Below are 57,671 nucleotides of genomic sequence, written 5' to 3' on the forward strand. Positions count from 1 at the left end.
TCCTTGGGCGTCATCGTTTCATTTCTGCTTATCGGCTATTTCGGCATGTGGGAAGATACCATGCGCACCCTTAGTATCATTACCGTATGTACGCTAATGGCCATAGTACTGGGCGTCCCCATTGGTATCTTAATGGCCCGCAACAATCGCACCCAGGCGGTAGTGACACCCATCCTGGACGTGATGCAAACCATGCCCGCCTTCGTTTACCTGATCCCTGTGGTCATGCTACTTGGCATTGGCAAGGTCCCGGGGGTCATAGCCGTTGTCATCTATGCTATTCCGCCGGTCATTCGCTTGACTAACCTGGGGATCCGCCTGGTAGACAAGGAAGTGCTGGAGGCTGCCACCGCCTATGGCGCCAATTCGATTCAACGTCTGATGGGGGTTCAGTTACCACTGGCCTCTCCCACTATCATGGCAGGTATCAATCAGACCATTATGATGGCACTGGGGATGGTCGTGATTGCGTCTATGATTGGCGTCAAGGGCCTAGGTCAGCCAGTCCTCAAGTCTATCACTAACCAGTATTTCACCTTGGGGCTCTTTAACGGTTTGGCCATCGTCGCGCTGGCCATTATTTTTGATCGCACCTCTCAAGCCTACGCCAAGCGATCTCAGCAACATATGCAGGGTGGACAGCATGACTAACGGATCACAAATGCAGCCACTCATTCAGATCAAGGATCTCTTTAAGGTCTTCGGTAAAAAACCAACCAGCGTTATGCCTATGGTTAGAGAAGGTTTATCCAAGGATGAGATTCTCGCAAAAACCGGCCATACCGTGGGCCTAAAAGCCATCAATCTCGACATTCACAAGGGAGAGATATTTGTGATTATGGGTCTATCTGGCTCGGGGAAATCGACCTTGATCCGTCACTTCAATCGGCTTATCGATCCTACTGAAGGGCAAATCCTAGTTGAAGGCGTAGATGTCATGAAGCTCAATACCAAGGAGCTTGAGCAATTTCGTCGTAAGAAAATGGCAATGGTATTCCAACGCTTTGGTTTAATGCCCCACAGAAGCGTACTGGAAAATGTGGCCTATGGCCTCAGTGTACAAGGAATAGATAAAGCCACGAGAAATGCCAAAGCCAAACAATGGCTTGAGACCGTCGGTCTGACCGGATATGAGCAGCAGTTCCCCGCTCAGCTTTCCGGTGGTCAGCAACAACGCGTCGGCTTGGCGAGAGCTCTGTGTACCGATGCTGAAATCCTCTTGATGGATGAAGCTTTCTCGGCACTGGATCCTCTGATACGCAGTGAAATGCAGGACCAACTGATTGAACTACAAAAAGAGCTGCATAAAACCATCATTTTCATTACCCACGATCTCGATGAAGCGCTGCGAATTGGCGATCGCATCGCGATCCTCAAAGATGGCAACCTTATCCAGGTGGGTGAGCCGGTGGACATCTTGCTCAATCCTGCCGACGACTATGTCGAAGCCTTCGTAAAGGACGTAAATCGACCGCGAGCGCTAACTGTCGAGACCGTCATGAAGCCGCCCGCATATCGCCTAACCGCCGACACGATAGGCGAAGCCCTCAAACAAATGAAACGTATCCCGGCTAACTATGCTTATTACGTTACCGATGAGGGTTTTCAGGGCGTTGTGTGTCAGGTAGCACTGGAAGATGCTGTTAAAACAGATAAAGAAGCGCCGATGGATGAGTTCAAGGTAGAGGAGTTGGAGCCGATATCGCCGGATGCACTGCTCGAAAGCATCATACCCGCAACCATGGAATCAGACTTTCCTCTGCCTGTAGTCGATGCCGATGGCGACTTACAAGGTGAGCTTTCCCGTACTCACCTGGCCGACGTGCTAGCGGACTTCTACACAGGTGATGATGCTAACGACAGCACAAACGAAGACGCAAAAAAGCCAAACTCAAGCAACAAAGATAAATGAATCAAGAAGAGATACCGAACTTAAGTTCGGTATCTCTTTATTCGATTAAAAAGAACATCTAAAACCCCACTAAATCTCGGGCAACTGTTGCTTACTTGCCTACTTGCCTACTTGCCTACTTGCCTACTTGCCTACTTGCCTACACGATGATTTAAAGGCTTGAGTCGACACCAAGCATCATTATTACCTAGCTGGAAAAGTCATTTACCTTTTAAGATGATTGTTCCTATCAAGATGGGAATTATAATAGCCGTCATCAAATACGCCTCCCCTTTCTATGCAATACCTCAGGTATCACAGTTAAGGCCCAATTACTTCAATTATTAATAACGCATCGTTTAGATTGCGCTAAGGAAAAATTATGTCTCGTGTTGTCATAGTCGGTGGTGGTGCTGCTGGGCTGGAACTCGCTAGCCTATTAGGTCGCTCTGTTAACGGTCAGGATGAAATCATCTTAGTGGAAGGTGAAACTCACCATTATTGGAAACCTAGGTTTCACGAAATTGCCGCCGGCACCTTCGATAACGATCTCGACACCTTGTGCTATTTCAGTCATGGTGCAAAAAATGGCTACCGTCACTTTCAGGCCAGAATGACAGATATCAAACGTGAAGATAAGCAGATTATTGTTTATAAACCTAACGGGGAAACTGACACCTTATCTTACGATTATCTGGTGATCGCCATTGGCGCAATTAGCAATGATTTTGCTACCAAAGGTGCATTAGATCACTGCCTATTTTTAGATACCCCAGAACAAGCCAGAGATAGCTGGCAACAGATTAGCGCATTACTGCGTTCAGGTGAGAAGCGTACCATCAATATTGTCGGTGCTGGTGCTACTGGCTTAGAATTAGCCGCAGAACTTGCCAAAGTAAGCGGTAAACTGTCACAGAATCCTCATGCAGCGAGACTGACAATCAACTTGATTGAAGCAAGCGATAGAGTCTTACCAAACAGTCCGATTGAGATGTCTAAGCAAGCTCATAAAAAGTTAGAGCAGTATCAGGTCAATGTCATGCTCAACACGCGTATTGCCAGTGTTGATCAACAAGGCATGACCACCAGCGATGGACAGACATTGAATGCCGATATTCAATTTTGGGCCGCTGGTATCAAGGCGCCAAACTGGCTAAAAAATATTGGCGGCTTAGAGAGCAACCAGGCTAATCAACTGATGGTGCAACAGACTTTAGCCACGACGCTAGATCCCAATATTTTCTCTCTGGGAGATTGCGCCTCCATTCCACAAGGTGATGGCACTATGGTGCCACCTAAAGCACAAGCAGCCAACCGCGCCGCAGTGCATTTAGCAAAAAATTTAACCGGCTTAATGCAAGGCAAGGAGCTGACTCCATTTATCTATAAAGATGGCGGAATGGTAGTCGCAATAGGCCATGATTTTGCCATCAGCACCATGATGAATGACAGGTTAATCTTAAAGGGACGCTTAGTTCGCCGACTCTATGACACCATCTTTCGATTGCATCAAAAGACAGTCAGTGGCCTGTTTACTATGTCACGCTTGATCATAGCTAAAAGGTTGAAGTGTATTTTCCAGCCCAGTAGCTAGTTGGTAAAGCGCTCACTCGAGATGTTATACCAATCTACATAAGTACTTGATCATTCTTACTTGTTAAAACCGCTGATCACTACGTTATGAGTTTGCAATTAGAATAACTAGTTAACAGCAACTCAAGCCTTGTTCTAAGCGGTTTTTCCTGCGTAATTTTATGAACACTTACTTATCCAGACTGGTATTACTTGTAAGCAGGTTTGAAAACTGAATCATAAAAAGCCGCATCACAACAAGTGAGCGGCTTTTTAGTGGAGAAGATGTTCTATAGATAATTGGTTGTTGTATTAAATTACAGCAAATTACAATGACACTTGCTCGCGATGTGCCCAGACCATAGTATCGCCCCACAAAGGCAACATCCATACACCACTATCATCATCTTGATACAGCTGTCTTAGCACCATACTCTCATTTTTCAGCACATTTTTACGGATCTCTCGATAGATGGTGGCAGACTCTTTCGATAGTGTTTGTGGACGGGTAAATGAACGTTCATCGATATCAACGAAGAAGGTTTTAACGGTTTTACCATCAACTTTTGATTGTTTAAGCTTAAAATCACCACTAAATTGATATCGGATAGAGATCTCTTTGAGCAAATCATCGGTGATACAGGCTGCAGCAACCAGTTTCCCTCTATTCTCCGAGTCAAAAATCAAAGATAAACGTACATCGGCGCGTACCACATTTTGGCTATCAGAATAGTAATAAACATCGGCCCTGAATATATCCTCAATGAGCCCCTTATCGCCCCCTTCAAATTGATCCAACAATATCTTGTTATACGTCACCTGCTCCATTCTTAGCTTGGTATTAGCTAACCATTGAATATCGAGAGGAGCGATGGGGAATGTCATAGAGCGAACTAGGTTTAGCGGCTGATGATCACCGCAGGTCTTATCAAATTCATTACAAAGAGCTACCGACTCATAACGACCATTGTCATACATAAACATCTGTTTTTCAGCGCTATTATTCAAAACGGCATCATAGTTAAACCAATTATCTAATAGGTGCCCAACGGGTATTTGTGGGCTATTTTGATTATCTAGTTGTACCGTATTCACCAAGGACGGCTTTTCAGCCAAGATGAAACTTCTCTCTGTTATCGAGGCCACTTCAGGCTCTGCGATTAATGAGAGAATATTAACTGCTTTTTTAAGACCGCCGGAAAAATGTAAGCTTGCGATAACTAGGCACAATCCGACCAAAGAAAGCCATCGATAAACACCACGTTTTCTGCCTTGAATCTTGGTAGATATCTGCACTTCTTCTGCAGGTATTATCACTGATGGGTTGTGCTCACCATCTCTCAGTTTACCGCTATCATCAACACTAAGCGCATGCTCTTTGAGCCCATTGGTATCGACAATGCACAAGCTATAGCCATAGCGGGGAATATTTTTAAGTTCGATCTCTTGTTGTGTAGCCAGCTTCTTTCTTAAGCTGCTCATACATTGAGTCAGAGATGAGGGCGCAACTACCCTTCCAGGCCAGCCAGCTGCATTTAGCGCCTCTTTGCTAACAACGTCTCCAGCATGCTTAATTAGGCACTTTAACACTTCGAATTCAGCAAGAGACAGTGGGCTGCGGTTTGAACTTTTAAGATCAACTAAATCTCTGGCATCTAAGTCTATAATTAAAAACTCTGTAATCTTCATAATCTCCCCCTAACCACGACTCTTTATCTAGTCTCACTAGCAGAACATGCTATACGATTTACCTATTTACAGCGCTGATATGATTCCGGGTTCTGACTAAATAGGCGATACATTATTGATATTTGTGATCTCGGTAAAAAAAGACCCTAGCTCAGTGCTAGGGTCAAAACTTTGCAGGAGATGTAACTTAGCTATTTCAGGTTATGCGACTCCTTCAAATTATTAAGGTCATGACACACGGAGCAAGACTCTTCACCCGTGTACTCGTTAAGTGTGACGCCAAACTGCGCACCGTTCTGCTTCATATGAGCAACGACCTCAGCACGTACTTGTTTACGATCTTCGCCCTCTTCTGCAGCACGCTTACCGTGACAACTTAAACATACGGCAGCGGTAGGAGAGACATACGCATCCGCGACACCATCAACAGCATAACGGCCGTTCACAGGGTTTGTTGGGTCGGTATAGGTGTCCATATAATCAAGATCTAATGCCAAAGGCTTACGACCGACTAGATATTTAGCATCGAAACTATCTTCTGTATGACACTTGGCACAATTCGCTAGGTCTGCGGAGTATTCAACGTTACGTCTCCAACCTTCACCACTTTGGTTAGCTCGGTTGTTAGCGTGCATTGCGTGGATCCAAACCTTCTGATCTGGATGGCTCATGGTCAACTGCTCAACATAATCCTTATCACCTTGCTTGGTATGTGCATCACGAATAACCTGAGTGGGCACCACGTTGGCGTTGTGGCAAGCCATACACTCTTCAGCAGCATTAGAGGCGGTAGTCCAATCACGCTCGCCACGAGGCATCAAATCTTTCAACAAAATTTGCTCATTGCTATCAACATTGCCAGAGACACAAGTTGTACCGTGGAACTCACCATCACCCGCTTTAGAGTGACAGTTACGACAGTTAAGCGTCATCTGCACAAAACCATCTGCAGATGTTGTCGTACCATGACAATCACCACATAGCTCGTTAGTCACTATTTGACGGCGTGGACGCTCCTCCATCAGACCTTCAGTATTAAAGAACTCTAACCAGTTGTAACCCGCAGCACCGTTACTCCAATCAGTCTCACCGTCACAGTCCATAATGCTCTCGCCTGCAGCATCCATACAGAACCAGATACGCGGAGAGATGGTGCCATATAAGTCCGTCACATCACCTTTGAACTTATCTTCCATGGAGAAGGGACCAATCTCGTAAGTCGTCTTGCCATTGTTATAACCAACAACAATTGGCTTCTCTGAATAACCTTCATATGGCCCTTTATTAGTGTGTACGCGCAATACCTTACCGCGACCGTCAGCAACACCTTCACCAAATCCTAGACCTTGGTCATGATCGCCCCAGTTGATATAAAACTCGGCGTAGTAGAGGTAGTTAACTTTATCCAACTGTTCGTTACGCGAGACACCATTCTTATCTAGAATATCGATAGTAACCTGAACGAATGAGCCCTCTTTACCCTGATTTTCTTCAGCTTGCGGCTGAGAAATCATCTTAGCGTCAGTCACTGTTAGGTGGAGGTTCTTACGTCGCTCATTCTGTCCCTGGTAGGTACCAAGGTGTAAGCTCTCGATAACATCTGGCGTATGGCAGTTTGCACACTGAGAATTATCGGCATAAGGCCAGTGGTTGACTCCCTCTTTGAAGTCCACCTCGGTATGACAAGTCACACACGTCTCGGCAGTCGGTACCTCACGCCAGTTAGCGAAATCTGTAGCTTGTTCATTCTCTGAGTGGCAATTATCACAGCCCCCAACCGGCGCAGAAATAACACCAATATGCGCTTCATGGGCCAACATAGGGAAAACTTTGCTCGCATCGCCCATCTTATTATCGGTATGACATGAGACACAGGTTTCCACTTCTGTGTATTTACCACCATGAATAGCAAAATCATCATGACAACCGGCACAGTTTTGATTATTAACTACATTTTTACTGTATAGCGCTTCCTCTCCCTGACCTCTGAAGTCATAGTGAGTGTTGGCATAGGAAATTTCTGTTGAACCAACGGCTTCCCCGCCAGTACGTAAGACGAGTCTAAGCGTCTTTTCATCTGTGATATCAAAGGCAGCTTCAGCAGTGACATCTTTAACGAAACTATATCTGTAACTACCGTCTTGATTATCAGTCAAGGTGCCACACTCAGAGTACTTACTCGCGGGGCAAGCTTCAGAGCTCAACAGGCTCCAATTGCTGGCATCACCTTCCATGCCCTCTTCAAGTCCCGATAGGATAAAACCAAACTTCTCTAACCCAACAACCGGCAACGCCTTCTCATTGGTAACTGTAAAAGTAATATCAGATTGAGTCCCTACCGAAATTTTTCCCATTTCAACAGTGAGCACTTTCGCATCCGTTGCAACAGGAATGCTTGGCTGACCTGGTTGACCTGGCTCACCATCTTTACCATTTTGTCCATCATCACCGGAACACCCTGTCAGGGCTAACCCGATGAACGCTGCTAATGTAGCAACCTTCATACCGATTCGTTTCATCATCAACTCCACTCACTTATATATAAGCCCTCTTCTCTGGGGCAAGTGAAATGTATCGAATCGATGGAAAATATAGTGTGATAGCCTCGATTGCATTCCAGTCAATCTGATCAAGCGGGAGCTAAGCCCCAAAACCAGTAACCAATGTTAATAATTGGTGGCCACTAGGATCCAATCGAGAACGTAAGATGTAGCGATAAAGTTAACTCGCGCTGATTAATCGTGATTGTTAGCACATTTCAAACTCACAAAAGCTAACAAAAGTCTGAATTGTTACCAACCGCTAGGATTTCGAGTCATTTTGCCAACTCTGACAGGAGGTAATGTTCAATCAGTGCAAGATTATCGAGCTCAAAACCGTCGAGACAATGCGCGCTTGAACAGGTCTATAAGCGCCCTCTTATTTAGCAAAAGCAATCAGTTATGGGCAGTTCATTGATCTACTTCCTAGATTTTTATTTATGGTAGTGATAAAAATGATGCTTGCACATTCTCGCTTACTTTCTGAACAAATCGATAAAGGTTCATTCAAAGGCGAACAAACGTGGAGCAAGACTTTACGTTCCAATAAAGGTTCAACAATAAGAAAGGGTCTGTTAATGAAACAAGTGAGTCGTCTTGATTATTTTACCTTACAGGTCTTCATTGGTTTAGTTGAACTAAAAAATGGCAGTGCGGTAGCGGATAAACTGAACACAACACAATCTAAAGTCAGTCGAGCACTTAGTTGCATGCGTGAAGTCTTGTGTGATGAGCTATTTGTGCGACAGAAGTATGGTTTTGAACCCAATCGACTCGCCTTAAAGATAACCCCTATGGTGCAGGCTGTTCTGCAGCAATACGATAAAATTATTGCTGCCACTTCAGATAAAAAAATCTCCTCCTACGAGTTAACTGTCGCAGCTTATGAACATTGGTCGTTCATGGTACTTAATTGTATTCAGCAATCTTGTCGCTGCGTTGAAGGAGGCGTACACGTTAATGTATTACCTTGGTCAGAAAATGTGGGCCAACGCCTGAGCCAAGGTAAGATTGATTGCAGTATTTCGATTGCACCGATTAATCACCCCATGGTAACTGATAGCAAAATTGGTGACATCACGCACTTTTTTATCGTTGCTAGAGCAGGACACCCTTTACTTGAGTCACCCCAACCTCTGGTTGATATTTTTAATTACAATATCGGTTTAGTTAATTCTAATTTACAGAATAATCAGCAGCATCCCATTGAGGAGTACGCTCAAGCTAATGACATCGATATTCGAGTCGTACTTAAGAGTCCAAGCGTGAACATGATTATCGATCACGTCAGTAACACCGAGGATGTATGCATACTATCATCGGCAATGTCTTTTTATTACTTTGAAAACCGCACCGACGTGGGCTTTACTGATATATCATCGGACTGGCGAAAAACGTTTGGCCTCACTTGTGATAGCTATTATTTACACTGTCACCAAACTGTTTTACCACAGATAGTTAGCTGCTTAGAGTCACTGTTAACCAACAAGCTGCGCGAGATGCAAGCTCATTATGATAATACGATAAAATCTATCGCTGACACTCATGTGATTTCAACCTGCTGCTCAAAAAATAATTGTACTGGTTTAGAGTGCCATACTGACTGCCATCATTTTAATAATACCGAACCAGAGACAGTTTAAACACCGACGACTCGCCAGCTAGGATTTAAAACTGTTCGTTAAACACTAATGTACGCTTTGTTTAATAATCTTCGTCACAGTCCGAGTTAACCAATCAATATGATTTGATTCATTTCCTTTCGCCTTAACCAGATACAAAGTCGGATAAGACTGTGACAGATACAGGCGCTTAGTTTCGATTTCAGATAAACAACAAACATGCAGCCCTGGTAACAAATTACTTTGATCGAAAACCTTATTATAAGGTAACAAGGTAACGCTATTGCTATCTGCAAGGAACTGATAGATCTCATGAAAAGTTAACTTACAGTCAATGTCGTCAATGTTGGCTAATTGACACAAGAGTTTGTGTTGTTGGCAATACAATAAAAATGGATCGACTGAAGAGGGTATCGCCAGGTCAACTGCGCTCAAGTATGGATAACTTGCGATCGTCTCTAAATCCAGTTCCTGCTTTAGCAGAGGATGGTTAAGTCCGCACACTAGGTAGAGATGATTCAGCTGCATTAATGGAATAATATCCAATGAATCAACATAAAAGTGAAACCGTTGCTGATTTGACTCACTCAATATGGCTAGATCTATCCTTCCCTGTTTTATTTCATTAAAAATATTGTCAGAGTCAGTGTGCAGCTTATAGCTTAAGGGCAGATGGGCATCATAGATTTCACGACTAAGTTGCTGTGGGAAATGTTGGATCAGCATATCACTAGCAAAAATATTTATCGCACTATCCATTTTATTGTTATCGAGCTCATTGAGCTGATAAAGGTGCTGTGAACACTGGACAAGTTCCTTAGCAATTGGATATAGCTTCCGGGTAAATTCATTGGGGATCAAACCATGCTTTTTCCTAATGAATAAGGGGTTATTAAAAATAACTCTAGCATGCTGCAAGCAACGACTCACCTTTGGCGCAGGAATATTCATTTGCTGAGCAACAAAAGTGGCTGAGTGCTTTTCATATAGATTGACTAATATATTTATACTCAGCATATCCAAATCATCTAGAGTCACATCGCGCATATTAAACACCTCTACACATTTAAGGCTTCACAATTAACAATATACTAAATATTGTTTTTGGTAAATAATATTAGTAATAAAGACCAATTACACAAAGCAATTAACACACACAAACCCACCGCAGTATAATCACGAATAGAAAATCACAAGCAACTGATTTAAATCGCATTAAAATAGTAATCCATTAATCTGCACTTTTCACATTCAAGAATCCCACCTTATGAAACTGATATTATTACTTAGTGGATTTCTGAAACTTATAATTCTACAAGTTAACACTGTGACTAAACTATGATTTCAAATAAATTGATTTTGATATTTATTGCACGAAATTATATGTAAGAGTAATAATTAATACGAGATAAAAATAAATAAAGTAAAAATAATACCCAGGAGGTTTATTATGAACGCCACCGTTATATTCAGTTATGCTTTTATATATTTTGTTTTGTTTTTGATTGTTCCTCTGGTTATCGTAACATTTGTAATGACTTGTATTAAGTTCTTTAGATCGAATGGTATGCAGATGACAGAGCTCAGCGTCAAACCACATCGGTTAGATAAGGAGTCAATGCATTTTCTAAAAACCTTAAAAGCAATGACAAACAATCGCTATGATGTTCTCTATGGCGCATCACTGGTCAACGTTGTTGATATTGACGACTCAGTTAAAAATCATGAAGAAGTACAAGATTTTATGGAGCACTGTCATCTTGATTATGTCGTAGTAGATAACGAGTCATCATCAGTGAAGCTAGTCATTAGTAATTCCGATGAAAGCTCGCCTGAACAGACTAAATTTGTAGAAAAATGTTTAGACTATGTGGGCGTTCAATTCATCAAACTAGACAAGAATAAACAGTGCAATGAAGCTTCAATAATGAACGCGCTCGCCGCATAACAACCCACAAACAATCCTAGCGCCAATGCTAACAATTGGCGCTCACTTCCCTTAATGTTTTGTATTCACCTTTCGGTGTAAGGATCCCTGATGTCCATTACTTACCGTTACGGCGCTATATTGCTTTATGTCGTGTGGTTCTTCTTGTTGTGGGCTAGCTTCCCCCTGCCCGCATCAGCAGAAGAAGAAGCGAACGTAATGACCAGCCGTACTTGCATGAAATGCCATAAGCGTAATGGCCTGATGATAGGCTTACACGCCAATAGCGGACTCGATATCCGCTGTGAAGATTGTCACGGTGAAAAAGGTCGTCATCCTAAAAAAGGTTCTGCCATTAAAGCATTTACTGCCGACAGCCGCACAGCAAAAACTGAGCAAGTTGCCACTTGCCTTACATGTCATGACCATCAAGAACTTGCCAGAGCTCATTGGACTCACAACGTACATGCCAATAATGTTGGCTGTGGTGAGTGCCATCAACTGCACCCACAAAATGATCCCATATTAAACCTGCAAGGATCTCAGCGCAGTCAGCTATGTATAACTTGTCATCAAGCCAAGAGATAGGAGATGCACCATGGAAAATTCAAAGAGACGTTTTCTAAAGGGATGTGGTGGCTTGCTTGCGGGTATATCTGTCTATACCGTCACAAAATCGCCACTGGCAAGTAACGGTGAACCAGAACCCCAAGTGAAATATGCCATGGTGCATGACGAAAGCCTATGTATAGGCTGTCTTGCTTGTGAGGACGCTTGTCGCGAGGTTAATCAGGTTCCCGAGGGAGTCACTAGGCTCAAGATCCTGCGTACTGGTCCATTTGGTGAATATCCAGATCAGCGCTATCACTTTCGCCGACACTCTTGCCAACACTGTGAATCTGCACCTTGTGTAAAAGTCTGCCCAACGGGTGCAGCTTATATCGATAAGGAAACAGGTATAGTCGCAGTGAATGAAGATCGCTGCGTAGGCTGCCAATACTGTATTGCAGCTTGCCCTTATCAAGTACGCTTTATTAATCCAGAAACCAAGGCTGCTGATAAATGTGACTTTTGCCAACAAACCCAGTTATCACAAGGTTTACAGCCAGCTTGTGTGCAGGCTTGCCCAACAAGGGCCTTGGTGTTTGGAAATATCAAAGACCCGACATCTGAGTTAGTTAAGTTATTAAAGTCTAAGCCTAGCTATCGTGAAAAAGTAGATTTAGGCACCCGTCCCAAATTATTCCACATTCAGACAATTGATGGGGAGCTTGTATTATGAGTGCATTTCATTTTGATGGTCTAGTCTGGCATTGGCCAATCGCTATCTACCTTTTTCTCGCGGGATTATCAGCAGGGGCGGCTTTCTTTGCCATTATGCTCAAACACTTTAAATTAGCAGAGCGGGCCTATCTCTCCCCCTTTGTCCAAGCAGCAGCAATTATTGCACCTGTTGCCGTGTGTGCTGGATTGGGAATTCTAGTGCTGGATCTGACTAAACCATTCGATTTTTGGAAGATATTAGTTTTTTACAATACAAGTTCAGTGATGTCGATGGGAGTACTGGTTCTCATGGCTTACCAGCTATTACTATTTGCTTGGATTGGCTGCATATTTGGTGAGCCTCTGCAGCGATGGCTGGCTCATCGCTGGCCATTATTAGACAAAGTGATTGTGGCGCTAATGAAGCAAGAAGAGGTCATCACTGGCGTGCTGGTTATCTTATCCTTATCACTGGGTGCTTATACTGGCTTTTTATTATCGGCCTTGATAGGTTTCCCGCTGTTGAACAATCCAGTGTTACCACTGCTGTTTTTGATTTCAGGCTTATCATCAGGCGCCGCCTCGACCTTGCTGGGTGGTATTTTTCTTAGAGGCAACCCCAACGGCGTTGAAGTGAGGTTTATTCATAAAATTGAGATCCCCATGATTTTAGTGGAGATCATTTTACTGTTTACCTTCTTCGCGGGCTTAATTTTATCGGGCGGGCAAAGCCAAGTCGCTGCCCTCAATGCGATAGGAGAAGGGTTTTGGGGCTGGATCTTCTGGGGGGGAGTCGTAGGTATTGGTTTGACCTTACCACTGGCATTTAATCTTTGGATGAACGTATCGTCAGACAGGAAGTTTGCCTATGTTGCCGTGACTGCAAGCTTTAGCTTGATAGGCGTATTATTACTGCGAAACTTTATCCTCTATACCGGACAGATGACTTCGGCCTAGCATTCGCAATGATTTAGCAGACAACAAAAAGCCCGCTTATCGTGAGATAAGTGGGCTTTTATTTTTATTAGGTGATATTTATGCCCGATAAGCCCTGCTCGGCAGGCAGAAAGTTAAAAACCGCATCTCTTGCGAGATGCGGTTCTACTTTTATTAGGTGACATTTATGCCCGATAAGCCAATGCTTACAGGCAGAAACGTAAAAGGCCCCACATTGCTGTGAGGCCTTATACTTTTATTAGGTGAGTTGGCCGATAAGCCGGGTCTTGTCGTGGACAGTTATTCATCTAGGCCTGCAATCGCTCACAGGCTCAAGCGACCTACCCGGTTCCAACGCGAGCCGCGCCGTATGGAACCCTATTTGGTCTTGCTTCGGGTAGAGTTTACCTTGCTACGAACTATTACTAGTCGCACGGTGCGCTCTTACCGCACCCTTTCACCCTTACCAATCCGAAGATTGGCGGTCTCCTCTCTGCTGCACTTGTCGTCGGTTCACACCGCCCAGGCGTTACCTGGTACCCTGCTCTATGAAGCCCGGACTTTCCTCCCCGTTCTTGCGAACGCGGCAACTGTCTGGCCAACTCGGCGCGGATTATAGCGAGTGTTGGCGATGACGGCAAGCAATTAAATGCCCAGAGTTAATAACCTAGGCCGAACTCGCAGCAGTTTTTATAACCCTATCTCTAAACCATATTTATATAAGGCATTTTTCTTGATGCCATAGATTTGGCCAGCAATCGCGGCAGCTTTCTTTAACGGTAACTCTTCGACAAGAAGCTTAAGTGTATTCACCACTTCGGTTGGAATACCGGTATCTTCGGTGTCGCTACGGTAACCATGACACATCAAGACAATCTCACCTCGTTGCTGGTTAGGGTCACTTTTAACTATCTCAAGCACTTCAGCCACTGTTCCCGAAAGAAAGGTTTCAAAAGTCTTAGTGATTTCGCGACCCATTACAATCTGTCGGTCCTCACCTAAAGCCACCAAAAATGACTCGAGACTCTGAACGATGCGGTGAGGCGATTCATAGAAAATCAGCGTTCTGGGATCTTCTTTCAGTGCAGTCAACTTGTCTAAACGTCCTTTCTCTTTCGAAGGTAGAAAACCTTCGAAAGTGAAGCGATCTGAAGGAAGACCCGATGCACTTAGCGCTGTAATAGCGGCACATGGCCCAGGCAGAGGTGTGACCTCATAACCAGCAGCTCTAACCGCTGTCACTAAGTGGTAGCCAGGATCTGAAATGAGTGGGGTTCCTGCGTCTGAAATCAGCGCCACTGGCTCACCGTTACTTAATTTCTGAATGATCCAATCGGCTCTGTCTCGCTCATTATGATCATGGAGCGCTGTTTTTCTGGTCTCGATGCCGAAGTGACTCAGAAGTATTCCGCTGTGACGGGTGTCCTCACAGGCAATTAATTTGACATTATTAAGTACATCTATGGCACGAGAACTGATATCGGCAAGGTTGCCGATTGGGGTTGGAACTATGTAAAGAGCGACCGCCAGATCCATATCTACCTCGGTTTGACTATCACAAGACTTTCGTCAAGCGTAAGAGAAGGTTAAACTATTGGCTGCATCTTACCAGAGTGGCCTCTTGTGTTGAAAAAAAGTATGTTGAAAAGACTAAATACAACTAAATTTATTTCTATCGCGATTTTATCTACGCTATTGTTCGGTTGTGGCTCTACGCCAAGCCAAGTTAAGCCAAAGGTCACACAAGTATCTTTAGTAAGTGCACCTCTGCAGCCTACGGATTACCTAGCAAAAGCGTCAACGGCCAGCAGCCAGGAAAAACAAAACCGATACGTATTACTCGCTGCACATGCCTTTATCAATGAGGGTGATGCTCATTCAGCCGTCAAGACACTAACCTCTATCAAAACTAGTTTAGTCCAAAAACCTGAACTCTTGGCGGAGCATAAATACTTAACAGCAAGAGCATTAGAGTTAACATCGACTTATGATCAAGCACTCAATGAGCTAAATTACCCCTCACAATGGCAACTTGCCGATTGGCAGATGGTGGCTTATTACCAATTTAAAGCGCGTTTGTATCAATTTACTAAGCAACCGATCGAACAAGTTAGACAATTAAGCCTATTAAGTACTCACCTACCAGCAGAGCAAGCCAGCGAAGTAAATGACAGTATTTGGCGGATCTTGCAACCACTGCACGAGCAAACATTACTGACTTTTAGCAAGGATCCATCTAATTCAGTGTTTGCTGGTTGGCTACAGCTAGCCTACATAGCAAAACATTACGCCATAACGCCTAATAAACTCGTACAGCACCTAGGTGATTGGCAACAGGTAAACCCGACACATCCCGCTTCTATCAAGTTACCGACAGATCTTGAAAAAGCGTTAACTACCAAACCTTACAAGCCAAACAACATCGCTGTGTTATTGCCGTTAACAGGCCCAAGAGCCAATATTGCTAGCACAGTAAAGCACGGTATTATGTCCAGTTACCTGACTAATCCTGATGATAATGTATCAATAAATTTTTTCGATACGGCTAAAGGAGCATCCCTTGCCTATCAGAAAGCTATGGCAGCAGGAGCAGAGTTTATTATCGGTCCGCTACTTCAATCTGAAATTGAAGAGTTACAAAGCGCTACACCGACCAATAAGCCTACAGTAGATAATGACCCATCTTTAATATCTCAACCTGTACCACAATTATTTCTTAATCATGTAGATGACTTTTCACCAAGTAACGATAGCTTCTATTTTGCACTCTCACCGGCGCATGAAGCGAGCGATGCTGCAGAGAAAATGTTTGACGACGGTATAACGACACCGCTCGTCTTAGCCAGTAATAACGCCGTGGGCCATAGAATGGCTGATAGTTTCAGTAAGGCTTGGGCGGAGTTAACTCAAGCACCTGCCGAAATTCATTTTTATGACCCTGGCGACAAAATGAAAGTGACGGTACAAAAATCTCTCGGCGTTATCGACAGTAAGGAGCGTATCGCGCGTATCAAGGCTCTAATCGGTAATACAGTCAAAGCAGATTTTCGCTCTCGCCGTGATATAGATGCTATTTATATGATATCGGGTAATCGAGACCTCCCACTGCTAAAACCTTTTATTGATGTTAATTTTAGTGTTTTCGCAGAGCCTGTACCGCTTTATACTACCAGCCGAGCTCGAGTCGAAGATAACTCACGAGAAGTGTCTCAAGAGCTAAATAATCTTATTATTAGCGATATTCCATGGTTAATAGCCAGTAATGACGAAACTCAACTGGTCGAAAAGCTATGGCCAACTTGGAGCTATGGTCGAAAACGTCTCTATATCATGGGTTATGATGCACTTGAATTAGTTGGTAAACTTGCCCAGATGCGTGCGTTACCCGGCTATCAATTCTCGGGAAGAAGCGGCATGCTGTCAGTGTCTCCCGATGGCACTGTAAATAGAAAGCTCAGCTGGGGCCGTTATCAAAGAGGCAGTTTACGCCCACAATAATGGCATTTAACATAGGCAATAAAGCTCAAGCTTCCCATGAGCAAGGTCAGCTTGGTGAAAACCAAGCCAGAAAATATTTAGAACAACAGGGACTAACCTTTGTCGACCAAAATGTTAGATACCCTTTTGGTGAGATTGATCTCATCATGCAGCAAGGCAAAGAAGTTATCTTTGTCGAAGTAAAATACCGCTCAAAAAGCCATTTTGGCGGCGCAGTCAATGCGCTGAGTAAAAAACAAATTCAGAGGCTGAGGCGCTCTGCCGAGCATTATATGCAAGTCAACAAGATGGATGTGATCTGTCGCTTTGATCTTATTGCTATTGATACCGGACAGATACACTGGCTAAAGAACGCATTTTAAAACAAATTTAATGTTTCATCTCATAAGTGAAAAATCAACTTATGGCATGATAGCGACAGATCTTAAAGTTAAGGATTTACCTAATGTTAGAACGTATTAAAGATAGTTTTACCCATTCGATTCAAACCAAGATTGACGCTTCTGAATCATTGCCTGAATCTATTGAGAAGGCTGCAGAAATGATGGTCCAATGTCTTTTAGGTGGCAATAAGATTTTAGCCTGTGGTAATGGTGGCAGTGCCGGTGATGCTCAGCATTTTTCTGCAGAACTATTAAACCGCTATGAAATTGAGCGTCCACCATTGCCTGCTATCGCCCTTAGTTGCGACACTTCAACAATCACCGCTATAGCTAACGATTACAGCTACGACGAAATTTTCTCTAAACAGATTATGGCACTAGGTCAGCCTGGAGATATCTTGCTTGCGATTTCAACTAGCGGTAACTCAGGTAACGTCATTAAAGCCATGGAAGCAGCCCTAAGTCGTGATATGACAATCGTATCCTTGACCGGTAAAGACGGTGGCGCAATGGCAGGCCTATTAAGCGTCAATGATGTTGAGATCCGTGTGCCTTCAAACAGTACCGCACGTATTCAGGAAGTACATCTGCTTGCGATTCATTGTTTATGTGACAATATCGATCGCACCTTATTCCCTCAGGATGAGCAGTAATGCCCAATAAGCTTATTCAGGAGTTCACAGTATGAGTCGATTACTACCAATAATGGCAGTACTTCTCATGCTGCAAGGCTGCGCAGGGGCCGTTATGGTCGGTGCAGTCGGCGGCGCAATGATGGTCAACGATGAGCGAAGCTTTCAGACTCAGCTCGATGATACTAATGCCGATTTTATGATCTCCAGCGAATTAGCTAAACTTGAAGATGTAAATAATCAAGCCAATATTACCGGCGTAGTCATGAACGGTAACACCTTGATGATCGGTCAATCGCCTAACTCTATGTTAAGAGATAAGGCGATACGGGCGGTTCAAAGCCTAAAAATCGGCGGTAAGATCCATAACCAGATCCGTATAGGCAATCCAACCTCTTTTACCACAAGAAGTAACGACACCTGGATCACTACCAAAGTCAAAAGCCGGATGCTAAATACCGATAACCTAGATGTCACACGAATCAAAGTTATCACCGAAAACGGTGAGGTATTTCTACTCGGTGTTGTAGCAAGAGATCAAGTTGAACTTGCTGTCGATGTCGCACGAAATACTGCCGGCGTTCGCAAAGTCATTAAGGTTTTCGTATCTCCTAGCTCTTAACGCACTAAAGCTAGAATACTCCTAGTTTTAAGATACTTAATTTAAATATGTTTAGTTTTTCAAGTTCGTCTATGGCTTGGATAAAATTGACCGATGCGAGCTATCACCTGACGCTTGCTGACGCCAGCAAATAACCAAGGTAAAAGAATAGATGGCAGCACGATGAACCCAGCGCCAATCCAGCTCAAACCATCTAACCACTCTCCAAACCATAGCCAACCAAACAAGACACAGAACACCAGCCCCGTATATTCAGCAACAGCCACTTCGCTAGCCATGGCTCTTCTATAGGCTAATACACAAAGCCACTGGTATAAGAGTAAAAAGAGGTTACTAGCAACAGCAATACCAAGTAGTGTCCAACTCAAGCCGGAGATGCCTTGATAAGCAGCAAATACCATAGCTAATGGTATGCCTAACAAGTTATACATGACCAAGGTAATAATTGGTGATTCATCGGCAGATAGCTTTTTCAATAATAACTGATTGATCGCGAATGTCATGGCAGCAGCTAATACCAGCACACCGAACAGATTCATTTCACTGGGTCTAAGAATAATGACGATACCTATAAAGCCTAATAAACCGCAGATAGATTGCACTGGGGTTATCTTTTCTTTTAAAAATATCGCCCCCATAAACATGATCATTAAAGGTGCTGAGTAAAAAAGTGAACTTACCGTAGCCAGAGGCAGAGACATCAAGCCGACAACCAATAAAAGCGCGCCGAAAGCACCGATATTAGCCCTGACAAAATGAAGCTTGTTATGACTGGATTTAGGCCTGCCAAGCATTATCCAAAATGGTAACAACATAAGGATTGAGGTCAGTTGACGAAGCAGTACAAATGTCGCGGCATTAGTCTCTTCCGGTAGCCACTTAATCGATACATCATAGAGTGCACTAAACACATTCCCAATAATCAATAAGCCTAATGCCATCATTACGTTAGGTTTCATCTTGCTTCTCTCTGATCACACAACATTATTTGAGCGCATCATATCCGGGAGTTAACTTTAGTTAAAATGATGATTTCTAATCTTATATGAATTACATTCATAGATTCATTGTTAACCCTTGATATGGATCAGTGCTAGATATGCGAAAAATTCCTCCTTTACGTGCATTACAGGTATTTGAAGCAGCAGCCAGGCAGGAACACTTCTCCCGAGCAGCTGAAGAGCTATGTATCACTCAAAGTGCTGTTTCACATCAAGTTAAGGTTTTAGAGGAGCATTTCTCTGAGCAGCTTTTTAGACGTGAAGGCAGACAGTTAAAGCTGACCTCAAAAGGAAAACTACTTTATCAAGAACTCACCCAGATTTTTGATAGCTTAAGCAGCTTAAATCAGCAGGTCTCTGGAGGGGAAAGCCAGGAACTTAGGCTCGCGGTATACAGCTCTTTTGCCGTCAAGTGGCTGATCCCCCGCCTAAGCCACTTTAGACGGCAGTATCCCGATATAAAAATCAGACTGAATATGATCACTGACGATCCGGAACTCTCTGACAGTGTCGCAGATATGTTTATCAGCGGACAAAATGGGCATCCCGGGTTTTGGCATAAGTTACTGCACCAAGAGAGGCTTATCCCCGTGTGTGCGCCAGAGCTATTTGATATAGGTGAAACCATCGAAGTGACTTCACTGTTTAAACAGCCATTGCTCACCGTGGATGAGGGACCATTAGGACTAGATTGGCCACGATGGAGTCAGGCTAATCAGGTTATATTTCCTCCCTCTCAACAGGAGCATATATTTAGCCATGTGTTACTTGCCATAGAAGCGGCAATTGCAGGACAGGGAGTCGCGCTAGCATCTGATTTTATGGTGATGAATGATATTGCAGATAAACGTCTTATCGCCCTTAATTTACCCGATATATATACTGGCTTTGAGTTTAATTTCAGCTGTAAGAAAAGCCGGGTAAAGGAGCCCGCTATTGCCGCTTTTATTACTTGGATCTGTACGCAAAACTAATCTAACTTGCATAAAAAAGCCGACTCTTAGTCGGCTGATATAACAAAATTAGCAGTTACACAATCAAGCCAATTTTTTCGTAAACTTTTTTCACGGTAACTTCGGCGCGAGCTTGAGCTTTCTCTGCTCCATCTTTCATCACTTGATGCAAGAATGTGGTGTCTTCTCTGAATTCGCGGTATCGAGCTTGTAACGGTTCAATCATCGCAACAACGGCTTCACCGGTTGCCGCTTTTAAATGACCATACATCTTACCTTCAAACTCAGCCTCTAACCCAGCAATACTCTTGCCTGATACGCCAGACATTAAGCTAAGCAAGTTAGATACACCTGGCTTGTTTTCTGTATCGAAACGCACAACTGGTGGCTCATCGCAATCTGTCATTGCCTTCTTAATTTTCTTCATGATCTTTTTAGGATCTTCAAGTAAGCCGATAACATTATTACGATTATCATCAGACTTAGACATCTTCTTAAGCGGATCTTGCAGCGACATCACCTTAGCACCTAGCTCTGGGATGAATGGCTCAGGGATAGCGAAAGTGTCACCATATGCATTATTAAAGCGCGTTGCAATATCGCGAGTTAACTCTAGGTGTTGCTTCTGATCTTGGCCCACAGGGATCTCATTGGCTTGATACAATAAAATATCGGCCGCCATCAATACTGGGTAAGCAAACAGACCCACATTAATGTTGCTGGCATGCTTCTGCGACTTATCTTTGAACTGAGTCATACGATTCAGTTCACCCATCTGGGTATAACAATTCAGTGCCCAACCTAACTGAGTATGCTGAGGAACCTGAGACTGGATAAAAACGGTACTCTTCTTAGGATCGACGCCACAAGCAAGGTATAGGGCCAAGGTATCCAGACAGGCTTCTCTTAGCGCTTTAGGATCTTGCCTCACTGTGATGGCATGGAGGTCAACGACACAATAAAGACAATCATGACTATCTTGCAGAGCGACCCACTGTCTCAATGCGCCCATGTAGTTGCCAATGGTCAGCTCACCTGACGGCTGTGCGCCGCTTAGTACTATGGGTTTTGCGGGGTTAGTCATACGTTTCTTGCTCCGTTGCTTTATGGCTACTGTTTACCAGCGTCATGATTTCACTAAATTGCTCACAGACCGCATCTGGGTCACTTAATCCGATATCTTCACCGTAGTTATACCCATAGGTCAAGCCTATCGAGGTAATACCAGCGGCTTTTGCGGCTAAAATGTCATTTTTTGAATCCCCAACCATCAAAAGCTCATTAGGCTCAAGTTGCCAATGAGATAAAAGATGAGTTAACGGCATCGGATCCGGTTTCATTTTTGCCAACGAATCACCACTCAAAATGCTCGAAAAATAATGTCTGATCTCGAATGCTTCCAAGAGTGGGACCGTAAATTCGTGTGGCTTATTAGTCACAATAGCAAGAGGATAATTCAGTTTTGATAATTGCTCTAATACCGACTTTACATCAGGATATAGCTGGCTGTGTTGCTGCAAGTTTTCTTGATAATGATGCATAAACTTAGGCATGGCATTATCTAACTCATCTTGCTCAACTTCACGATTCAAAGCAAAACTAAGCGCACGACTCATTAATACCCGTGCGCCATTACCTACCCAAGTACGCACTTGTCCTTCAGTGCAGCTAGGTAAATCAAGCTCAAGCAAAGTCGCTTGAGTTGCAGCAGCCAGATCTGGAACACTATCGATAAGTGTTCCATCTAGATCAAATGCAATGGCCTTTAAATGTTTCCAAGGTGTCATCAGTTATTCATCAACCTTAGCTAATTCACTGCGCATCTCATCGATAACAGCTTTGTAATCAGGTTTATTGAATATGGCTGAACCTGCCACAAACATATCCGCACCCGCAGCAGCTATTTCAGCAATGTTATCGACTTTTACACCGCCATCGACTTGTAGCCTGATGTCGTAGCCGCTGTCATCAATCAGTTTTTTCACTTGCTTAAGCTTATCTAATGTTGATGGAATGAAAGATTGTCCACCAAAGCCTGGGTTTACAGACATCAACAAAATAACATCTAACTTATCCATGACATGATCGAGACAATGTAGTGGCGTACCTGGATTGAACACTAGACCAGCCTTACAGCCTGACTCTTTAATCAGTTGTAGACTTCTGTCTAAGTGCTCAGTGGCCTCTGGATGAAAAGTAATGATCGATGCACCGGCTTTGGCAAAATCGACAATCATGCGGTCCACAGGCTTAACCATTAGATGCACATCTATCTCGGCAGTCACACCGTAGTCGCGCAAAGCCTTACATACCATAGGACCTATTGTCAGGTTCGGTACATAATGGTTATCCATAACATCGAAGTGAACAACATCTGCGCCGGCATTAAGCACAGCATCGACATCTTCACCTAAACGGGCAAAATCGGCAGATAAAATTGAAGGAGCGATAAGAAACGGGCGCATAGCAAACTCATACAGTGTCTAAGAAGTACGCTATTCTACCTGCTGCTCGCATAAGCCTCTAGAGCCGAGGCAAAATTAAACTCGATCAGCCACAAAAAAGTCATACCTTTATATGATATTATCAATCTTCTAAAAAATATGTTCAAAATGTAAACTACTTTGCTATAATTATGCGACCTGTGAGGGCTGTTTAATCAAGGGAAATTGAATGAAAAAGGGAAAAAAGCTCACGGCGAGTATAAAGTCTGCAGGTATTCTTGCAGCTTCTGCCTGTGTAATAGCTATTACCGCGATGACTATGCAGAACCTTTCTGCCTCTGAGTCTGCGTCGGCCTGTGTCTGTAGCAACTCAACAGCCAGCTATAACCCTTCTTTGCCAGCAAGCCATCCCAATAACCGCTGTGCTCGCCAGACCGAAGATTTAAGTTGGACCAATTGGTTTGCAGGTAAGAGTCGATCTAACCAATTACACTTTGTCGATCTGTTGGAATTACTTTACGGACATAGCGAAATTCCGCTTGATGAGGTGACTCCAGCGAATAGCCAACAAAACGGCTTTTAATCAACACCTCTATGTTAATTAAATTCTGGCAACTATTCTCAAGTACTTTTGCTGCATTTTTAGGGGTGCAAAGCGAGCAGAATAGACAAAGAGACTTTCAAACTAGCTCTCCTTTGCCTTTCATCATAATGGGAATAATCTTAGCGATTGTGTTTGTTATTTCTCTGCTTTTTATTGTTCAACAAGTACTTAGCTAATACCAATCAGTATAAGAAAGTGATCTACTCAGAGTTATTTTTGGCAAACTAATTCAAGGTGAATAGGTGATGGAATGGTTATCCCTTGTGAGGCTATTCAACGAAGAAGTAGGCAGCCAAAAACACTCCTGAAAGGCGAGTTTTAGCGCATCAGATGCTGCGTTAACGAGCTAAAACGTAGAATAACTATGTTCTTCACTCGTTGCCTTACCTCTGAAGCGCTAAACTCTCGCTGAGCGATCACATCTTTATACTGATTGGTATAATACCACTTTGTTTTCTCTGATACTGAACCTGCTTCAACTATTTCTGCTAGTCATTTTCACTGTGGTAGCGATCATCATACAAGGCCATAAGCTCATCAACTTTCTTGCGTCCACTGCCTTTTTGGCTGATGTTTCTCTGCACCTTAATCGTATCCAAACTCGCACCGTGATATAGCTCTCTGGTGAGAGGCGTATCATGATTGCTGATCAGTACCGGAATACCACGCTCAATAGCCGTATGACGCGATTTTCTAGCAAGTAATGCTTGATCATCTAAGCTAAAACCGGCACCTACATAAGTGGTGAAGCTTGCAGTTGTCGATAGAGGGGCATAAGGAGGGTCACAATAAACCACATCACCTTGCTTGGTTAACTCAAAAGCCTGCTCGTAGCCAATACACCTAAACTCTGCATTTTTCGCACTTTCAGAAAAAGCACGTAGCTCTTTTTCAGGAAAATAAGGCTTCTTATAAGAGCCGAACGGCACATTAAAACCGCCTTTACGATTATAACGACACAAGCCATTAAATCCGTGACGATTCATATAGAGGAAGTAAACTGAGCGTATAAAAGGATCGCTAGTGAGGTTAAATTCGGTTCTAACCTTGTAATATGCCTCTTTATCATTCATCTCAGGCACAAACATGGCTTTAGCGGCGGTAATATAGCGTTCAGGATCGGTCTGAACCAACTTATAGAGATTGATCAGATCTTGGTTTATATCACATAGGAGATAGCTGGAATAGTTTGTATTAAGAAATACAGATCCTGCTCCAACAAAGGGCTCCACTAAGCGATCACCTTCGGGAAGATGCTTTGAGAGTGCTTCAATCAGTTTAAATTTTCCGCCAGCCCATTTAAGAAAGGCTCTTTGTTTTTTAATCATTTAAATTGATTGATTGCTATAAAAAAAGAAGTCGTCGATTGTACTCTGTTTATTGACGAATATCATCAATGGTGAAGCCTTCTTGCAGCTCATATTCGGCTAAATCTTTCCATTGGCGGGTCCAAGGTGATTTCAAGTGGTATTTATGAGTCAATAAACTCGCTTTTTGACGAGCCGAGCTTAGTGATGAGAAAGTTCCGAGCAATACAACCCAGCGCTTATTATGGCGCGCAATATGAACGTCTGGCTCATTCTCGATCTCATTCAATATGTTCAGTAACGAGTTGCGTTTCCGAACGCTCGCTAACTGCAAGGTAAACCCCGTTAACGCTGGTGTACTGACTTCGGCCACCTCAATAGACTGAGCCTCTGCCGAATCAAAGGCTTCAAGGCCTTCAAATGTTTTAACCACATCTTCAGATCCTATTACGTCCTCAACATCAGCGCCAATTTGTGATAATGGCTTCTCAACTATTGCTTTGGGATCTTCCTCAATGGCTATATCGGCATTTGAGTCAGCACGCCCTTTAACCTTCTTAGTCACTTCTACCGCTTGGTGGTTCTGGGTCACTGGTTGACGTTGCATGAAATAGCCTAACAGCACGCGCTCACCATATAATGATAATAATGACACCCTAGGCTCTGGCTGAGTCACCGTTTCATCTACAGTGGGATGAGGCACACTCTGCACCGGTTTAAAAAGACTCCAACTCAGCAAAACAATAAATAACGCTAGAACTCCTGTGACTATTGCTCTGGTCCATTTTCGCTCAGTAACAATTTCAACTTGGCCATTGAGTGATAACTCAAGCAAGTTAACCACCTCTTGGGGAGTACCAAGCTGCTTTTCTAACTGTGTTTTTACTATCTCACGTGGAGTAAATGGGTCTTCATCACTTCGACTCAGTAAGGTGTAGTAGAGAGCCTCTTTTTCCTTATTTGATAAAGGATCGATACTAATTGATAAAAGTGATTCTTGCAGATCTTCAGATAACCCCATCTCTAACTCATTAAAAAATGCCTGACTACAAGTTAGAGTTAAGGAAATAGTCTTTCCAGGAATAGTCAGTTGACTCAATATGATACATTCGGCGATCAGCTCCATTGGCAGATAATGCGCATCATCTAAAACAATAAAAGACGATTGAGGCATTGCTTTTGATAGTCTAAGAACCGTTTCCGGTAACGCAACTTCATCATCAAAAACCGGTTCGGAGAACAACTGAACTAAAATTTTTCTGCGAATTTCGCTGCTTGAGCAGTGTTTAGGACATGTGACTAGTGCAGAGCTGTATTCTTCGAGCTCAGTAAGAAGTGAAGTAATTAGAGTTGTTTTACCCGAACCATTTCCTCCAGTAACGGCGATAAGCTGTTGGCTATAAAGGCTGACATGCTGTAGTCGCTGTACTAAAGTTTCTTGGCTAGGTAATAAAATTGAATCGTAATAAGTCACTCACACACCACAAATATCTAGGGGCGACGAATAACCTGTTCGAGTATCTCATCGGTCACATTGCTATAAACTCCAGCTTTCCCAATGCTATCGGGAAGCACGAGCCTAACTTGACCTTTAAGAACCTTCTTATCTCGCCGCATATGCTTAATGAACTGTTCAAAATTCATTGAATCAGGATGAGAAATAGGTAAATCAAATGTTTCGAACAAATTAGTAATTCGACAAACAATTGACTCATCTATCAAGCCCATCAGTCTTGCAGTATTGGCAGCAAGTACTGTGCCAGCAGAAACTGCTTCGCCATGCAACCAAACCCCATAGCCCATTTCAGCTTCGATAGCATGCCCAAAAGTATGTCCCAGGTTAAGCAGTGCTCGCACTCCTCGCTCTGTTTCATCTTGAGCAACTACATCAGCCTTTATCTCACAACAACGGCTGATGGCATACTCTAAGGTTTCTTTATCCAATGACTTTAATTGGGAAACATTATTTTCTAACCACTGAAAGAAATCAGCATCCCAAATAATGCCATATTTAATGACCTCTGCCATGCCTGCTGCAAACTCTCTGGCTGGAAGCGTATCCAGACAGTTAGTATCTATCAACACAAATTTAGGTTGATAGAAAGCACCTATCATATTCTTACCCAATGGGTGATTGACTGCTGTTTTTCCGCCAACAGAAGAATCTACTTGCGATAGCAGTGTCGTTGGGACCTGAATAAAATCAATACCTCTTTGATAACTGGCAGCTGCAAAGCCTGTCATGTCACCAATTACACCGCCACCTAAGGCAACGAGAACAGTGTCCCGACCCAAGTTTTGCTGTAACAATGAGGTGAATATATCATCCAATTGTTCCAGTGTTTTATATTGCTCACCATCAGGTAATACAACGGGTTCAACACAGTCAAAATTAGATAATATTGATTGTAACGACTCTAAATAAAGAGGCGCTATGGTGTCATTCGTAACAATTAGTACTTTTTTGTCTTGGAGGTAGCGAGCAAAATGCTCGCCACAACTCAGCAAATCCTGGCCAATAACAATGGGGTAACTTCTTACTCCGAGTTCAACCTGAATTTGTTTCATTTTTCCGCCTAAAAACCTAACTGTTCAATAATCTGATTCGCAACAACTTTTGCACTTTGCTCATCAGTTTTTACTATGACGTCGGCAATCTCTTCGTACAAAGGATTACGACTAGCAGCAAGATTTTCCAGGACTTCTCTTGGGTCATCTACCTGCAATAGTGGACGACGCTTATCTCGCTGCGTACGAGCTACTTGCTTATCTATTGTGGTTTCTAAATAGACAACAATACCTCGGGCAGAGAGGTTATTGCGTATCTCTTTACTTTGAATTGAACCGCCACCCGTCGCTAAAACAATACCTTGTTTCTCGGTTAAGTCTGCGACAACTTGAGTTTCACGAACTCGAAAGCCTTCTTCGCCTTCTACATCAAAAACCCACGCGATATCAGCACCAGTGCGCTTTTCAATTTCATGATCTGAATCGTGGAAATCTAAGTGCAGCATCTGTGCTAGATGACGGCCTATTGTGCTTTTACCAGCCCCCATAGGGCCTACTAGAAAAATATTACGTTTCTCAGCCATTGCTTTACATCTAAATCTTATATGAAGTTTGTCGATGTCGACTCGAAAAATAAAATCGACCTAAATTGTTACCTTGCTCTAATGAGACTTGACCGCTGATTATCTCAGTTAAACCCCACCTAAGGCAAGCTATGTGACACACATATTGTAAAATTAGTCTTTAGGCAAGAAAAAACCAGCATAGTAATTACTGGTTTTCTCCCCGTTACAGCTGCGTCTTAGAGCTCTTCAGAAATAATTTTGGGTGTAACAAAAATTAAGAGCTCTTGTCTTTCATTCTTGTCTGAAGTGCTCCTGAAAAGAAAACCTACGAAGGGGATATCGCCCAATATAGGTACTTTACTCACACGGCTGATCAAATTTTGTTGATAAATCCCACCTAAGACTATGGTTTCTCCATGGTCCACGAGCACCTGAGTACCGATTCGCTGCGTATCGATAGAAACGGCTTCACCCAGAGGCGTAGCAACCACCTTACCTTGAGAATCTTGAGTGATCTCTAAATCCAATATCACCCGATTATCCGGAGTGATTTGCGGTGTCACCCGCAGTGACAAAACTGCCTTCTTAAAGCTAACCGTAGACGCACCGCTCGAGCTCGACTCCACATATGGGATCTGAACACCTTGCTCTATGTATGCCGCCTTCTGGTTCGAGGTCATAATTCGCGGACTGGCGATGATCTCACCTTTATTCTCTTGCTCTAAAGCACTTAGCTCCATATCGAGTATTGTACCATCAGCAAGCTTAGCCACATGAAATGCAATACTGGCAGCTCCAGCAGGTGCAGGTAAGGCTACATTTAACCTATCAGCTAAGGCGGGGATAAGTCCGTTAGCTATATCCTCCGCCCCCTTTAAGCTACCTGAAGTCCCTTTATCACCTTGCTGATCAGTTATCCCCCATTGGATACCAAAGTCTTCGGAAACATCATCTTTCACAGTCACCATTCGAGCCTCGATAAGGACCTGACGAATGGGAATATCCAGCACCTCGATTAGCCGGTGTACATTCTCTAACGTCTCTTCGGTATCTCTGACTAACAGAGTATTGGTACGCTCATCGACGGCTGCACTTCCCCGAGAAGTCAGCAGGCTCGAATCTTCACTCTTCAACAATTCAGCGATATCAGAGGCTTTAGCATAATTTATCTGTAGGTATTCAGAATATAATGGCGCTAACTCTTTTACTTCCAGCTGATTCTTTAGCTGCTGGCTCTCCCGAATGGCTAACTCTTCGCTAGGGGCGATCATCAATATATTACCTTCGATGCGCTTATCTAGGCCTTTAGTCTGTAGAATCAGATCCAGCGCTTGATCCCAAGGTACATCATCTAAGCGTAAGGTTATATCCCCTTCAACGGTATCGCTAGTGACTAGATTAAAGTTGTTATAATCGGCAATAATTTGCAAAACAGTTCTCACTGAGATGCTCTGAAAATTCAAAGAAAGAGAGCGACCGTCATATTTTTTTTCTTCTTTTGCAACTTTTAACTTCTCGGATTTTTTTATACTAAGCCGAAATAGACTTCCTTCCTGCTTATAATTAAATTCATATTGGCCAGATATATCGATCACGACTCGAGTGGTCATCTCTTCTTTAAAGGTTTCAAAACTGCGAACCGGTGTAGCGAAGTCCTGAACGTCCATAACATATAAAAAATCTGAAGAGATATCAGTATTGTACAGTTGCAACTCTAATTTAGAGCCCACCTGCTGTACATTGGCAGCAACCGTTCTGTTGTTCAGCTGAACCAGTAATTCTCCACCACCTTCCGATGTCCGACGAAAATCAATATTTTTAATGCCATTAATAAATGGATTTGCAGCAGTCTCGCCTCGCTCTGCCACTTCGTCATTAATAGTCAGGTTATAAGTATTACCAACCAGCTTTCCTTTATAGGCTTTGACTTTATTTAATGCGACCATAACTCGCATCATGCCATCGACCTGAGTCACATTTATATTTTCGACGCCAACAGTATTCACAGGAAGACTGTCTTTTTCTAATCCTGAAACACTCTCGCTAAAACCTAGAATGATTTGAGCCGGTGAAGCATTAAGATCAATTTCCGGAGACGTAACTTCATTTTCAAAAATTAATTGTAATTCTAGCTGATGATCCACAACTGAGTGGTACTTAATATCCACCAAACGATTTTCAGCCGAAGCATAGGAAGCGCTTATAATTAAGGCAAAAGCACCAAAAGTTCTGGCAAAATTAGACACATTTAAAAAGTTTTTTATCGCGGCAGAAGATTCCATTATTCCCTCATCCTTCGCTTGTTATCCGCCAGAAAGTTCCATGTTGCTCAACCTTTCAGTCCAGCAACCAGAACCATCTGGTATTAATTCAATAATTTCGACCATTTGCTGAGTAACTTTAGCTATACGGCCATTATAAAGCCCTAAATACTCACCAATACCTAATCGATAAACGCTACCATCATTAGTTTCAACTAAGGCCCATATCGACTCGGACTCACTTAGAGTTCCGCGCATTTTTAGATTATCCAGTGCATACGTCTCTAAGCGCCCTTTACGTCTTTTAAGGTCGGGCTGGGTACAATTTTTCGTCGTATCAATAACCTCTTCAGTTAATTCTCTCGAAGGAGGAACGAATGGGCTACGCATCAAATCAGCTTGATAGACAAAGTGTTCAAACTTTGGCGTTTCCTTTAAAGGCGGAATATGTGCAACATGTTGCGCCTTCGTCGTGGTAACAAATAACTCTAAATCGCTGCGGTCGCCAACACAAGCTGTTAAAAAAAGACAAGAGAAACAAGTAAAAATAAATCTCATCGTCATTTTCCTCCTACTTTTGCCGTTTCCGGAGGCAATTGAGCCCCCTCTTTAAAGCGATATGTTTTGGCTAATATCTCCATGCCTAAGGCGCCACTTTCGGTTTTCTTAATGACGAAATCATGCAAACTCACAATGCGTGGCAATTTAGCGACTTCACTCACCAATTGCCCTAACTCGTGATACTCACCACTAACCGACATGCCGATAGGAAATTCAATATAAAAATCTCGTTGGATCTCCTCACGCCAATCCAAACTATCAATCTTCAAACCTGAATCAGTGGCGACAAAAGTGAGATCATCGACTAAGCCAGGCATCTCATTTTGAGAGGGTAGCATCTTAAGTAATTCAGCAAATTGCACTTCCATTACGGCAAGTTGTTCACGATATAGCTTTAAATTTGCAGCCAACTGATACTTTGATTTAAAGTCAGTTTTGAGTGTAACTTCAGCCCTTTGCTCTCTATTGAGTACATCTATTGCGTCAGAAACAAATAGAAAGTAACTTGCCACAAAAATACAGACTGCTAATAAAGCCGCAAATACTATTTTAACCAGTGGTGGCCATCCGCCCACATTTTCAAAATCTATATCATTAAACTGCTCCAAATCGAGGTTCATTTACTCGCTCCTTGGACCGTTTCAATTTCAACTTCTTTTATTGTCACTTTTAAGCTAAATCGCTGTAACTGTCTGAGTTCTTCACTTTGCGAGACAATAGACTGCATATTGGGATCTTGTAGCCACAATGATGTCTTCACTTTCCTCATCATATTGGCGACATTATTATTGGACTCACTACGCCCCTCGATCCACAATAAGCTACCTTTCTTTTCGATACTTGAAAGGTATATCCCTGGTGGAACAACTCTCACAAGCTCATCCAATACATGAGTGGGCAAGTTCCTAGACTGCTGAAGATTCAGTATAATTTCAGTGCGTCGTTCAATATCACTTTTTCTGGTCTTTATCTCTTTTATCTCAGAAATCTGTTTTTCAAGCAGACTAATTTCCGATTGCAGATATGCATTTCTAGACTTTTGGTTGTCCGTCATCATCTCGACGAACCCCAACGAAAGATAAACCACCAAGGATGACACTAAAAAAACTAACGCTAGTAAACCTATGTAATCTTTCTTTTGTTTCTCTCTGGCTTCTTCGCGCCAAGGTAATAAATTTATGTTCGCCATTGAGAATAACTCCTCAGCGCTAAGCCACAAGCCACCATATATTTACTGATATTAGGATGTAACAGCTCTTTCACGTCATCATCGGCATGTAAACACCCCTGAAATGGATCGGCTATTATGGTATGAACACCTAATTCATTTGTCAGCAAATTAGCCATACCTTCCAATTTCGATGTTCCACCACATAAAATTATATGATCGACTTTATCTTTGCCGCTAGAAGTACAGTAAATTTGCAGCGTTCTCTTAATTTGCTGTAGAAGCTGAGTTTGAAAAGGAGATAGCACCTCAAACATATAATTACGTGGGAGGTCACCTTCCAACTTAGCCTTTTCAGCTTGTTCATGAGACATGCCATAAAATGATAGTATAGATTGAGTAAACAGTTCTCCACCAAAGGCCTGCTCTCGAATAAAGCTAGTTTCACCATTTTCAACGACGGCAAACGTGGTGATATTGGCTCCGATATCGACTAAAGCCACAACCTTATTTTCAGCTTCTCCCGGCAATTGCGCCGCGACAATTTCAAAAGATCGACCTAAGGCATACCCTTCAATATCAACAACTTTAGTCTCTAAGTTAATGCCATCTAGCGCATCGACTCGTGCATCAATATTTTCTGTACGACATGCACTAAGCAATACATCAACCTTTGTCGGGTCGGTGCTATTGGTACTTAAGGTTTCAAAATCAATACTGACTTCATCTAAAGAATAGGGGATCAAGTTGTCAGCTTCAATTTCAATCTGAGCTTCCATCTCTTCTTCACTAAGCAACGCATCCATGTAGATAACTTTAGTCATGACTGCGGAACCAGAAACGGCAACAGAAGCAAACTTAGTCCCTTTAGGAAGACTACGCTTCACCAGCCTTAATGATTCAATAATTGCATCATTATCTCTGATTTCATGATCATTAACGGCACCCTTTTTTACGGGTACTGCAGCATGACTTACAATTTTATAACCGTCAGTCGTCTTACTCAGCAGTATTGCCTTTATCTCGTGAGAACCTACATCGATCCCAACCATCTGCGGAGCCTGACGCTTCCATAATTTCGAAAGCATAGTCCAAAGTCACTTTTTTGTTATAGTTTCAGGAATTAGATTAGCACAAAATCAACTCGTTATAGATATTTGTACAGAATGTTTCATAGTTTTACAATTGCCATTTTTTTGACAACTATTTTTAACTTCACCAATAGGCTATCGCCTTATATACTATTGTCCCTGTTATAAATATTGGAATCATCTGGTGAAGTGGTTTAAACGTATTGTCATTGCCCTTTTTAGCTTAGCTCTTTTAGCGATAGGTGCTATTGCTGGAGCATATTTTTATGTGTTGCCAGATCTTCCTGACGTCAACACATTAAAAACCGTCAAGTTACAAACCCCGTTACGTATATACAGTGATGATGGCAAACTCATTTCTCAATTTGGTGAAAAAAGACGTATTCCTGTTTCTTTTCAAGATGTTCCACCTACACTGATCGATGCAGTTCTAGATACCGAAGACGCTCGTTTCTTTGAACATCATGGCATTGACCCCATTGGCATAACCCGAGCAGCGATCATTTTGCTAACCACAGGGAAGAAGAGCCAAGGTGCCAGTACAATCACCCAGCAGGTGGCCCGTGGATTTTTCCTTTCTCGAGAAAAAACTTACATTCGTAAAATTAAAGAAATATTTCTAGCCATAAAAATCGAGAAAGCCTTATCAAAAGAACAAATCTTAGAACTTTATTTAAACCGTTCTTTTTTGGGCAACCGTGCTTATGGGATAGGAGCGGCTGCACAGGTTTATTATGGTAAAACGTTAGATGAGCTGACTCTGCCAGAGATGGCTATGATTGCCGGACTGCCTCAAGCACCATCGGCAGCAAACCCTATACGCAATCCAAGCAGAGCGACCAATAGACGAAACTGGGTTCTTAGCCGCATGCTGGAGAAGAAAAATATCACTCAAACTCAGTATGAGGAAGCACTTCAGGCACCGGTTTCAGCCAGATATCATGGAGCAGAAATAACCTTATATGCGCCTTATATTTCAGAGATGGCAAGGGACTACCTGGTCGACAAGCTAGGAGAGGAAGAAGCATATACTGGCGGATATAATATCTACACCAGCATTGACTCTAAGCTCCAAAAAGATGCCCAGCAAGCCCTAAGAAACAACGTTTACTCCTACGATGAACGCCATGGATATCGTGGAGCGACTGATGTGTTATGGACTGACACGCCACTTGAAACATCATCATTAATGACTAGACTTAAGCAAACTAAAGCCTTTCAAGGATTAGTGCCAGCAGCAGTCATAAGTATCGATGACCAGAACGCTACGCTTTTCACATCTGCTGGGGAAACCTTACAAGTAGAATGGCAAGGCTTAAAGTGGGCACGAAAATTCATCACCAATAAGCGACAAGGCAAGGCGCCAAAGACGGCTGCAGAAATTCTGACTGTAGGAGAGCAAGTTTGGCTACGTAATAACGGGGATTTCTGGCAACTGTCTCAGATACCTATCGTTTCTAGCGCCATAGTCTCGCTCGACCCACAAAATGGAGCAATACAAGCATTAGTCGGTGGATTTAGCTTCCATACCAGCCAATATAATCGTGTGACTCAAGCTAAACGTCAGTTAGGTTCGAATATTAAACCCTTTATTTATACTGCAGCTATTGAGAAAGGTTATACCCTATCGACCTTAATCAATAACGCACCCATTAACAATGCCGACACCAGACAGGGTACTGCATGGCGCCCTAAAAACTCACCAGATCGCTATACAGGGCCAACTCGATTACGTATGGGACTGGCACAATCTATTAACGTAATGTCAGTAAGAACAATGCGCTATACCGGTCTAAATATGGCAATCGATACCTTAGTTAAGTTTGGTTTCGAACGCGATGATATTCCAAGAAATGAATCTATCGCTTTGGGCTCTAACTCAGTCACACCATTACAAGTCGTGACTGCATTTTCAACCTTTGCTAACGGCGGATACAAGGTAGAGCCTTACTTTGTCGAGAGAATTGAAGACTCATATGGCACTGTCATAGAAACATCAAATCCAACGTTGGCTTGCACGCCGACTCTCCCGACTCCGACTGAAAAAAATGACGATCCTTTTGCCGCTATGGCGGAAGAGTTTAGACAAGCTGAGCAGATCAGTGATGTGCCGGCTTGTGGAGGCCCCGAAGCCCGTTACGCCAAACAGGTAATCTCTGAACAAACCGCATTCTTAGTCACTGAAGCGCTAAAGAGTGTTATTTGGGGAGGCGGTAACTGGAGTAAAGGTACTGGTTGGAATGGTACTGCTTGGCGCGCCGCCCGTGTAGTCAAACGCCGTGATATTGCAGGTAAAACAGGTACGACAAATGAATCCCGTGATACTTGGTTCAGTGGTTTCAACCCTAAACTAGCCACCACAGTTTGGGTCGGATTTGATGACCATAGCAAAGAATTAGGCAGAACGAGTTGGAATGCGAATGGTGCTAAAGATCAAATCTCAGCGGCAGAAGCAGGTGCTAAGACAGCAGGTCCTGGTTGGAACGAGTTTATGAAAAACGCTCTCGCTGGAACAGCTCAAATCCCTAGCACTCCTCCAGAAGGTATTGTTTCAGTAAGAATCGATCTGGCGACTGGAAAGTTAAGCCGTAAAACAGATTACACCAGTTCATTTGAGTATTTTGTCTCAGGCACTGAGCCTAAAGAGTTTGCCACAGAGGCGATAGAGTCCAACGATATATTCATCGATGATTCTGCTGAAGAGCTATTTCAATAACTCACATACGTCGTTTTTACAGCATATACGACTAAATAAAAAAGGCCCTTAAGTGATTTACTTAAGGGCCTTTTTTTAATGTATAAATGTTTAAAATTAGTGACTTATTTTTGACATTACAAAAAAATATTTTCTAATCACTGTCTGTTTGAACATTTATTGCGCTAGCTTACTCGCGAGTGCCGCACGAACCTGTATCAGTGAGGTACCACCTAATGCTTCCCGCTTGGCAAGACAAGACTCGATGGTCAAGCATGCATAAACATCATCAGTAATGATTGCGGAGAAAGCTTGCAGCTCCTCTAACGCGAAATCTTCCAAAGGTTTCTTTTCAGCTAGCGCTTTAACGACCACTTCTCCCACAACATGGTGCGCCTCTCTAAATGGCATTCCTTTAGCCACTAAGTAGTCAGCCAGCTCGGTAGAATTAGCATAGCCTTGCTGCGCAGCCCTTAAGGTATTTTCACGATTAACTTTAAGACCACTAAGAACCAGCGCCGCCATCTCTAAGCAGATAGCCCAGCTATCCATGACGTCAAACAAGCCCTCTTTATCTTCCTGCATATCTTTGTTATATGCCAGTGGTAGCGCCTTCATGGTGGTTAAAATGCCAATTAGGCTCCCGTATACTCGACCAGTCTTACCACGGATCAGCTCCAAAGCATCGGGGTTCTTCTTCTGAGGCATTAATGATGAGCCTGAGGTGACTTCATCATCGAGGTCAATAAAGCCAGCCTCGCCACTGTTAAAGAAAATAAGATCTTCCGCCATACGGCTTAAATGCATCATACTAATTGAGGCATCACTACAGATCTCAACAACGTGGTCTCTATCAGACACCGTATCTAGGCTATTCAGAGTCGGCGAAGAGAAACCTAATGACTCAGCTAATTTATACCGGTCCATCGGATAGGCTGTGCCAGCGAGTGCACCAGTGCCAAGTGGACATGTATCCGCACGTTTCAGAGCATCCTCTAAACGGCTAATATCACGTTCAAACATCTCTACGTAAGCCAAGCACCAGTGGCCAAAAGCAATAGGTTGAGCACGCTGTAAATGGGTATAACCAGGCATCACGGCATCAAGCTCTCTTTCAGCCAATGCAAGCAGCGCTTTTTTCAAATTGTGTAGTAATACCAGCTGCTGCTGACCTTCTTTCTTGCACCAGAGTTTAAGATCTGTGGCAACCTGATCGTTACGAGAGCGACCGGTATGTAATTTCTTACCCAGATCACCCACTTTTTCAATAAGAGACTGCTCAACAAAACTGTGAATATCTTCAGCACCCGACGCCAGTATCAACTCAGGCTTATCTTCTACTTCACTTAGCAGCTCCTTTAAGGCTTGCTGCAGGTTATTGCACTCATCTTGAGTCAAGACACCGACCTGAGTAATCGCAGCAGCCCAGGCAATCGAACCCAGAATATCTTGCTCAATTAAGCGGTAATCGACGGGTAAAGAGTCATTAAATAATTTAAACAGTGCGCTGCTTTCTTGGCTAAATCTGCCACCCCATAATGCCATGCTGACTTCCTCTCTATTCTGTAAAAAAAGGGGCGCTTAGCGCCCCGTTTAATTCTATAAGTTAAATGATTAGGCTATTTAGTGCTTAGCGCTCTAATACGACTAGAAAGTGAATAAAGACGGATAAAGCCCTCGGCATCTTTCTGGTTATAGACATCATCGTCACCAAATGTTGCAAACTCCTCAGAGTAGAGGCTATTAGGAGAGCGCTTCTTAACGGCTTGCGCTTGTCCCTTATAAAGTTTTATAACCACTTCACCGTTGACTAATTTTGCGAGTGGCTCAGAGGCTGCAAGCAAGGACTCACATAGTGGTGTGAACCAACGGCCATCATAAACAAGATGAGCCATCTGAGCGCCAACTTGCTCACGCCATTCACGGCTGGTTTTATCAAGTACTAGCTCTTCGATTGCACGCAGTGCCGCAAACATCACTGTTCCACCCGGTGTCTCATAACAACCACGAGACTTCATGCCGACCAGTCTGTTTTCTGTAATGTCGATTCTGCCAACGCCATGAGCACCAGCAATTTCATTGAGCACCATAAGCGCTGCATAAGGAGAGAGTGACTCGCCATTCACCTTAGTGATCTTGCCTTGCTCTAACTCTAGCGTTAGATATTCTGGTGCATCAGGCGCATCTTCAGGCGCCACAGTCATAGTCCATACGCCTTTTGATGGCTCATTCCAAGGATCTTCTAACTCACCGCCTTCATGAGAGATATGCCATGCATTGGCATCTCGGCTGTAGATTTTTGTCAATGAAGACGTGGTTTCGATATTACGCTCGGCCAAATAATCGAGCAGATCTTCACGACTGACCATTTCCCACTCACGCCATGGAGCAATCACTTTTAAATCTGGTGCTAACGCGGCAAAACATCCTTCGAAACGAACCTGATCATTACCTTTACCGGTACAACCATGACACACGGCATCGGCACCGACTTTACGCGCGACTTCAATCTGAGCTTTAGCAATAATAGGTCTTGCCATCGAAGTACCGAGTAAATAAGTCCCTTCATAAATCGCACCGGTAGCAATAGTCGGATAGATATAATCGGCAACAAGCTCTTCTTTAAGATCGACGATATAACACTCAGAGGCACCTGATGCGATCGCCTTATCGTGAAGACCTTCGAGCTCAGCATCGCCTTGGCCTACGTCCGCACAAAAAGCAATAATCTCACAATTATCATAGGTCTCTTTTAACCAAGGAATAATTGCTGAGGTATCCAGCCCGCCTGAATAAGCGAGAACCACTTTTTTTATATCTGTTTTTTTTGCTGTAATTGACATCTTAACTTCCTAATTCTGGATATTGTTTCGTCGACACATCAACGAAATAAAAATTTTGGGCTGACTTTTATACCGTTTGGTATTACTGGCCTAGCAAGGTTACTAGCACTGCATTTTGTGCGTGCATACGGTTTTCTGCTTGCTGTAAAATTAGCGAGCCTTCGCCATCAACGACTTCAGCTGTGGCTTCCACTTCACGATATGCCGGTAAACAGTGCATAAAGTAATTAGCTCCTGCTTTCTCCATAAGAGCTGTATTGATCTGATATGGAGCGAATTTAGCTTTGATATCCACCATATCGGTACCGTCACCCATAGAGATCCAAGTATCGGTATAAATGGCATCTTGCTCACCGATAGCATTGATATCTGAAGTTAAAATCAGTTCACCACCATGTTTTGCAGCGATCTCTTGTGCCTCAACAACAACCTGACCATCAGGGAAGTGTCCTTGAGGACACACTACCGTCATCTTAGCGCCAAGTAATGCGGCACCGTACATCAAAGAGTGTGTCACATTGTTGCCGTCGCCGATGTAGGCCAACTTGACCTTGCTGACATCATCAAACTTTTCCGACAGAGTCAGAAAATCTGCTAATCCCTGACATGGGTGATAAAGATCTGACAGTGCATTAATGACAGGAACAGAGCCATGCTCGGCAAGACCTTCAATGGTTGAATGCAAAAATGTTCTGGCAACGATCGCATCGGCCCAACATGAAATGTTAGCAGCAAAGTCAGAAACTGGCTCACGTTTGCCTAGGGCACCGTTTTGCTGATCGAGATAAAGACAATGTCCACCTAGCTTGTTAATGCCGATATCGAAACTGACTCGAGTTCTCAAAGATGGCTTTTCAAACAGCATAACGACACTTTTACCATCTAGCGCATGGCGGTACTCTGCTGGATTAGCTTTAATTTTCTTCGCAAGAGACAGTAGCTCTTTGAGTTGCTCTTGAGTCAGGTCTTTAATTGATAACAAGTGGTCCATTTTTATCTCCTCTGGCCAACGTCGAACTCCGGCCTTTCAATGCTATTTAACAGCCGTTATGCTGCCTTCTCAAATCTGATTGTGACTATTTATATTTGAAACTAGTTCGGCTTTATCTGGGTACCGATAGCTTCCCCATTGGACAAGGCAATTAACTGCTCAGCACTTCTCCATGAAGCTACTTGTACCGGTTGACCCATCAGCTCAGCCACTTCTAATGCCGCTTCAACTTTTACTTTCATGCCTTTCTCAATAACACCGATATGAGTCAACTCTTCTATCTGTGCTCTATTGAGGCTTTTAATTAACTGACCTTTGCCATCGAGTACCCCGGAAACATCCGATAACAGTACCAGTTGACCATCGACCAACTTCGCCAAAACAGTCGCCGCTTGATCCGCATTAACATTGAGCTGTTGACCACACTCATCAATAGCAATCGAGCTAACGATAGGTAACCAACCTTGAGATAAAATAAACTCAAGATAACTTGGATTTTTAGGCATCACCTCACCAACAAAGCCTAAGCGGTGATCCTTTATTTTTGCTGTGATGATATCCCCATCAGCTAAACTCATACCGATAGCGGTGACACCAGATTTTATCGCTGCGGCTTGTAGCAGCTTATTTGAAGTCCCCGCCAAGGCACCAACAATCACAGGAACCTGTTCAGCGGGTGTCACCCTTAATCCGTCTAATTTTTCGGTTTTCATGCCATTGGCAGTAAGCTGCTCATCGACTAAACAACCACCGCCATGAACGAGTATCAATTTTTGTCCTTTGGCAATCATCTTTGCGGCAGTATCCATCAATCTTGCCATGCCCATTTCACACTGAAGCAGAGCGCCGCCAACTTTTATCACTAAGGTTTTATTACTGTTTGTCATTGTTATCTACTCATCTATCAATTTAGTATTTAAAATGAATCTTTATGCACTGATGAGCTTGACTGGCTGCACCCTTCATCAAGTTATCAATGGCACTCGCTACCACCAAGTAACCTGTCTTAGGATCAAACTTCCATCCAAGGTGGCAGTTGGGGGTATTGACGACGTCGTCAACTTTAGGGAATTGGTTATGTTTAACCGTGATTAGCGGGGCGTCATCATAAAATGAATAGGCCTGTTTAATATCTTCTTCTGTCGTTCCCGCAGTAAGTTGCACCGTAATCGTCGCTAGAATGCCACGTTTGAAATTACCTAGATGTGGGGTGAATATCACCTCTTGCCCTAATTGAGTCGCTATCTCAGGTTGATGCCTATGACCTAAGACGCCATAGGGCGTTAAACTGACTTCACAGAAGCTAGTATGGAGGTGAGCTTTCCTACCAGCGCCAGTCACACCACTCACAGCGTTAATCACAGGAAGTGTACTGGTTAACATAGGGCTTAGGGGTTTGAGCGCAGTCAGAGATGCTGTTGGATAACAACCAGGGACGGCAATCATTTTACTATCTGCAATTTCAGCACTATTCCACTCGGCTAAACCATAAACAGCTTTCGATAATACTTCAGGATAATCATGTTCAAAACCATACCATTGCGGGTATTGTGCTTTGTCTGTGAACCTATAAGCACCACTGAGATCAAACACTGCTAGCCCTTGTTGATAAAACCAGGCAGCCAGATGCAAGCTCACTGCATGGTCAGTTGCTAGCACAACGGCATCGGCTTCGTCGACAATCAACTCCTTCGCCTCTTGAGATAATGGCGATAGAGATAACGAGATATGGCTGTATATAGGATAAAGCGAAGATAACGCCTTACCTTTATCTAAACTATTTTCTGACACATACAAACCTTGAATATTCAGGTTTACATCTGCATCGATGAGAGAGGTGATCTGTGCGCCTGTGTATCCACTTGCGCCAATAATAGCAATGCTTTTCATAATCTAAGACTTCTTAATGTTTGAACGATATAAATAAAAAGAGGGGGCACAACTTAAGCCCTGGCAGAAACACCAATGTTGACAAGTTTATCGTCGCAGGAAGTCTTTTAATGTGATTGTTTTGTTAATTTTAGCGTCTGAAATAATCATTTTCACTCTCAATAAATGCGCTGTATTCTGGTACTCGTTCTAGCTGTTTGCTAGACTATCACAACAAACTATTTATGCAATATATTTGAATATATATTTTACAGGTGAGATATGAACTCAGTTCCGGATCTAAAAACAACTTTTAGTCAGCTCATTGCTACGCCCTCAATCAGCGCTCTGGAAGTTGAGCAAGACATGAGTAACCAAGGTGTCATCGACCTACTGCATACTTGGTTCGGTGATTTAGGCTTTCAGTGTAAGGTTCAACCTGTTGCGAATTCTCGTGCTAAGCACAACTTAATCGCGTCATTTGGTGCTGGCAGCGGTGGGCTCTTACTCGCTGGCCACACAGACACAGTGCCATTCGATGAAGGGCGCTGGAGCCAAGATCCATTCACCCTAACGGAGAAAGATAACCGCTGGTATGGTTTAGGCACATGCGATATGAAGGGATTTTTTGCGCTCATATTAGAGGCCTTAAAAGATATGCCACTGCAGAATTTTAAGCGTCCTCTACACATATTAGCTAGCGCCGATGAAGAAACGACAATGAATGGCGCTAAGGCATTTGCCGAAGCAAAATCTATCTCTCCCGATTACGCTATCATCGGCGAGCCGACGAGTTTAAAACCCGTTTATATGCATAAAGGCCACCTGACTCAAGGAATAAGAGTGACAGGACGTAGTGGCCACTCTTCAGATCCAGCGAAAGGGTTAAATGCGATAGAGATAATGCATCAAGTGATGGGGCAGCTTCTTAAGCTTAAACAGCATTTAGCTGATAATTACCGCGAAGAGGCTTTTAGTGTGCCTTACCCGACCATGAATTTCGGCCATGTGCATGGTGGCGATGCCGCCAATCGCATCTGTGGATGTTGCGATCTGCATATCGATATCCGCCCTTTACCTGGCTTGGCACTAGAGGAGCTCGAGCAGTTAGTACTTAATTACCTTGAGCCGATTAGCAGTCAGCATCCAGGCAGTATACAAGTTGCACCGCTTTATCCAGGAGCGGAACCTTTCGCAGGCAAAGCAGAGAGTAGTTGGAGCCAATTAGTTGCTGAGTTATCAGCGAGTGCTCCCGAAGTTGTTAACTACGCAACTGAGGCACCTTATATCTCAAAGCTCGGTTGCCAGACCTTGGTCTTAGGCCCGGGAAGCATAGAACAAGCGCACCAACCTGATGAGTTTCTCGACACTGCTTACTTAAAGCAAACGGTCGAGCTATTGAAAAAATTGATCTATCACGCGTGTATAAAGTAGCACTCTAGTTATCTAAAAATCATTTATGGCTGTTTCACTACATGCCCAGAGTGATTTGGCACACATAAGCTCACAATATCTCAGTCTTCTATGTTGACCTTAACCCAGAAGGCTAGGTATTGTGGCTGATTAGCGTAAATTTTGGTATGGAGTAAGTATGGCTGATATGTATGCGTCTTTAAGGTCCAACGTTGGTACTTTAGGGCAGATTTTAGGTGAAACGATACGCACCAATTTAGATGATGCCTTTCTTGAAAAGATTGAGCAGATCCGTCATTTAGCAAAGAGTTCTCGCCAAGGGGATGAAGCCGCGCGCGAAGAGATGCTTAAACTACTCACAGCCCTTCCTGACAATGAGCTTGTTCCTTTTGCCAAAGCATTTAACCAATTTTTGAATTTAGCGAATATCGCCGAGCAGTTTCATACCATTAGTCGCAACTGTGACGAGCTTGTCTGTGTGCCCGATCCGGTCGAACAACTGCTAGGTAAAATATTAAGCAGCAGTATCGATCAAGAGAAGATGCTCGAATGCTTACAGGAACTCGATATCGATCTGGTATTAACCGCTCACCCAACTGAAATATCCAGACGTACACTGATCCAAAAATACTCTTCAGTGATCGACAGCCTTGCCGCTTTAGAAAACCCACAATTATCAGCACGAGAACAGAAACAGCATCATCTGGGGCTAAGACAGCTCATCGCACAGATCTGGCACACCAATGAGATCCGCAACGAACGTCCAACCCCTGTCGATGAAGCTAGGTGGGGCTTAAGCACAATCGAAGTCTCTCTCTGGCAAGCCATTCCTGACTTTTTACGTCAGCTCAATGAGCAAGTTGAAGAGCGTACAGGCAAACAACTGCCAACGGATATTGCGCCAGTTCGTTTCTCTAGTTGGATGGGGGGCGATCGTGACGGCAATCCTTTTGTCACCGCACAAGTGACTCAAGAAGTGCTCGACAGAAATCGCCACACTGCGGCTCGCCTCTATTTAAAAGATGTCGTGTTACTCGTCAATGAACTGTCTGTCGAAGAAGCCAATGATGAGTTGTTAGCACTGACTAACAATAGTCACGAACCTTATAGAGATGTATTAAGAGAGATAAGACAAAAACTCAGAAACACAATCGACTACCTCAATGAACGTTTAGAAGGTCATAATCCAGAAATCGATCGCAGCTTGATCATTTGGCACGAAAGCGATCTGAAAGAACCTCTGATGATGCTTTACAAGAGTCTATCTGATTCTGGTATGAGCTTGATCGCTAATGGGCTATTACTCGATATGCTCCGTCGTATAGCCTGTTTCGGCATTCATATGCTCAGGTTAGACATCAGACAAGATGCCGAACGCCACAGTGATGTCATTGCAGAGCTTACTCGCTACTTAGGCATGGGTGATTTTAATCACTGGGATGAAAATGAGAAACAAGCCTTCTTACTACGTGAGCTCACCAGTAAGCGCCCGCTAATTCCAACCAATTGGCAGCCTAGCGCAGATGTCGCCGAAGTCGTGAGCACCTGTCGACTCGTGGCAACACAGCCTGCACAAGCTCTAGGTTCATATGTTATCTCTATGGCCAGTAAGCCATCTGATGTATTAACTGTTTTACTACTGCTAAAAGAAACTGGTTGTCCGCACCCTATGCGTGTGGTGCCATTGTTTGAAACCTTAGACGATCTGAATAATGCCTCTAGCTGTATGACGGCGCTATTCGCCATCGATTGGTATCGTGGATACACCAAAGGTCATCAAGAAGTGATGATTGGCTATTCAGATTCGGCAAAAGATGCTGGCGTCATGGCGGCTGCCTGGGCTCAATACCATGCACAAGAACAACTCGTTGCGATCAGTAAACAAGCCGATATAAAACTGACTTTATTCCATGGCCGTGGCGGTACAATAGGCCGTGGAGGCGGACCTGCTCACCAAGCAATCTTATCTCAACCTCCAGGTTCGGTAGATGGACGCATTCGTGTCACAGAACAAGGTGAGATGATCCGCTTTAAGTTTGGTTTACCTAAACTTGCCGTACAAAGCTTAGCCCTGTATACCTCAGCAGTCATGGAAGCGACCTTGCTTCCACCGCCAGAGCCAAAGCCTGAATGGCGTGAGTGCATGCAGAAACTCGCTGAAGAATCAGTACAAGCTTATCGCTCGATCGTTAGAGAAGAGCCTGACTTTGTCGCATATTTCCGCGCAGCGACTCCCGAAGTTGAACTAGGGAAGTTGCCATTAGGTAGTCGTCCGGCAAAGCGCAGAGTCGATGGGGGTATTGAATCATTACGTGCCATTCCTTGGATCTTTGCCTGGTCTCAAAATCGTCTTATGCTCCCCGCTTGGTTAGGGGCTGGAGAGGCACTTCAAGCAGCCTGTGACAGAGGTGAAATGTCCTTACTTCAAGAGATGGAGCAAGAGTGGCCTTTCTTTAAAACACGTATTTCTATGCTAGAGATGGTTTACGCTAAAGCCGAGCCTAATCTAGCCAAATACTACGAAACCTGCTTAGTGCCAGAAAACCTACATCACTTAGGTCACACATTACGTGAGCGTCTAGCCACAGGTGTCAACGCGGTCTTAGCCCTCACTCAATCTGAGGCACTAATGGCCCACACGCCTTGGAATCGGGAATCGGTAACCCTACGCAACCCCTACATTGATCCGCTAAACTTTCTGCAAGCTGAGCTTTTAGCCCGTACCCGAAAAGAAGATGCTTCAACGAATGTCGAGCTCGCATTAATGCTTACCATTGCAGGTGTCGCAGCAGGCATGAGGAACACTGGTTGATTAAACGACTAAGGCAGATCATTCTGCCTTCGTTATTCCTGTTATTGACTGGCTGTGTCAGTCAATACAGCATTAGCGAAGCTGAATTAGAAAATTATTTATCCGATGAGATCCATTTTGAAATCAAAGAGGGTAATAAATTCTTTGGCGTAGAGATGCGTATCAATAATATCGATGTCACCTTAGGTCATAAAGCAGATACGATGTCGGTATCGGCAATCAGCATCATCAAGGTGCGTAACCCTTTAATGCCATTTAAAGCCGAATTAAATACTACCTTTGAGGCTAAACCTTGGTATGACGCGACAGATCATAGCGTGTATTTGAGAGATCTAACCTTAGTAGACATACAATCTAGCCCGAAAGATCTAGATAAAGCCATTAAGCAGTTTTCTCCCCAACTGATGCGCTTCTTAACGCAGTTTTTAGAAACTCAACCTGTCTATGTTTTAGATACAGATGAATCAAATCAAGCCTTAATTGCAGAGATGACTAAACGCATTGAAGTAAAGCCAGGCAAATTGAAACTCATTTTTGATGAGTAATACCAATCGGTATAATACCCATCGAAAATAAGCAGGGTAAAACAAAACGGTGCAACTCAATTGCACCGTTTTTTATCACAGTTATAGCAAGCTTAAAGGTATTCTCTACTTGCTAAATCGGCTAAATGAGGAGTAATCGACGATAACAGCCTCATCGAGCAACTCTCGCCTTAGCATGTCATAAGCCACTGCAGTACTTAATGTTCTCACCAATGCACGTGAACGACTGGGCAGTTTCAACATCTGGCTATGGACACCATATTTAGTCGCAAGTGCAATGGCCACTGTCCCAACAGGTTTCTCATCAGAGCCTCCTTCAGGACCGGCGATACCACTTGTCGCTAAGGCATAATCACTATCGAGAATATTGCGAGCTCCTCTTGCCATCTCTTCCACTGTTGCTATAGAAACAGCGCCGTAATCATCTAAGGTCTGAGGCTTCACGCCTAACACTTTAACCTTAGCCTCATTACTATAAGTCACTAACCCTTGGTGTAAATAGGTTGAGCTTCCTGCAAAGGCAATCAAGCCACTGGTGATCATTCCGCCGGTACAAGACTCGGCAACGCTGAGGCTGAGTCCTGAATTAAGCAACTTATTGTGAATGGCTTCGTCTAATGTCGTCACATTCTCGGCAACGATAGCATTACCCAGTAACTGTTTAATATCTGATTCAACTTCAGGTAGCGTAGCGATAGCTCTTGGGCCTCGGGCAAAGAGTTTAATTTCGATATATGGCATGTAAGAGCGGTAACCTAACGTCACTCCTTCCGGCAGCGAAATAGCGCTTAATTTATCTTCCAGTGCAGATTCACCATTGCCTAATGTCAGCAGCTTCTTTAAGGCAACTGAACTTGAAGCGGTAAACTTCTCTTCAAGAAAGGGAATGAATTGCTCTGTTACCATGCGCTTAAACTCAAATGGCACACCCGGTGTAAAAAACAACCAGGCACGATTTAACTTAACTGCAAAGCCACAAGCAGTGCCGACAGGATTGTCTATCATGATTGCCGACTCGGGTAATAGAGTCTGTTTCAAATTACTCTTAGCCATCACTCTTGAGTTACGGCTAAACCAATCTTCGAGCTTAGTACGCCACTCCTTGTTTTCGACTAAAGGCACTCCCATAGCAAGAGCCATAGCTTCAGTCGAGAGATCATCACTGGTTGGGCCTAGTCCGCCATTAACCATAATAATATCCGCTTCATGGCTACGCTCTTTAAATACAGCCACTAAATCTTCTAAACGGTCACCTACGGTTATGCGACGCTGGCACTCAATGCCCTTTTCCATAAGCGCATTAGCAAACCAAGCTGCATTGGTATCTACTATCTGTCCAGCTAACACCTCTTCACCAGTACAAATCATCTCAAGCTTCATCGATAACCCTAAGTCAGTAATCCATTAATAGCAGCTAAAGTAACAATCCTAGCCTCAATAGCAATACTGACTTTCGATATAATTGGTTCTAAATATGTTCAATGATATGGATTTCAGAACTAGAGCGAAGCTTGATACTTGAGCCGAGTCACTGTTAACGAAGAAACATTTACGGCCAGACACAAATAAGCCGACACTTGGTCGGCTCATTATTTAAATTCTAATATTCGTTTAGCAGGCGATCATGCTTTCACGCTCAAACTTGCCAATAGCCTTCAATACCTTGTCATATTCTACTACTTTATGATCTTCATGCCACTCGAGCTTATCGGTATAGAGCATTAAGTTTTCATACACATCAAATAGTGAGCGGTTAATATGATTACCTAAGGTCATTATGCTTTGCGGAATGAGGACACAGCCTCTTTGATAGGGATACACCGCCGCCATCACCTTAATGAGTTGCTCCTGAGTCGCGATCAGTGTGCCTTTTCTCATTGGGGTCATCCAGAACTGAGTATGGATATTTCTCAGTTGATCTATGATCCGCTCCAACTCCTCCTGCCGACTCTCGCCTGCAAAAAGATAGATACCCGGGTTGGCACTAAGAAAAGTGATCCCTAAGCGGTTTTTAGTGCCCGATGAGATAGACACTGGCGCAAGCAGTGCGGTGATCAATTTCTCACGATCGTTCAGTGGCTCATAGTCTTGAATATCTACCAGCATCTGCCGCGTATTGCTGGCATCACGAACAAACAGAGATACCAGCACATCTTCTTTACCTGAAAAATGCTTATACAAGGTAGCTCTAGAGACCTCAGCCCGCTTGGCAATATCGGCAAATTTAAACGACACCATACCGTCTTCAAGAATCAGTTCTCTGGCGACTTCTAATAATCGTGATTCTCGCTCTAGTTTCGTCATTGCTTGCTTTAGCCTTATATTTAATACATGTCTAAAGTACCAAACTAAGAAGATTTAAACAGAGACGATAGAACAGATTGTGATCTTATGCGTGATTTTTTACATAAAATTACAGACAAGTACACATACGTATAGTTTGTAGATGAATATCACTAAAATCACTATGCAACACCTGTCACAACCCCAAAATAAAGCTAAAGTATTGTGAACGCTGTACGGTTTTATTTTACCCTTATATGACAGGATCATTCATTGTCCAAGCTCAATGACAGCAACGTAGAAAGATTAGGATCAATGCCAACATCAGATAATTTTCAGCCTCTTTCCATCAGAGCGATCTTAACAGGCATGACGCTCGGTAGCCTGCTAGTTCTGTGTAATATCTATATGGCGCTACGCATTGGCTGGTCTATGAATATGTCTGTTTTAGCATTGCTACTCGGCTTTGTGGGTTGGAAAGCCGTAGAAAACACCATAGGTTGCCGAGCCTGGACCCCAAGAGAAACCAATATTCAACAGACTGCGGCTTCTGCGGCTGGAGGTACGGTATCGGCAGGCCTAGTCGCACCTATTCCTGCTTATCTTATTATCACAGAGACACAATTCGAATATTGGCCCATGGTGTTCTGGATGATAGCCATCAGCTTACTTGGGATATGTGTCGCCTCGGCTATACGTCCAGCCATGCTCAACAATGAACGCCTCAGATTCCCTACCGGTATAGCCACTGCAGAGGTGATCACCGATATGTTTAGCAGTGGTCGTATCGCCCGCCACCGAATGATTGCCCTACTTTCTGCCATGACTGTCGCCATCAGTCACCGTATATTAATTCCCGTCAGCTACAAAATCCCACTAGGCTTCTCAATTCCTGGCCAAAACGCCATGGCCGGCACCAGCATCAGTGCTAAAAATCTGGGCTTTATCATCGACCCTTCTTACATGCTGCTGGCCTTCGGCACTATCATAGGCACTAAAGCGGCAATTAGTCTTTTTGTTGGTTGCTTGATTGCCTGGCTCGGATTAGGCCCCTATATTCTCGGCCAAGGCTGGGAGCAAGCTGGGCCTATCGATGAAAACTGGTTCAGCTATATCATAGAGTGGTTAGTTTGGCCTGGTGTTGCCATGATGCTAGCCTCAGCCATCACTACAACGGCGATCACCCTATTTAAATCTGATAGGAAAAATCGACTATCCCTGATGTGGGGATGGCAAGAATTTCTACTATTAGGCACGCTAACCCCAGTTATCGTTATTCTCCAGATCTACTTATTTGATATCAGCTGGTTTGCCGCCATACTCGCTGTCCCCCTCGCCTTTGTTTTTGCCATCGTCGCCGCACAAGTGGTCGGTGAAACGGGTATTCCGCCTATTGGCGCCTTAGGAAAACTGTCTCAACTCTCCTTCTCAATTATCAGCCCTGGCAGCGTGACAACCAACTTAATGACAGCTAACGTAGCGGGGGGGGCTGCCGGCCAAGCCACCGATCTACTCAATGATTTTAAAGCCGGGCATATTCTTGGAACCAATCCAAGACATCAAGTATTTGCACAATCTATGGGGATCTTGGTTGGCTGTTTAACGAGTGCTGGGATCTTTATGCTTTTGATCCCTAATCCTGCAGAACAACTGATGACAGAGCAGTGGCCCGCACCCGGGGTGGCAACCTGGAAGGTGATAGCAATAGCACTCACCGAGGGGCTAGAAGCGATACCTCAATCGGCACGATATGCCATGTTTATCGGCATTATTGCTGCTACAGTTAATGAATTACTGCTACTGGTAGTGAAAGAGAAGTGGCATCGATATCTGCCAAGCATGTCGGCAATGGGACTCGCCTTTGTACTCCCAGCTCATATCAGTATCATGCTGTTTATCGGTGCAATTTTGGCTTGGTTTCTGCGGCTATTCGCGCCTAAATGGTCGCAGCGTTTTATGCTCGCCATTGCAGCAGGTTGTATTGCTGGGGAAAGTATTGCTGGAGTGTTAGGCTCTATTATCTTTATCCTGCGTTAAACTGGTCAATCACACTCTATCAATGAGCAAGTACACCTGCTTAACTAATCTCTCATTTAACCACTCTTCAAACTGTATCTGCACTCCCTCTATCTCATTTTAGCTGAATACTCGCTTTACCTCCCCACCTCCGCCAATCTCATGCTGTAAGAAAAAAGGACCAAGCAGCCGCATCCAACATTGCAGGGAAAGATGAGCATCGCTTTAGCTACATGGTCCATATCTAATACTTAAGATATATAAATCATAATGGGAACAACAAAAAGCCAGTTCAGACTACGCCCCGATTTAGACACCTGTCAAGACAGCGGTCAGACCTTATAGTCAAATTCATAGTTGGATCGTATACATAGATAGAAATGTGAACAAGTACATATAAAACAAGATAAATTCATAAAGATCACATTAACTTACCACGAGCAAACCCCATCACATAATCCAGCCAAAGATTAACCAAGTCACACATACATCATCAAGTTTATGCTTGTTTCAGCAAATTGGATCTGCGTCACACACCGGTACATACAGGTGTATATACAATTACCTCGAAATAAGTACAAAAAACATTAATATCGTTTCCTTTAGAAACAACGAGTGTGAGAGAAGTGATGAGAATCTTACAAAAAATAGGCCTGCTAACTGCGTTTATCGCCGCTACAGTCCTCTCAGTGCCAAGTGCACTGGCAAATGAATCTGCTACTCCTTTAGAGCAGCAACTGGTTAATAAATTCACGGAGGCTAACTACTCTAAGAAAGGTGCTGACACCTGTCTGATGTGTCATAAGAAAAGTGCTGAGGTTATGGCAATTTTCAATACGCCACACGGCAATACCCAAAAAGGGCCAATGGCTGGACTTCAATGTGAAGCCTGTCATGGACCACAAGGTAAGCACAAAGGTAACAACGAACCCATGCTCACTTTTGGGGATGAGTTCTCTGTCGAAGGTCGTAACAGCGTCTGTGAATCTTGCCACAGCCAAGAGCACACTCCGTTCCATGACCAAGCCTGTAGTGATTGTCACAACATTCACCAAGCTGAGCTAGTTGCCGAGCAGCCACAAGCTCAATGTGCAAACTGTCACAGCCAGCAAGACTCGGCCCAGTTTAAGCGCTCGACTCACTTAGGCACCTTAACCTGCAGCGATTGCCACAACCCACATGAAGAAGCACCACTTTCAGTTAATGACACCTGTTACAGCTGTCATGCCGAGAAGCGTGGACCTGCACTTTGGGAGCACTCGCCTGTCACTGAAGATTGCACCACCTGTCACAACCCACATGGCTCAGTCAACGACAACCTGCTTAACAGTCGTGCACCTCAGCTTTGTCAGAGTTGTCACAATCAAGCCGGTCACCCAGGTGATGTGCACAACAGCTTAAATGGCTTCACTCAAGGGCAATCTTGCATGAACTGTCACAGCAAGATACATGGCTCGAACCACCCTTCTGGCCACTTGTTTGAGAAATAGGAGTCGATGATGAGGGCTAAGCCCCCTTCTGGGTACTTACTTAAAAGTTTGAGAAATAGGAGTCGATGATGAAGGCGAACCACCCTTCAGGGCACTTACTTGGTTTGAGAAATAGGAGTCTATGATGAACGCTAAACTTACTTTAGTAGCACTCGCTGTTCTCTCAGCCAATGCTACCGCAGCGAACTTCGCTGTACCGCAAAATATTGATAATGACTATGCCTGTAAGCGTTGTGTCGCTCCCGAGCACACCAACACCGTCGGTCTGATGACCGAGCAGCGCACCCACTTAGATAGCCAATATGGCGCCAATGCACATATTCGTAGTGAAAGCCGTGGTGAAAACTACCGTATCGATGCTAAAAATGCAGGCGCTGACAATGGCCACCTTAAAGCAGCCGCCAACCTAGGGGATTTCGCCCTAGAGCTGGCTTATGTTAATCGCTGGAACCTCGACGATAACGACATTGGCGCCGAGCGTCAGCAGTTATCGGCCGCGGCCAAGTATCAGACTCAGCTCGTTACCGCCTTTGTTAAAGCAAGTAGTGAAGACAAGCAGGGTCAGCGTATTAGCTCAGTGGTTGACCCAAAACCGACTAACTTCCTAGAGACCATCGACCACACCACCCAAGTGATGAACGCCGGTGTACAACTCCATGGTGATTTTTGGAATGTCGGTCTTGCTGCCGTTAACTCTGACTTTACTGACAATGCCGGTATCGATGCCGATAACAGCGCTCAGCAAGCCAGTGTTAAAGCCGGCCTGAACTATGGCAAGACGCGCCTAAGTGTCAGCGCCGCTTCGGGCAAGATGATACAAGATGGTCCTATCGAGCAAGAAAACTCATTAGTGCCTATCTCAAACTTCGACGGTGAAGTGGAAACGCTCGACTACAGTGCCCGCATTAGCTCTCGCGTTGCGGGGGTCAAGCTCGCAGGTTTTTACAGCTACAGTGACCGCGACAATGTCAGTGGCTCTTATGAGTTCTTCGAAGCGATTAACACCCCAATCGATAGCAGCAAAACACGTTACGGCGTCGACGCCAGCTACCGTTTAGGCAGCACTAAGTTCAGCGCAGGGTTCGAACAAAATGACCGTGTCCGCTCAGACTCAGACCGCGAAGAGACTCAAGAGAGTGAAATCTTTGGCCGTGTCGACTACCGCTACCAGCAACTGAGCACCCACGTTAAGTTCACCAGCAGCGAACGCACTGGCTCTGAGTACCGTATCGGCGACGATATCTTCCAAAAGTACTACTTGGCAGACCGCGACCGTGTCAGCACACAACTGGGTCTTGGCTATAGCCAAAACAACTACGGCGCCAACCTGAAAGTGGTTTTAGCCAGTGATGAGTACTCAAACAGCTCGGCGCTGCAAGAGTCTGATGAGATGTCAGTCAACCTCGACGGTTACTACCTTATCAGTAAGCAGATGACCCTGAATGCCTATGCCGGTACTCAGACCATCGACAGCCTAGAGATACACAACACCACAGTAAGCGATGAGTTCACCTACTTTGGTTTTGGGCTGAATAAGTACCAAATCAATGAAGATATGGCACTCGGCACCTCCTACACCTTCTCATTTTCGGGCAGTGACACTGCGGTAGATAGCACCGAAATGGGTGACTACTACCAATACCAACACCTTGCTGAAATCCATATGGATTACCGCATCAATGCGCGTATCTCGACCCGTTTTGCTTACAGCTATGAACGTAACTACGACACGAACTACGCCAACCAACCGATTGAAGCCATCAATAGTATTGAAGACCTTAATCAAAATTACACCGACCACAAGATCGGTGCATTTTTCACAATAAAGCTGTAAGGGACAACTATGAAACGTCGCGACTTTCTTAAAGTAAGCGCAGCAGCTGCGGCAGCCACAGCAATCACAGGTTGTGATAGCTCTAGCGCTGAAGACCCAATCCTCAATCCAGGGGTTCCGGTCACGCCGCCAACAGGTGAGAAGATCACCTGGAGTAACTGTGCCAGTAACTGCTTCCAATCATGCCCTCTTAAAGTGCATAGCAAAGATGGGGTTGTTACCCGTATCGAAGCCGAGCAGAAAGAGCATGATGATTGGGATACCTTTGAGCATGAGATCCGCCCATGTCTACGTGGTCGCTCTATGCGTCAAAAGGCCTATAACGCCGACCGTCTCAAGTACCCGATGAAGCGTGTTGGACCCCGTGGATCTGGTGAGTTTGTACGTATCGACTGGGAAGAAGCTTTCTCAGAAGTTGCACGTATGATCCAAGAGACCACCAGCAACTACGGTAAAAACTCTATCTATGTACCGCTCGGTGGTGGGTCTCACGACCTATCTGCTGGCGCCATGATTATGGGACTTCGCCTACTATCGACTTGGGAAGGCTGTCTGTTCTTCCACAACGATTACTCGGCATCTCAGTACCGTGAAGGCTCAGCCTCCATGTACGGCTGGTTGCACTACAAGGTCAATGACACCGTAGGCTTCTGGAATACCGGTAACCGCTTGCGTGATCTTGAGCACAGCGACTTGATGCTTTGTTTCGGTTACAACCCAATGGAAGCTCGTATGGGTGGCGCGGGTTCTGGCTATGAAAATGCCAAACTGAAGCAGAAAAATAGCTATAAAACCTATTATATCGATCCACGCTTTACCGATACTGCTGTCGCTGCACACGATGAGTGGGTACCGATCCGTCCAGGTACTGATGCCGCGCTATGTGAAGGTATCGCACACCACCTGATCAGCAACGACCTTCATGAGAAGGAGTTTCTAGAGAAGTTCTGTATGGGCTTCACTGCTGACACCCTACCTGAAGGTGCTCCAGCTAATGGAGATTATTACTCTCATATTATGGGTTTAAGCTCTGATGGCATAGAGAAAACTCCTGAGTGGGCCGAGTCAATTACTGGTGTTTCAGCCGAAAAAATTCGTGAAATTGCCGATGCGCTTGCCAATGCCAATGCACCATTTGTTACCCAAGGTTTTGGTATGCAACGTCAAGGTAATGGTGAGAACAACGCCAAAGCCGTACTTATGCTACCTATCCTTATCGGTAAGATTGTCGGTAAAGGCATTAACCACGGTGGTACACCGGGTGCAAAAGATCTCGCTCACTACAAGATGATGCCTGCCGATTCATTGAAAGATTTGATGAATCTCGGTTTTGGTGATGTCTCGATTCCGGCAGCCTCTCACTTAGACGCCATCGAATTTGGCACCGAAATGAAGCCAAGCAGCCATGATGTTCGTTATTCAGATGCGACCAAAATGGCAAACGATGATGCACTCGAGACTAATGTGCGCATGCTGTGGCTGACCTCATCGAACATGATTGCCGGTCAAAATGCCGATCATAACCGTGCACATCGTCTACTGGAAAATCCTGGCGAGTATATCGATCACGTCGTGGTGTTCGAGCAGCATATGACAGGCTCTGCCAAGTACGCCGATATCTTACTGCCTGAGATCAGCTGGTTAGAGATGTATGACGTGATTCAAAGTGTCAGCAAGTACGATGATGGTAGCTTGCGCTACATCTACGGTATCGAGCCTGCTATGGAGCCGATGTTTGAGTGTCTGCACTCCTTCGATATCTGTCGTGGTATCGCACGTCACTTGGGTACAGAGGGCAAGTTTGAAGGTGGCAAGACCTACAAGCAGTGGGTCGAAGATATCTTCAAGAACGTCAAGAAGAACAACCCTTGGCTAAAGGGCGACAGCTTCGATGAATTTGTTAAAGTCGGCCCTCAGCGTGAGGAAGCACCTGAGCATCCAAATCTTCAGTGCTTGAGAGACTTCATCAATACCAATCCTAGACATCCGGAATTCGATAATACGACTGAAGGTGCGTTAAGTACGCCATCAGGCAAGATTGAGATCTACTCGCAAACCTTCGCGGCCAAAATTAAACATGCAGCCGAGGGAGACACGATCACCGCTATCCCTGTTTACGATGCCTGTGAAGAGTCCTATGAAGATGAAAGCTTCAAAGATGACTTCCCTTACCAATGTATCAACTACCACGGTAAGCACAGTGCCCACAGTATTCATGCCAGCACACCTTGGATCAACGAAGTGGTCGAGCATCATCTATGGGTTAACCCAAATGACGCCACCAAGATAGGCGTTATCAATGGTCAGAAGGCTCGAGTCACTAGTAAGCGTGGCGCAATCGAAATCACCGTACGTGTTACCCCTCGTATCGTACCTGGCGTAGTCGCGCTACCTCAGGGTGCTTGGCGTAAGAAACGCAGCGATGGTGTCGATACTGGCGGTGCGGTAAATACCCTAACCAGCAGTAAGCCGAGCCCTGTGGCTAAATCAATTCGCTCGAATACGAACCGTGTTCGTATTCAGCCAGCTTAGGAGGATTAGCAGATGACCCAACAATATGGTTTTTATGTTGATGTCGCCACCTGCTCAGGTTGCAAAACCTGCATGGTGTCTTGCAAAGACAACAAAGATCTAGAGATAGGACGTAACTTCCGCCGGGTATATGAGTATGCCGGTGGTAGCTGTAGCGAGAATGCCAACGGCGTCTTGTCTCAGTCTGTTTTTGCCTACTACGTCTCTATGGCCTGTAACCACTGTGACACGCCAGCATGTACAAAAGCCTGTCCAACAGGCGCTATGTATAAGGAACCTGAGCGCGGCCTAGTACTTGTCCATGACGATATCTGTATCGGCTGTAACGCATGTGCACAAGCTTGCCCATACGATGCACCGCAGATGGACACTGAGCGCAGCAAGATGACTAAGTGTGATGGCTGTCAGGACAGACTCAATGTCGGCCTCAAACCTATGTGTGTTGCTAGCTGTATTCACAGAGCCTTAGACTTTGGCCCCATTGAAGAGCTGCGTCAGAAGTATGGTGCTACCGCAGAGATCGCTCCGCTGCCACCAGCAAGTGTCACTAAGCCTAACTTAGTGATCAATTTGCATGCTCAAGCGCAACCTGCTGGCTCTACTGCTGGCACCGTAATCAATCCTAACGAATGTTGATAAGAGAGAACGTGATGATAAAAACTAGAATGACTACTGTGGCAGCAATGATCCTTGCGTCACTGACGATGACAGCGTGTAACGACACTGAAACTGAATATGTTTACGTTTGTGATGACGGTACTGAGGTTTCTAACCCAGATAGCTGTCCAATCACAGATCCAAGCGACCCAACAGATCCAGTCGTACCTACACCGATTGATGCGCCATTTGTCTTAGCGGCTCAAACTAAGATCGATGAAGCCTATATCGGTATCACCAGCAGCGGCAACATGTACGACCCAACTAATAACGATTGGGCAAACATGCTACCACCAGGTTATGAAGGTAAGCGTACTGCAGCATACCCATGGGGCACGACAACATACGGTCAAGAACTTTGGTTTGGTACCATCGCTCAGGGTTGGTGTGTATGGCCATACCAGAACATCGGCATGGACCTGATGACTACTACTTACGAAAGTGAGTACACCGCTTGTTCTGTACCTAATACAACCGGTACACCTTCACAGTTCTATCTATATGATTTCGAAACTGGTGAGCAGGAAGTGATTCAGAATGTACTGGATGAAGAAAGCCTAAAAGAATACCTAAAGGCTTTCACTCCACGTAACTATGGTTCTGACGCTGAGCCTCAACTTGCTAACACCTTCGGCTTCCGTGCCTCGGGTAC

The 57,671-nt window shown here is 44.1% G+C and carries 49 protein-coding genes and 1 other RNA gene (2 of these 50 running past the window's edge); 25 read left to right on the forward strand and 25 right to left on the reverse strand.

Going from position 1 to position 57,671, the window contains the following annotated elements:
* The 3 genes from FM038_RS23255 to FM038_RS23265 form a co-directional block, all read left to right on the forward strand.
* On the forward strand, positions 1 to 651 hold the 3' portion of the coding sequence (locus tag FM038_RS23255) for an ABC transporter permease (RefSeq protein ID WP_142873622.1). 249 nt of this gene lie to the left of the window's left edge; 651 of the gene's 900 nt are visible here — the last part of the coding sequence; the start codon falls outside the window, past its left edge; its stop codon occupies positions 649 to 651.
* Positions 644 to 1,912 (forward strand): quaternary amine ABC transporter ATP-binding protein, encoded by a 1,269-nt coding sequence (locus tag FM038_RS23260; RefSeq protein ID WP_142873621.1) that lies wholly within the window; start codon positions 644 to 646, stop codon positions 1,910 to 1,912. The genes FM038_RS23255 and FM038_RS23260 overlap by 8 nt, the downstream gene beginning before the upstream one ends.
* Positions 1,913 to 2,273: 361 nt before the next feature.
* Positions 2,274 to 3,485: an NAD(P)/FAD-dependent oxidoreductase gene (locus tag FM038_RS23265; protein WP_142873620.1), complete on the forward strand. Its 1,212-nt coding sequence runs from the start codon at positions 2,274 to 2,276 to the stop codon at positions 3,483 to 3,485.
* 305 nt (positions 3,486 to 3,790) lie between these two features.
* Here the strand turns inward: FM038_RS23265 and FM038_RS23270 are convergent, their stop codons facing one another.
* Positions 3,791 to 5,152 carry a winged helix-turn-helix domain-containing protein gene (locus FM038_RS23270; RefSeq protein ID WP_142873619.1) on the reverse strand — a complete coding sequence of 454 codons (1,362 nt, stop codon included), beginning with the start codon at positions 5,150 to 5,152 and terminating at the stop codon, positions 3,791 to 3,793.
* Between the two features lie 191 nt (positions 5,153 to 5,343).
* The gene (locus tag FM038_RS23275) at positions 5,344 to 7,674 is read right to left on the reverse strand and encodes a multiheme c-type cytochrome (RefSeq protein ID WP_142873618.1); all 2,331 of its coding nucleotides are present in this window, start codon (positions 7,672 to 7,674) and stop codon (positions 5,344 to 5,346) included.
* Positions 7,675 to 8,147: 473 nt separating this feature from the next.
* Between FM038_RS23275 and FM038_RS23280 the strand changes: the two genes are divergently transcribed.
* The gene (locus FM038_RS23280) at positions 8,148 to 9,335 is read left to right on the forward strand and encodes a LysR family transcriptional regulator (RefSeq protein WP_223292958.1); all 1,188 of its coding nucleotides are present in this window, start codon (positions 8,148 to 8,150) and stop codon (positions 9,333 to 9,335) included.
* A gap of 45 nt (positions 9,336 to 9,380) precedes the next feature.
* On the opposite strand, the gene FM038_RS23285 is transcribed toward FM038_RS23280, so the two are convergent.
* Entirely contained in the window at positions 9,381 to 10,361 is a 981-nt protein-coding gene (locus tag FM038_RS23285) for a LysR family transcriptional regulator (protein WP_142873617.1), read from the reverse strand.
* Positions 10,362 to 10,764: 403 nt separating this feature from the next.
* On the opposite strand from FM038_RS23285, the gene FM038_RS23290 reads away from it, so the two are divergent.
* The 4 genes from FM038_RS23290 to nrfD all read left to right on the forward strand — a co-directional run bounded on the left by FM038_RS23290 (position 10,765) and on the right by nrfD (position 13,461).
* Positions 10,765 to 11,262: a DUF2726 domain-containing protein gene (locus tag FM038_RS23290; protein WP_142873616.1), complete on the forward strand. Its 498-nt coding sequence runs from the start codon at positions 10,765 to 10,767 to the stop codon at positions 11,260 to 11,262.
* Positions 11,263 to 11,352: 90 nt separating this feature from the next.
* Complete coding sequence (locus FM038_RS23295) at positions 11,353 to 11,829, forward strand: multiheme c-type cytochrome (protein WP_142873973.1); 477 nt, start codon at positions 11,353 to 11,355, stop codon at positions 11,827 to 11,829.
* 10 nt (positions 11,830 to 11,839) lie between these two features.
* The gene (locus FM038_RS23300) at positions 11,840 to 12,523 is read left to right on the forward strand and encodes a 4Fe-4S dicluster domain-containing protein (protein WP_142873615.1); all 684 of its coding nucleotides are present in this window, start codon (positions 11,840 to 11,842) and stop codon (positions 12,521 to 12,523) included.
* Positions 12,520 to 13,461, forward strand: a complete 942-nt coding sequence (nrfD, locus tag FM038_RS23305) for a cytochrome c nitrite reductase subunit NrfD (RefSeq protein ID WP_142873614.1) — start codon at positions 12,520 to 12,522, stop codon at positions 13,459 to 13,461. Before FM038_RS23300 ends, nrfD begins: the two co-directional genes overlap by 4 nt.
* Before the next feature lie 239 nt (positions 13,462 to 13,700).
* Here nrfD and rnpB read toward each other — a convergent pair.
* Positions 13,701 to 14,046: RNase P RNA component class A (rnpB, locus tag FM038_RS23310), an RNA gene on the reverse strand.
* 84 nt (positions 14,047 to 14,130) lie between these two features.
* Positions 14,131 to 14,976: a 16S rRNA (cytidine(1402)-2'-O)-methyltransferase gene (gene rsmI, locus FM038_RS23315; protein WP_142873613.1), complete on the reverse strand. Its 846-nt coding sequence runs from the start codon at positions 14,974 to 14,976 to the stop codon at positions 14,131 to 14,133.
* A 102-nt stretch (positions 14,977 to 15,078) separates the two neighbouring features.
* On the opposite strand from rsmI, the gene FM038_RS23320 reads away from it, so the two are divergent.
* From FM038_RS23320 to FM038_RS23335, 4 genes are all read left to right on the forward strand, one after another.
* On the forward strand, positions 15,079 to 16,938 hold the full coding sequence (locus tag FM038_RS23320) for a penicillin-binding protein activator (RefSeq protein ID WP_142873612.1): 1,860 nt from the start codon (positions 15,079 to 15,081) through the stop codon (positions 16,936 to 16,938).
* Positions 16,938 to 17,300, forward strand: coding sequence for a YraN family protein (locus FM038_RS23325; protein ID WP_142873611.1), 363 nt, complete (start codon positions 16,938 to 16,940; stop codon positions 17,298 to 17,300). Before FM038_RS23320 ends, FM038_RS23325 begins: the two co-directional genes overlap by 1 nt.
* Positions 17,301 to 17,383: 83 nt before the next feature.
* Positions 17,384 to 17,974, forward strand: a complete 591-nt coding sequence (locus FM038_RS23330; RefSeq protein ID WP_142873610.1) for a phosphoheptose isomerase — start codon at positions 17,384 to 17,386, stop codon at positions 17,972 to 17,974.
* Between the two features lie 31 nt (positions 17,975 to 18,005).
* Entirely contained in the window at positions 18,006 to 18,575 is a 570-nt protein-coding gene (locus FM038_RS23335; RefSeq protein ID WP_142873609.1) for a BON domain-containing protein, read from the forward strand.
* Positions 18,576 to 18,634: 59 nt separating this feature from the next.
* Here the strand turns inward: FM038_RS23335 and FM038_RS23340 are convergent, their stop codons facing one another.
* The gene (locus FM038_RS23340; protein ID WP_142873608.1) at positions 18,635 to 19,534 is read right to left on the reverse strand and encodes a DMT family transporter; all 900 of its coding nucleotides are present in this window, start codon (positions 19,532 to 19,534) and stop codon (positions 18,635 to 18,637) included.
* A 140-nt stretch (positions 19,535 to 19,674) separates the two neighbouring features.
* Between FM038_RS23340 and FM038_RS23345 the strand changes: the two genes are divergently transcribed.
* Positions 19,675 to 20,550, forward strand: coding sequence for a LysR substrate-binding domain-containing protein (locus tag FM038_RS23345; protein WP_142873607.1), 876 nt, complete (start codon positions 19,675 to 19,677; stop codon positions 20,548 to 20,550).
* Positions 20,551 to 20,605: 55 nt separating this feature from the next.
* On the opposite strand, the gene trpS is transcribed toward FM038_RS23345, so the two are convergent.
* The 3 genes from trpS to rpe are packed head-to-tail and all read right to left on the reverse strand — an operon-like array spanning position 20,606 to position 22,994.
* The gene (gene trpS, locus FM038_RS23350) at positions 20,606 to 21,613 is read right to left on the reverse strand and encodes a tryptophan--tRNA ligase (RefSeq protein ID WP_142873606.1); all 1,008 of its coding nucleotides are present in this window, start codon (positions 21,611 to 21,613) and stop codon (positions 20,606 to 20,608) included.
* Entirely contained in the window at positions 21,606 to 22,316 is a 711-nt protein-coding gene (locus FM038_RS23355) for a phosphoglycolate phosphatase (protein WP_142873605.1), read from the reverse strand. The genes trpS and FM038_RS23355 overlap by 8 nt, the downstream gene beginning before the upstream one ends.
* A 3-nt stretch (positions 22,317 to 22,319) precedes the next feature.
* Positions 22,320 to 22,994, reverse strand: coding sequence for a ribulose-phosphate 3-epimerase (gene rpe / locus FM038_RS23360; protein WP_142873604.1), 675 nt, complete (start codon positions 22,992 to 22,994; stop codon positions 22,320 to 22,322).
* Positions 22,995 to 23,202: 208 nt separating this feature from the next.
* Here rpe and FM038_RS23365 point away from each other — a divergent pair, with 208 nt between their 5' ends.
* Both FM038_RS23365 and FM038_RS23370 read left to right on the forward strand, forming a co-directional pair.
* Positions 23,203 to 23,556, forward strand: a complete 354-nt coding sequence (locus FM038_RS23365; RefSeq protein ID WP_142873603.1) for a hypothetical protein — start codon at positions 23,203 to 23,205, stop codon at positions 23,554 to 23,556.
* 11 nt (positions 23,557 to 23,567) lie between these two features.
* A complete protein-coding gene (locus FM038_RS23370; RefSeq protein ID WP_142873602.1) occupies positions 23,568 to 23,753 on the forward strand; it encodes a DUF2970 domain-containing protein in 186 nt (61 codons plus the stop codon).
* Between the two features lie 312 nt (positions 23,754 to 24,065).
* Here the strand turns inward: FM038_RS23370 and FM038_RS23375 are convergent, their stop codons facing one another.
* From FM038_RS23375 to FM038_RS23415, 9 genes are all read right to left on the reverse strand, one after another.
* On the reverse strand, positions 24,066 to 24,905 hold the full coding sequence (locus tag FM038_RS23375) for a Dam family site-specific DNA-(adenine-N6)-methyltransferase (RefSeq protein WP_142873601.1): 840 nt from the start codon (positions 24,903 to 24,905) through the stop codon (positions 24,066 to 24,068).
* A 49-nt stretch (positions 24,906 to 24,954) separates the two neighbouring features.
* Entirely contained in the window at positions 24,955 to 26,358 is a 1,404-nt protein-coding gene (locus FM038_RS23380) for an ATP-binding protein (protein WP_142873600.1), read from the reverse strand.
* 17 nt (positions 26,359 to 26,375) lie between these two features.
* Positions 26,376 to 27,452 (reverse strand): 3-dehydroquinate synthase, encoded by a 1,077-nt coding sequence (gene aroB / locus FM038_RS23385; RefSeq protein WP_142873599.1) that lies wholly within the window; start codon positions 27,450 to 27,452, stop codon positions 26,376 to 26,378.
* Positions 27,453 to 27,460: 8 nt separating this feature from the next.
* On the reverse strand, positions 27,461 to 27,976 hold the full coding sequence (gene aroK / locus FM038_RS23390) for a shikimate kinase AroK (RefSeq protein WP_142873598.1): 516 nt from the start codon (positions 27,974 to 27,976) through the stop codon (positions 27,461 to 27,463).
* Positions 27,977 to 28,194: 218 nt separating this feature from the next.
* Positions 28,195 to 30,240: a type IV pilus secretin PilQ gene (locus FM038_RS23395; protein WP_142873597.1), complete on the reverse strand. Its 2,046-nt coding sequence runs from the start codon at positions 30,238 to 30,240 to the stop codon at positions 28,195 to 28,197.
* Between the two features lie 21 nt (positions 30,241 to 30,261).
* Positions 30,262 to 30,777 carry a pilus assembly protein PilP gene (locus FM038_RS23400; protein ID WP_142873972.1) on the reverse strand — a complete coding sequence of 172 codons (516 nt, stop codon included), beginning with the start codon at positions 30,775 to 30,777 and terminating at the stop codon, positions 30,262 to 30,264.
* Positions 30,778 to 30,779: 2 nt separating this feature from the next.
* Positions 30,780 to 31,400, reverse strand: coding sequence for a type IV pilus inner membrane component PilO (locus tag FM038_RS23405; RefSeq protein WP_142873596.1), 621 nt, complete (start codon positions 31,398 to 31,400; stop codon positions 30,780 to 30,782).
* Entirely contained in the window at positions 31,397 to 31,969 is a 573-nt protein-coding gene (locus FM038_RS23410; RefSeq protein WP_142873595.1) for a PilN domain-containing protein, read from the reverse strand. The genes FM038_RS23405 and FM038_RS23410 overlap by 4 nt, the downstream gene beginning before the upstream one ends.
* Positions 31,957 to 33,036, reverse strand: coding sequence for a pilus assembly protein PilM (locus FM038_RS23415; RefSeq protein ID WP_142873594.1), 1,080 nt, complete (start codon positions 33,034 to 33,036; stop codon positions 31,957 to 31,959). Before FM038_RS23415 ends, FM038_RS23410 begins: the two co-directional genes overlap by 13 nt.
* Before the next feature lie 187 nt (positions 33,037 to 33,223).
* Here FM038_RS23415 and FM038_RS23420 point away from each other — a divergent pair, with 187 nt between their 5' ends.
* Positions 33,224 to 35,755, forward strand: a complete 2,532-nt coding sequence (locus tag FM038_RS23420) for a penicillin-binding protein 1A (RefSeq protein WP_142873593.1) — start codon at positions 33,224 to 33,226, stop codon at positions 35,753 to 35,755.
* 156 nt (positions 35,756 to 35,911) lie between these two features.
* On the opposite strand, the gene argH is transcribed toward FM038_RS23420, so the two are convergent.
* The 5 genes from argH to argC all read right to left on the reverse strand — a co-directional run bounded on the left by argH (position 35,912) and on the right by argC (position 41,458).
* The gene (argH, locus tag FM038_RS23425; protein WP_142873592.1) at positions 35,912 to 37,279 is read right to left on the reverse strand and encodes an argininosuccinate lyase; all 1,368 of its coding nucleotides are present in this window, start codon (positions 37,277 to 37,279) and stop codon (positions 35,912 to 35,914) included.
* A 74-nt stretch (positions 37,280 to 37,353) separates the two neighbouring features.
* Positions 37,354 to 38,577, reverse strand: coding sequence for an argininosuccinate synthase (locus FM038_RS23430; RefSeq protein ID WP_142873591.1), 1,224 nt, complete (start codon positions 38,575 to 38,577; stop codon positions 37,354 to 37,356).
* A gap of 82 nt (positions 38,578 to 38,659) precedes the next feature.
* On the reverse strand, positions 38,660 to 39,568 hold the full coding sequence (locus FM038_RS23435) for an ornithine carbamoyltransferase (RefSeq protein ID WP_142873590.1): 909 nt from the start codon (positions 39,566 to 39,568) through the stop codon (positions 38,660 to 38,662).
* A gap of 101 nt (positions 39,569 to 39,669) precedes the next feature.
* Positions 39,670 to 40,455 carry an acetylglutamate kinase gene (argB, locus tag FM038_RS23440; protein ID WP_142873589.1) on the reverse strand — a complete coding sequence of 262 codons (786 nt, stop codon included), beginning with the start codon at positions 40,453 to 40,455 and terminating at the stop codon, positions 39,670 to 39,672.
* 22 nt (positions 40,456 to 40,477) lie between these two features.
* Positions 40,478 to 41,458: an N-acetyl-gamma-glutamyl-phosphate reductase gene (argC, locus tag FM038_RS23445; RefSeq protein ID WP_142873588.1), complete on the reverse strand. Its 981-nt coding sequence runs from the start codon at positions 41,456 to 41,458 to the stop codon at positions 40,478 to 40,480.
* A 261-nt stretch (positions 41,459 to 41,719) separates the two neighbouring features.
* On the opposite strand from argC, the gene argE reads away from it, so the two are divergent.
* The 3 genes from argE to FM038_RS23460 all read left to right on the forward strand — a co-directional run bounded on the left by argE (position 41,720) and on the right by FM038_RS23460 (position 46,207).
* Positions 41,720 to 42,871, forward strand: a complete 1,152-nt coding sequence (gene argE, locus FM038_RS23450) for an acetylornithine deacetylase (RefSeq protein WP_142873587.1) — start codon at positions 41,720 to 41,722, stop codon at positions 42,869 to 42,871.
* 157 nt (positions 42,872 to 43,028) lie between these two features.
* The gene (ppc, locus tag FM038_RS23455) at positions 43,029 to 45,662 is read left to right on the forward strand and encodes a phosphoenolpyruvate carboxylase (RefSeq protein ID WP_142873586.1); all 2,634 of its coding nucleotides are present in this window, start codon (positions 43,029 to 43,031) and stop codon (positions 45,660 to 45,662) included.
* The gene (locus tag FM038_RS23460; RefSeq protein WP_142873584.1) at positions 45,662 to 46,207 is read left to right on the forward strand and encodes a YceB family lipoprotein; all 546 of its coding nucleotides are present in this window, start codon (positions 45,662 to 45,664) and stop codon (positions 46,205 to 46,207) included. Before ppc ends, FM038_RS23460 begins: the two co-directional genes overlap by 1 nt.
* A gap of 105 nt (positions 46,208 to 46,312) precedes the next feature.
* Here the strand turns inward: FM038_RS23460 and FM038_RS23465 are convergent, their stop codons facing one another.
* Together FM038_RS23465 and FM038_RS23470 are read right to left on the reverse strand one after the other, a co-directional pair.
* On the reverse strand, positions 46,313 to 47,587 hold the full coding sequence (locus FM038_RS23465) for a CinA family nicotinamide mononucleotide deamidase-related protein (protein WP_142873585.1): 1,275 nt from the start codon (positions 47,585 to 47,587) through the stop codon (positions 46,313 to 46,315).
* 231 nt (positions 47,588 to 47,818) lie between these two features.
* Complete coding sequence (locus tag FM038_RS23470) at positions 47,819 to 48,511, reverse strand: TetR/AcrR family transcriptional regulator (RefSeq protein WP_142873547.1); 693 nt, start codon at positions 48,509 to 48,511, stop codon at positions 47,819 to 47,821.
* A gap of 294 nt (positions 48,512 to 48,805) precedes the next feature.
* On the opposite strand from FM038_RS23470, the gene FM038_RS23475 reads away from it, so the two are divergent.
* The 6 genes from FM038_RS23475 to FM038_RS23500 all read left to right on the forward strand — a co-directional run.
* Complete coding sequence (locus FM038_RS23475; RefSeq protein WP_195873157.1) at positions 48,806 to 50,527, forward strand: OPT/YSL family transporter; 1,722 nt, start codon at positions 48,806 to 48,808, stop codon at positions 50,525 to 50,527.
* 608 nt (positions 50,528 to 51,135) lie between these two features.
* Entirely contained in the window at positions 51,136 to 51,996 is an 861-nt protein-coding gene (locus tag FM038_RS23480; RefSeq protein WP_142873546.1) for a DmsE family decaheme c-type cytochrome, read from the forward strand.
* Between the two features lie 124 nt (positions 51,997 to 52,120).
* Positions 52,121 to 53,830: an MtrB/PioB family outer membrane beta-barrel protein gene (locus tag FM038_RS23485; RefSeq protein ID WP_142873583.1), complete on the forward strand. Its 1,710-nt coding sequence runs from the start codon at positions 52,121 to 52,123 to the stop codon at positions 53,828 to 53,830.
* A 9-nt stretch (positions 53,831 to 53,839) separates the two neighbouring features.
* Positions 53,840 to 56,362, forward strand: coding sequence for a DMSO/selenate family reductase complex A subunit (locus tag FM038_RS23490; protein WP_142873545.1), 2,523 nt, complete (start codon positions 53,840 to 53,842; stop codon positions 56,360 to 56,362).
* A 12-nt stretch (positions 56,363 to 56,374) separates the two neighbouring features.
* A complete protein-coding gene (locus tag FM038_RS23495) occupies positions 56,375 to 56,998 on the forward strand; it encodes a DMSO/selenate family reductase complex B subunit (protein WP_142873544.1) in 624 nt (207 codons plus the stop codon).
* A 14-nt stretch (positions 56,999 to 57,012) separates the two neighbouring features.
* Positions 57,013 to 57,671: the beginning of a hypothetical protein gene (locus FM038_RS23500; RefSeq protein ID WP_223292959.1), read on the forward strand. 1,417 nt of this gene lie beyond the right edge of the window; the window shows 659 of its 2,076 coding nt (coding positions 1–659); its start codon is at positions 57,013 to 57,015; its stop codon lies beyond the right edge, outside the window.

Source organism: Shewanella eurypsychrophilus (assembly GCF_007004545.3).
In the GTDB taxonomy this organism is placed as follows: domain Bacteria; phylum Pseudomonadota; class Gammaproteobacteria; order Enterobacterales; family Shewanellaceae; genus Shewanella; species Shewanella eurypsychrophilus.

What these genes read in the sequence shown, in the direction of transcription:
- FM038_RS23260 (WP_142873621.1), top strand. Translation starts at nt 644, where the DNA reads ATGACTAACGGATCACAAATGCAGCCACTCATTCAGATCAAGGATCTC.
- FM038_RS23265 (WP_142873620.1), top strand. Translation starts at nt 2,274, where the DNA reads ATGTCTCGTGTTGTCATAGTCGGTGGTGGTGCTGCTGGGCTGGAACTC.
- FM038_RS23270 (WP_142873619.1), bottom strand. Translation starts at nt 5,152, where the DNA reads ATGAAGATTACAGAGTTTTTAATTATAGACTTAGATGCCAGAGATTTA.
- FM038_RS23275 (WP_142873618.1), bottom strand. Translation starts at nt 7,674, where the DNA reads ATGATGAAACGAATCGGTATGAAGGTTGCTACATTAGCAGCGTTCATC.
- FM038_RS23280 (WP_223292958.1), top strand. Translation starts at nt 8,148, where the DNA reads ATGATGCTTGCACATTCTCGCTTACTTTCTGAACAAATCGATAAAGGT.
- FM038_RS23285 (WP_142873617.1), bottom strand. Translation starts at nt 10,361, where the DNA reads ATGCGCGATGTGACTCTAGATGATTTGGATATGCTGAGTATAAATATA.
- FM038_RS23290 (WP_142873616.1), top strand. Translation starts at nt 10,765, where the DNA reads ATGAACGCCACCGTTATATTCAGTTATGCTTTTATATATTTTGTTTTG.
- FM038_RS23295 (WP_142873973.1), top strand. Translation starts at nt 11,353, where the DNA reads ATGTCCATTACTTACCGTTACGGCGCTATATTGCTTTATGTCGTGTGG.
- FM038_RS23300 (WP_142873615.1), top strand. Translation starts at nt 11,840, where the DNA reads ATGGAAAATTCAAAGAGACGTTTTCTAAAGGGATGTGGTGGCTTGCTT.
- nrfD (WP_142873614.1), top strand. Translation starts at nt 12,520, where the DNA reads ATGAGTGCATTTCATTTTGATGGTCTAGTCTGGCATTGGCCAATCGCT.
- rsmI (WP_142873613.1), bottom strand. Translation starts at nt 14,976, where the DNA reads ATGGATCTGGCGGTCGCTCTTTACATAGTTCCAACCCCAATCGGCAAC.
- FM038_RS23320 (WP_142873612.1), top strand. Translation starts at nt 15,079, where the DNA reads ATGTTGAAAAGACTAAATACAACTAAATTTATTTCTATCGCGATTTTA.
- FM038_RS23325 (WP_142873611.1), top strand. Translation starts at nt 16,938, where the DNA reads ATGGCATTTAACATAGGCAATAAAGCTCAAGCTTCCCATGAGCAAGGT.
- FM038_RS23330 (WP_142873610.1), top strand. Translation starts at nt 17,384, where the DNA reads ATGTTAGAACGTATTAAAGATAGTTTTACCCATTCGATTCAAACCAAG.
- FM038_RS23335 (WP_142873609.1), top strand. Translation starts at nt 18,006, where the DNA reads ATGAGTCGATTACTACCAATAATGGCAGTACTTCTCATGCTGCAAGGC.
- FM038_RS23340 (WP_142873608.1), bottom strand. Translation starts at nt 19,534, where the DNA reads ATGAAACCTAACGTAATGATGGCATTAGGCTTATTGATTATTGGGAAT.
- FM038_RS23345 (WP_142873607.1), top strand. Translation starts at nt 19,675, where the DNA reads ATGCGAAAAATTCCTCCTTTACGTGCATTACAGGTATTTGAAGCAGCA.
- trpS (WP_142873606.1), bottom strand. Translation starts at nt 21,613, where the DNA reads ATGACTAACCCCGCAAAACCCATAGTACTAAGCGGCGCACAGCCGTCA.
- FM038_RS23355 (WP_142873605.1), bottom strand. Translation starts at nt 22,316, where the DNA reads ATGACACCTTGGAAACATTTAAAGGCCATTGCATTTGATCTAGATGGA.
- rpe (WP_142873604.1), bottom strand. Translation starts at nt 22,994, where the DNA reads ATGCGCCCGTTTCTTATCGCTCCTTCAATTTTATCTGCCGATTTTGCC.
- FM038_RS23365 (WP_142873603.1), top strand. Translation starts at nt 23,203, where the DNA reads ATGAAAAAGGGAAAAAAGCTCACGGCGAGTATAAAGTCTGCAGGTATT.
- FM038_RS23370 (WP_142873602.1), top strand. Translation starts at nt 23,568, where the DNA reads ATGTTAATTAAATTCTGGCAACTATTCTCAAGTACTTTTGCTGCATTT.
- FM038_RS23375 (WP_142873601.1), bottom strand. Translation starts at nt 24,905, where the DNA reads ATGATTAAAAAACAAAGAGCCTTTCTTAAATGGGCTGGCGGAAAATTT.
- aroB (WP_142873599.1), bottom strand. Translation starts at nt 27,452, where the DNA reads ATGAAACAAATTCAGGTTGAACTCGGAGTAAGAAGTTACCCCATTGTT.
- aroK (WP_142873598.1), bottom strand. Translation starts at nt 27,976, where the DNA reads ATGGCTGAGAAACGTAATATTTTTCTAGTAGGCCCTATGGGGGCTGGT.
- FM038_RS23395 (WP_142873597.1), bottom strand. Translation starts at nt 30,240, where the DNA reads ATGGAATCTTCTGCCGCGATAAAAAACTTTTTAAATGTGTCTAATTTT.
- FM038_RS23400 (WP_142873972.1), bottom strand. Translation starts at nt 30,777, where the DNA reads ATGAGATTTATTTTTACTTGTTTCTCTTGTCTTTTTTTAACAGCTTGT.
- FM038_RS23405 (WP_142873596.1), bottom strand. Translation starts at nt 31,400, where the DNA reads ATGAACCTCGATTTGGAGCAGTTTAATGATATAGATTTTGAAAATGTG.
- FM038_RS23410 (WP_142873595.1), bottom strand. Translation starts at nt 31,969, where the DNA reads ATGGCGAACATAAATTTATTACCTTGGCGCGAAGAAGCCAGAGAGAAA.
- FM038_RS23415 (WP_142873594.1), bottom strand. Translation starts at nt 33,036, where the DNA reads ATGCTTTCGAAATTATGGAAGCGTCAGGCTCCGCAGATGGTTGGGATC.
- argH (WP_142873592.1), bottom strand. Translation starts at nt 37,279, where the DNA reads ATGGCATTATGGGGTGGCAGATTTAGCCAAGAAAGCAGCGCACTGTTT.
- FM038_RS23430 (WP_142873591.1), bottom strand. Translation starts at nt 38,577, where the DNA reads ATGTCAATTACAGCAAAAAAAACAGATATAAAAAAAGTGGTTCTCGCT.
- FM038_RS23435 (WP_142873590.1), bottom strand. Translation starts at nt 39,568, where the DNA reads ATGGACCACTTGTTATCAATTAAAGACCTGACTCAAGAGCAACTCAAA.
- argB (WP_142873589.1), bottom strand. Translation starts at nt 40,455, where the DNA reads ATGACAAACAGTAATAAAACCTTAGTGATAAAAGTTGGCGGCGCTCTG.
- argC (WP_142873588.1), bottom strand. Translation starts at nt 41,458, where the DNA reads ATGAAAAGCATTGCTATTATTGGCGCAAGTGGATACACAGGCGCACAG.
- argE (WP_142873587.1), top strand. Translation starts at nt 41,720, where the DNA reads ATGAACTCAGTTCCGGATCTAAAAACAACTTTTAGTCAGCTCATTGCT.
- ppc (WP_142873586.1), top strand. Translation starts at nt 43,029, where the DNA reads ATGGCTGATATGTATGCGTCTTTAAGGTCCAACGTTGGTACTTTAGGG.
- FM038_RS23465 (WP_142873585.1), bottom strand. Translation starts at nt 47,587, where the DNA reads ATGAAGCTTGAGATGATTTGTACTGGTGAAGAGGTGTTAGCTGGACAG.
- FM038_RS23470 (WP_142873547.1), bottom strand. Translation starts at nt 48,511, where the DNA reads ATGACGAAACTAGAGCGAGAATCACGATTATTAGAAGTCGCCAGAGAA.
- FM038_RS23475 (WP_195873157.1), top strand. Translation starts at nt 48,806, where the DNA reads ATGCCAACATCAGATAATTTTCAGCCTCTTTCCATCAGAGCGATCTTA.
- FM038_RS23480 (WP_142873546.1), top strand. Translation starts at nt 51,136, where the DNA reads ATGAGAATCTTACAAAAAATAGGCCTGCTAACTGCGTTTATCGCCGCT.
- FM038_RS23485 (WP_142873583.1), top strand. Translation starts at nt 52,121, where the DNA reads ATGAACGCTAAACTTACTTTAGTAGCACTCGCTGTTCTCTCAGCCAAT.
- FM038_RS23490 (WP_142873545.1), top strand. Translation starts at nt 53,840, where the DNA reads ATGAAACGTCGCGACTTTCTTAAAGTAAGCGCAGCAGCTGCGGCAGCC.
- FM038_RS23495 (WP_142873544.1), top strand. Translation starts at nt 56,375, where the DNA reads ATGACCCAACAATATGGTTTTTATGTTGATGTCGCCACCTGCTCAGGT.